The organism is Marinifilum caeruleilacunae, from assembly GCF_013141825.1.
GTDB classification, from domain to species: Bacteria; Bacteroidota; Bacteroidia; order Bacteroidales; family Marinifilaceae; genus Marinifilum; species Marinifilum caeruleilacunae.
This window is the reverse complement of the sequence record NZ_RZNH01000031.1, coordinates 1-57,671: the sequence shown is the minus strand read 5'-3', so window position 1 is coordinate 57,671 and position 57,671 is coordinate 1. Positions and strand designations below refer to the sequence as shown.

Genomic DNA, 57,671 nt, shown 5'->3' with positions numbered 1-57,671 from the left:
ATGATCGCGAATCGGTGAGCATACCTACAAATCGACTTAACAAACCTAGGTTCGACAATGCATTCATTTGTTTTTCCATTCCATCTTTCTGATCCAAAAACCACCAGCCGGATCCCCACTGAATCTTTCCAGCAATTTCACCATCCTGGAAGTTACCTAACATGGTAGCATAGACTTCGTTGTGTGCAGGATTAAGATTGTATAGGATCGTTTTGGTAAGCTTATCTTCAGTTGCTAATCTATTCAGGAACTTTGACATGTCTTCAGCAACCAACTTATCTGCAATTGAATCAAATCCTGAATCGGCGCCCAGTTGGTTAAACATTTTTGTGTTGTTGTTGCGAATAGCTCCAATATGGAATTGTTGGACCCATCCTTTAGAATGATCTAAAACAGCAAACTCATAAAGCATTGCCGATTTGAATTGTAGGATTTCATTTTCATGTAATTCATGGCCATTGCGAATTTTAGTAAATATTGCTATAACAGACTCTCTGGAATAATCTTCAGCAAAAAATTGCTCTAAACCATGATCAGAAGCTTTACAGCCCATTTCCGCAAAGAAATCATGTCTTTTTTGTAATGCAGTTAAAAGATCGTCAAACGAAAGAATTTGCATTTCAGATGCAGCTGCTAACTTATTAATGTATTTATTGTATTCTTCTGCATTGTCAACTGCCATTGCTTTATCTGGTCGCCACGAAGGAACTACCTTGGTCTCAAATCCAGATTCCTGTATGGTTTTGTGGTATTCCAGAGAATCAGCAGGATCGTCAGTTGTGCCAATCACTTCTACATTCGCTTTGCGAATCAAGCTTTTGCACGAAAATTCTGGTGTATTTAATTGTTGGTTACATAATTCCCAAATCTCATCTGAAGTTTCAGGACTTAGAATCTTTTCAATACCAAATGGTTTTTTTAACTCAAGATGTGTCCAATGATACAAAGGGTTTCGCATTGTATATGGAACTGTTTTTGCCCAATTCTCAAATTTATCCTGATCTGATGAAGATGATCCGGTTATGCCTTCTTCTTTGATCCCGTTGGTTCTCATTGCTCTCCATTTATAGTGATCACCATACAACCAAATTTGAGTGATGTTCTCAAATTGCTTGTCTTCTGCAATTTCTTGAGGAGAAATATGACAGTGGTAATCTATAATAGGAAGATCGGCAGCAAATTCATGATATAGCTTTTTTGCTGTTTCCGTCTCAAGTATAAAATCTTTATCTAAAAACTTTTTCATATCTTGTTTTTTTACCGTGGACGAACACGGAAGTTTGGCAAATAAAAATTTAAATCGACGGATATTTTCCAAAAATAATAGCTGATTTAAATTGTATTTCGCAATCGTGTTCGTGCACGAATATAGAATTTTTATTAAATACCAACAAATTTTGATTGATCGCTGGATTTGATTTTTAGGGATTTTAAAAATGATTAATACTGCTTTTTTAGTTGTAAAGACAAGTGTTTGGGAGTATAGGAAAGGATTAAAACCAATTTGATTTAGCGATTATTTATAACGAATAAAAATTAATTTATGGAATACTGATTTATCAAGTAGGTTTCTTTTTTTTCTTATTGTCCTTGACAATCCAATTTAATAGAAAAGTATAAAGAGAGAATTATCTCTCCTTAAACTAATGGAGCTAGACAATAATTATGCACAGATTATAATTAATAATGATAGGTTATGGATTAAAATTATGAATGATGAGTATTAGTCTGAAATTGATATAATCCATAATAGTAATCCATAATACCTATCTAATCAGGTATCCTGTTTTATTACCATTGAGCACCTTTTCTATCTCATTTATAGACACCTGATTATAATCACCACAAATTGTATGTTTTAAAAAGGAAGCAGCCAATGCAAAATCTAATGCTTTCTGATCATCCTCAGGCCAGGTGATTAGTCCATAAATTAAACCACCCATAAAGGAATCTCCTCCTCCGATCCGATCAACAATATGTGTAATGTTATAGTTATTACTCGCTTTAATAAAATCGTCGCCATTATGCAAAACTCCGGTTAATGTATTGTAATTAGCATTAATTGATCCTCGAATTGTTGATATTATCTTTTTGCATCGAGGATATTTACTCATCATACTTTTAAAAACTTGAGAATAATCTTCAGGGACCAATTTTTTCTTATTGGGTAAACTTTTCGATGGAATACCCAGAATTTTTTCAGCATCCATTTCATTTCCAATAATGATATCGCAACCGTCAACTAACTCAGGCATTACATTTATAGGAGCTTTTCCGTACTTCCAAAGATTTGCTCTATAATTGATATCCACGGAAACAGTAATTCTTTTTTTGTTTGCTGATGTAATTGCTTCCAAGCATACTTTAGCTGCACTTTCCGATATTCCAGCTGATATTCCTGTCCAATGAAACCAGCTTACGCCCTCAAATATTTGATCCCAATTGATCATACCGGGTTCAATACTGCTAAATGCGGAATTGTTTCTATCGTAAATCACCTTGCCTCCTCTGGACACAGCGCCCTTTTCGTGATAATATGTACCTAACCGATCTCCTCCCCAAATAACATTTTGTACGTTGACATTATTTTTTTTAAGATTTTTAAGGCATAAATCTCCTAAATCATTTTTTGGTAATCTTGTTATGAATTCAACATCTATACCATAATTTGCTAATGAAATGGCAACATTTGCTTCACCGCCACCAACGGATATTTGAAGTGTTTCGGTTTGAGATAATCGAGAGTAATCTGGACTTGAAAGTCTTAGCATTACTTCACCAAAGGTGATCACTTTGTTCATAATGAGAGTTTTGCGTTGATTAATTATTATAGTGTTACACCCGACTTGAAGATTGCAATTTCCCTAAAGCCTGTTTTTTCATGATTTAACTCTTTTCCGCTTGCCACAGTAATTACAAATTCAAGGAACTCTTCTGCAAGGGAATTTACATTACCAGACTCCAAAATAGTTCCTGCATTAAAGTCAATCCAATGAGATTTTCTTTTGGCTAGGTCACTATTGGTTGATATTTTCATTGTGGGTATAAAACTACCAAATGGCGTTCCTCTACCAGTGGTAAAAAGTACCATTTGACATCCAGCAAAACCTAAAGCAGAAGCTGCCACTAAATCATTTCCAGGTGATGAAAGTAGGTTTAAACCATTTCTTTGTATTGTTTCACCATATTTTAATACATCAACAATCTTCGCAGAACCTCCTTTTTGAGTACAACCTAAAGATTTATCTTCAAGTGTTGTAATGCCACCAGCTTTGTTACCTGGTGATGGATTCTCATAAATTGGTTGATTGTGTTTAATGAAGTACTCCTTAAAATCATTTATCAAGTTGACTGTTTTATTAAAAACCTCTTTGTTTTCAGCTCTCTCCATTAATAAATGTTCAGCTCCAAACATTTCAGGAACTTCAGTTAATACAGTACTACCACCACTTGCAATTAATAAATCAGAAAAAACACCAAGAAGAGGGTTAGCCGTAATACCACTAAAACCGTCAGAACCTCCGCACTTTAAACCAATTTTAAGATCCTTTAAAGGACAATCAGTTCTAGTATCCTTCTGCATATTCGTATAAAGGTTTTCAACTAGCTTAACTCCTTCTTCTATTTCATCTTCAACATCTTGGCAGTTTAGGAATTTAACACGCTCTTTGTCATATTCACCTAATGATTTTTTTAATTCACTAATTTGATTATTTTCACATCCCAATCCTAATACTAAAACACCTCCAGCATTTGGGTGTTTAACCATATTTGCAAGAGCTGTTTTGGTATTTATATGATCATCTCCCAATTGTGAACAACCATAAGTGTGACCAAATACGTGTAGGTTTTCAAGGTTTTTGAAATGATGCTGTTGTTTTAAATAATTGACAATACTTTTTGCTTGACCATTTACACAGCCAACGGTTGGTATTATCCACAATTCATTTCGAATGCCAACATCACCGTTTTTTCGCTTGAATCCCTTGAAAGTTAGTTCTGAAGCAGCAAAATTCAAATCATTGAATTTTGGATGATATTCATATTCCATGCAATCGGATAAATTGGTTTTCACATTATGTACATGAACATGATCACCCGGTTTGATATCTGAAGCTGCATAGCCAATTGGATTTCCGTATTTAATTACATTTTCACCTTTTACAATCGATATTAAAGCAATTTTATGTCCTGCAGGTATGTCTTTATTTATTTTCAGACTAATATCATCAATACTTATGATTTCACCTTTGTAAATGTCACTTGTTGCCACAAGAACATTATCTGATAAATGTATTTTTAAAAACTTTTCCATTTATGAAAGTGTTTTAATTGCATCTTGAATTCCATCGGAAAGAATAGCAAATAGGTGTTTACTGACAGTATCAGTTAAGTTTGGTGTCTGATTTAAATCCACTTCCCATAAATCAGAATAGGCCAATACTTTTTCTGTTAGAGATCTTACATTTTCAGGGTTCAAATCAAAATTACCCCAGACTTTCTTCATAAAATCGATGTGTACCTGATCGTCCTGTATTTCGATCTTTTTGCCATTGTATTCTCCTTTATAATAGGCAATTAAAGCAGCCAAAGAAAATGAAAGGTGAGAAGGAACTTGATTTGTAACCTTTATATAATCAAGTAAAGAACAAAGGTTTCTGGTTTTCCATTTTGACATCGAATTTAATGCAATACTTTTCCATTCGTGCCTAATATATGGGTTATAGAAACGCTCTAATATTTTTTTAGCAAAATTGTTTAAGTCTTCTTTTTCCCCTTTTATCGTTTTTAAAATCTCATTGTAAACCATGTTGTTCATGAATCTTCCAAGAGCATCATGCTCAATACTTTCACGTACGGTTTCAATACCATATAATAATGATACGGCAAAACTTCCAGTGTGTGCTCCATTTAAAACACGAACCTTTTGCTCCCTAAAGTCTGTCATGTCATCTACAAACTTTACTTCTAGTCCAGCTTTATCAGCAGGAAATTCATCTTTTACGTATTGGGGAGCCTCTATTACCCAAAGATGGAAGTACTCCCCAACAGTAACCAATTGATCTTTAAACCCGAGTTCTGCATGTACTTCATCAATATTATCTTTTGGAAAGCCAGGAACAATGCGATCAACTAATGTGTTGCAAAATGCACACGCTTCTTCTATCCATGTAAAAAAATCCTGTTCTAACTTCCAATTTATTGCATGTTTTAATACATATTGCTTAAGGAAGTCTGCATTTCTATCGATTAGTTCACAGCAAATTATAATTAAACCTTTTGAGGTATCACCTTTGAAAGTTTTAAATCGGCGATACAGCAAAGAAGTCATTTTACCTGGAAACGAGCTTTGAGGAGTTTGGTCAAGTTTATCTGATTCATCCCAACTAATTCCAGCTTCTGTTGTATTGGAGATTACAAATCTTAAATCAGGATTGTCAATTACGGCTAAATACTTATCAAACTCAGAATATGGGTTTAAAGCACGAGTTACACAATCGATTAATTCATTTTCTTTAATCGGTTTACTATCTTTTATTCCTTTAAGTTGTACATGATATAAACCATCCTGTGAATTTATTAATTCGGCAAGTCCATTTTCAATTGGTTGCGCTATAACAACACCTGTGTTGAAATCGATCTCTTTATTCATTTTATTAACGATCCATTCTACAAAGGCTCTAAGGAAGTTTCCTTCACCAAATTGTAATATTTTTTCTGGATGGTTAATTGATTCTTTTGCAAGTTGCCTATTCAATTCCATATTATAATAATTAAAACGTGTACGTATTTTATCTGGGGAGAGTATACGAGGCGAATATTTTTATTAAAGAACATCCGTTAACGCACACGAAAATAGTTAATGATATTTAATAATCCTAGTATTCTGTAATGAAATCTATAATCACTATGGTAAAGGATGAAATTTTACAATTCTTTTAACTAAGAATTTGTTTTTCGATATTCAGATGGAGTAGAGCCGTACTCTTCTTTAAAACATTTTCTAAAATGAGAAACACTTTGAAATCCAACTTCCAAACTAACCTTACTGATGCTAATGTTATCTTCTAAAAGCATTGTGTGAGCTTTTTTTAATCTGCATTTTCGTAAATAATCGCCTGGAGAGATACCTGTTAATCCTTTAAATTTTCTATAAAAGCTTGCTCTACTCATATTCATTTTAATACTCATTTCATCAACAGAAAATTCTGGTAAAGAATAGTTTGTGTCAATAATACCAGTTATTCTCGACCAAAATAATTTGTCGGTAGAACTGGGTTTGTTTTTGATTGATTCAATTTGTGATCCATGTTCAATGTATTGTCTCTTAAATCGTTCTCTATTCTCTAAAATTGCATTGATACGCAAGAGTAATAATTTAGCATTAAATGGTTTTTCAATAAAACCATCGATTCCCAATTCAAAACTTTCAAATTTTGTATCAAGACTATTTTTGGCAGTAAGTAAAATGATTGGTATGTGCGATGTGTAAATGTTTTGCTTTAAGTACTTGCAAAAAGTTATTCCATCCATTTCAGGCATCATGATGTCTGAAATAATTAATTCAGGCGTGTTGTTTTTTAATAATTCTATGGCTTCTTTACCATTAGTAGCAGTAATTACATTATAATATTTTGAAAGAATACTTTTTAGAAAATCACTAAGATCTATGTTGTCTTCAACTACCATGAGATCAACTCCTGGGTTAAAAGGTTGCCACTCTTCCTGAATATCTTCGTATTTTTCGGTCTCAAACTGTTGATACGAATCAGTAACTATGTTATCTGGTGAAAAATGACCTTTTCCTTTTTTGAAAATAAGCTTAAACTCTGATCCTTTATGGATCATGCTTTTCACAGAGATTGCTCCTTTTTGAATCTCCACTAAATTTTTAACCAAAGATAAACCGATCCCATGGCCTTCAATATTTTTTCCTTTACCACGGTAAAACCTATCGAATATATACTCAATATCCTCAGATGGAATGCCAATTCCCTTATCAGAAACTGTAAGTTCTATATGTTCGTATTGATCTGCAATTGAAACTACAATCCATTTATTTTTAGGAGTGTATTTAATTGCATTAGAAATAAGATTATAAAGAATTTTATTCATCTTGTCAACATCAAGCCACATGCTAATATTTTTTGATGTGGATAAAAATTGAAGATCAATATTCTTTTTGTTTGCAACCACCTGAAATGATTCTACAATTTCCTTAGTTAAATTAACGATGTCAATTTGGTTTATAGATAATTGCATTTGGTTTTGGTCCACTTTGCGAATATCAATGAGCTGATTAACTAACATAAGTAGCCTTAAAGCATTATTTTTAATCGCTTTAGAATTACTGTGTTTTAGTTTTCCATTTGATTGATCAAGATGTCCTAAAATTAAAGTCAATGGCGTTCTAAATTCATGAGAAATGTTAGTAAAGAAACGAAGTTTCGCTTCATCAGCTTCGTGAAGTTTTTCTGCAATTTCTTCAATTTCATTCTTTTGTCTTCTAAGTTCCGAAGTTTGCTCTTCAACTCTTTTTTTAAGAATTAGGTTATGTTTTTTGATGTTTGCAATTCGTCTGAAATAAAATAATACTGCTAACAATAGCAATAAAGCAATTACTGCAATTTTAAACCAAAACTGCTTCCAGATTGGTGGAATAATTTCAATAGATAGAATTTTAGCTTCACTCCAATATTGGTTATCTGAGCTTACGCATAGGTGTAATTCATAATTCCCTGGAGGTAAACTGGTATAAGTTACCAGACTGTTTGTACCCATACTGTATGACCAATTCTCCTGAAAACCTATAAGTTTATATCTGAATCTGTTGGAATTAGGATAGCTATATGGAAAAGCATTAAAAGATATAGAAAGGGAGTTTTGGCGATAGGTCAGTGATATTTGATTGGTTTGGGATAATGAGTTCTTAAGTATGATATTGTTATCAATTGTATCTAAAGGGTTAACAAGTTTATTAAATAGATACAGTTTTTCATAGAATGGTTTTCCAATGTTTTGTTCAGGAGCAACTTCCTCAGGTTTAAATGATACAATGCCATTATATCCTCCATAAAATAACTCACCATTTTTATGCTGGAAATGTGCATCATCCATAAAATAATTATTCTCAAGATAGTTTGTAAATTTCTGATGTTCCTCATTAAAACAACTAATTCCATTATTGGTACTTATCCATACCTTGTTTTTAGAATCTGAATAGATACTATAGATTATATTATCAACAAGACCATCATCTTCTAAAAATGTTTTTACAGTTTTATTCTGACTAATACTAAAAATGCCTAAACCATTGTTAGTTCCAATCCACAAAGAATCTCCTTTAGAATGAATAGAATATACTTTATTGCCTAAAATTCCATTGCTATTATAATCTATTTTAGAATAATTAAAATCGGGATAACTTATTTTTATAATGCCTTTATTCGAACCCACCCATGTATTGTGATATCGGTCTTGAGTTATATCTCGAATCGTACCTGAAAGACTTACATTGTTTTTACTAAAAGGAAAAGTGTTTAGATTATTTGTTTTTAAATTAATCACACCAATCAAATTTGGTTTTCCTGTTAGGGTGAGCAATCCGTTCTCGAATTCTTTAATTGAGTAGCAAAGATATGGCCATTCCCAACCATACTTAAAATGGATTGATTCGATTCTGTCAGAATATGGATTAAAAATACCCATCCCATTAGAATCGCCAACCCATATATTTCCTGCTGAGTCCTCGAAAATAGATCTAACTCTTCTTAAATCTCTTACCTTATTTTGTTCGTAAAAGTGAAGATATAGTTCTTGTTCCCCATTTGGATGCTGTACACCAACACCAAACCTGTCTAATGCAAACCACAAATCTCCAGATCTGGTTTTACAAATACATCTTACAGGATCAAAATTCATTGCATTTTCAGGAGTTTCTTTTAAATGGTAATGTTTAAATTGATTCTTCTTTTTCTCCAATAGATTTATTCCATGTTTGGTAGTGCCTATCCAGAGATTGTTATTTTTATCGAATGCCAATTTTCTTGCTACATGTCCTTTAAAAGAAGAAGGGTTGTCTTTTTCATTTTTGTATATACTTACTTTTATCTCCTTATTTATATTAATTTTAACCAATGGATAATCTCCTCCAATCCAAATATCATTTTCTTTTACGATTACATCTCTAATTAAATTATTGAAAGATACATTGGGTAAATTTACATCTGAGAAAGAAAAAAGGGTTTGTGGTATATTTTTAATATTCTTCCATTGTAATATTTTGGTTTTTGTGATGCCTATTATGGTGCTATCATTATTTACCGCAAGTTTATATACCGGATTGCTGTACAACTTGTCGAGTTCAATTGAACAGCTATCAGCTGTTACCTGAACTCTGTTTGCTTCATAAATTCCATTTTCACCAGACATTAAAAGTTTTGAATTTGGGAGTTTAATCATACAATCAATGCTAAAAGGAAGTTTCTTGTATGAAAAATTGAGTGTTGATTTATTAAATACACCCAACATATTTTCTTCAGCAATCCATATTTCATCAGGTGATATTTCAACAATAGAATTAACATTTTCAATATTGAAATTCTTAAATAACGAAAAAGGAAATGTTTCGAATCTCTCAAATTTATGATTGAAATAGTTTAGGCCACCATTCTTTGTAATTACCCAAATGTTGCCATTTATACTTTTTCCTAAACTTACAATTTCACTTCCGGATATATTGCCATTTTTTTTGGGGAATGACTTGAATACTTTAAATTTATAGCCATCAAATCTATTAAGTCCTTCTAAGGTACCTACCCAAACATAGCCAATGTCATCAACAATTAAATCGATGATATTATTCTGAGATAATTCATTTGAAATATCAAAATGGTCAAATTTTACATTTTGAGAATAGGTATTACTATTAAAGGTAATAAGTAATAAGAGTAAAAGAAAGGTTCTTAATTGAATCATATCAAAATTAACTTTTGCCTAAAGTTAAAAAAATAGTCTGCCAAAAATCTTAAAAAACGCTAGAAGGTCCTTTTTGACTGAAATACGACCTTATCTGATACAAAAACGCCCATCTCAGTTTGTTCATATATCTACTTTAGCACGTGAATTTTATCGCGAAATGATGATAAGGTTCAAAACTCAAATAAACTAATAATAGATTGATTGAAATGAGAAAACTAACTTACGTGTTATGCTTGGCAATTTTATTACCATGTGTTTTATCTGCCCAAAACAAAACAAATTTATTTAATGGGAAGAATTTCAATGGTTGGAGGATTCTTTATGGCACAGCTGAGTATGCAATCGATGGAGACCAGATTGTAGGAACTTCAAAAATGGGCAGTCCTAATACTTTTTTAGCTACAAAGAGAAATTACACCAATTTTATTTTAGAGTATGAGGTGAAAATGGATGAAGGATTAAATTCTGGTGTACAAATTAGAACATCAACGGATAAAGATTTTAAGGAAGGAAGACCATTTGGTTTGCAAATAGAATGTGAAGATTCTCAAAGAGGATGGGCTGGTGGAGTATTTGATGAAGCAAGAAAGGGGTGGAGATATCCTTTGGAGTATAATCCAAAAGCCAAATCAGCATTTAAAAAAGGAGAATGGAATAAGTTCAAGGTAATAGCATACAATAATCGAATTTTAACCTGGGTTAATGGTGTTGCTTGTTCAAATCTTGTTGAAGAAGAAGTGGAGACCGGCTTTATTGGGCTGCAGGTTCATGGTATTCACAAGAAAGAACATTTGGATGGTAAACAGATTCGATGGAAGAATATCTATCTACAGGAAATTGGAGAAAAAGATTTGGAGCAGCACTTTGTATCGGATGCTCCGGAAGTAAGTTACCTAAAAAACGAACTCACCCCAAAACAAATTAAAGATGGATGGAAATTGCTGTGGGATGGACAAACAACCAAAGGATGGAGAGGCTCTAAATTAGAAAATTTTCCGGAGAATGGATGGGAAATCAAAGATGGGGTATTATCTGTGTTAGCATCAGATGGTGGAGAATCTGCGAATGGAGGTGATATCGTTACAAAAAGAAAATACAAGAATTTTATTATTGAAGTAGATTTCAAACTTACCCAAGGAGCAAATAGTGGAATTAAATATTTTGTAGATACTGATTTAAACCAGGGCGCCGGTTCTTCGATTGGTTGCGAATTCCAAATTTTAGATGATAAAAAACATCCTGACGCTAAAAAAGGAACTAAAGGTAATAGAACAATTGGTTCACTTTACGACTTGATAAAGGCAAATGGTCAGGAATACAACCCATATCTCCCTAGAGAAAAGTATGTGAATGCAATTGGTCAGTGGAATAGAGCAAGAATTGAAGTAAAAGGATCACACGTCAAACATTTTTTAAATGGATGTAAGGTAGTGGAATATGATAGAGGAACTCAAATGTGGAAAGCATTGGTTGCCTATAGTAAATATGGTAAATGGCCAAACTTTGGAGAATTTGAAGATGGGAATATCCTAATTCAAGATCATGGAGATAAAGTATCATTTAAGAATATAAAAATTAAGGAATTATAAGAGTTGTGAATACTGCGCAAAAATCTTAAAGAATTTGAATTATCAAAGTGATGAAAGGTCAAAGTTCAACAGTGAATTTGCTAAAAGACAGAGATTTAAGTGAAGGGTTTAATGTGCTTTTTAATGAATTGTATGTTTCCTTGGTACATTATGCAAATAGGTTTATTGGAGATTTAAATCAAAGTGAAGATATAGTTCAGGAAGTATTTATAAACTATTGGATAAAGTTTGGTAATTCAAATTCGAATAACGAAGCAAAAAAGTATCTGTTTCGTTCTGTTTATAATGGCGCAATAGATAATATAAGATACAAAAAAGTTGAAAAGAAAAGGCTAAGTAGATATCTGTATTTATACAACAACTTTTGCTTAATGAATGATTTGGCATTAGAAACAGAAATTTCGGCAAGAATTGAAAATACAAAAATCAGTCTACCAAAACAGTGTAGAAGGATATTTTCATTAAGTCGCGATGATGGTTTTACATATAGGGAGATTGCTAGTGAGCTAGATCTTTCTGTGAAAACAGTTGAAACACAGATGAGTAAAGCTTTGAGGATATTTAGAAAGCAATTGAGTATTTATATGGAATAAACGACTATTGAATACAATGCTGTTAATGAGCTTGGAATTATTCTATTTAAACGAAGATAGAAAAAAAGCGCATGTTTTCTTAAGGGGGTAGAAGTCTGATTTCGTTTGGAAGAATAGAAATATGTAAGGAAATGACTTAAAAGAATGATAATTTTTTTAAAGATGCTACGCAAACCTTTGAATTATAATTAACTGAATATTTAGCTAAAGAATTGATGAGACTTATTGATAAAATTACTAACATGCCAAATACTAAAAATTGGATGTTGTCTGTAATAAAATAAATCATGTTGACTCAATTATTCTTAAGTGCAAATTATTCGGCCATTTATGGTTAATCGAAAATAATAAAATGGAAATCTTAGATTGAATTAATTATTAGACAAGATTTCTATTAAGAATGTTGATATGTATTTATCCTTATACCAATTGGTTTAAGGTTTATAGATCTACCTAAAATTAATCCTATGAAAAACAAACGATTAAGGAAAAATTATTTCAGTAATTGCAATAGAAAATTGCTGATAATGACCAGAGTTATGTCTCTGTTGTCGTTTATTATTCTTAGTACAGGAATTGTATCTGCTAGTACCAAGACAGATAAAAATGGCCTGAATGGGAATTTTCAGAGTGACAAACAGTTGATTACAGGTGTTGTAAAAGACGCAACAAATGAATTTCCAATTCCTGGTGTAAATGTCTTTATTAAAGGAACAACCGAAGGTACTATTACTGATATTGATGGAAATTATTCGATATCAGTGAATCAGGGCTCTATTTTGGTTTTTTCATTTATCGGAATGAAGAGCGAGGAAATTGAGATTTCCAACCAAAAGGTTATTGATGTCATGTTGGAGGTTGATGCTATTGGACTTAATGAAGTTGTTGCAATTGGTTATGGAACTCAGAAAAAAAGCGATATCACTGGTTCTGTAGCTTCTTTTAATACAGATGTGCTTCGAGAACAATCTCAAACGAATATTGTGCAGGCTCTACAAGGTAATATGGCTGGTATAACTGTTACCACAAATAACTCAAGTGCTGAAGATGATGGTACCATCTTAATTCGAGGACAAAACTCAATTACTGCAAGTAATGAACCTCTAATTGTTTTGGATGGAATACCATTCGACGGATCTCTTTCTGAGCTTAATTCAAACGATATTGAAAGTATGGAGGTGTTAAAAGATGCATCATCCACTGCGATTTACGGATCGAGAGGTTCTAATGGTGTAATTTTAATCACTACCAAAAAGGGTAAAGCTGGAAAAATGACAGTCTCATATAGCGGTAGTTATAGTTGGGATTTTATAGGCGACTTACCTGATATGCAAAATGCCTCTGATTATTGGAGTGATATATGGCAAAGAAATGTTTCTAATGTACTTGCTTCTCCTAGCAATACCTTATCAATTAGTAAGGTGATCGATAATGCATTTCAGGGAGATGCAAGCAGTAATACGGACATTGCGGCTTTTATGGAGGGATATCCTGGACAAACTTGGGATGAAGTGAAGAATAATATATTGGCTAACTATCCTGATGCAACATCAGATTGGACAGTTCTACAACAAATAGCCAATGCCTTTGCGTATCCTGAAGGAGGACGAGATACTGATTGGGTAGACTTGGCCTCAAGAGTTGGACACAAACAAGAGCACAATTTATCCATCTCAGGAGGGAGTGAAAAGAATAAGTATTACATGTCTGCCATTTATGGTAAAAATGAAGGTGTTGCCAAAGGTGATGACTTTGAGCGATTCGTTTACCGCCTAAATCTTAGCTTTGATTTGGGACATGGCATAACTTATGGAACAAACACTCAATTGGGATTTTACGATAGAAGTGGTGAGCCTGCAGACTGGGGTACAAGCCGAGGTGCATTTAGAATGAGCCCTACCTATAATGCTTATAATGCTGATGGAACTATCGATTTAACTCCAACTGATGAAGATTCTTCAGTTATGAATCCTTTAGAACCTTTATTGTATGAGAATGAAGATAAAGAAACGAGAATAATTACAAATCATTTCTTGGATATTGATATCCCAAAAGTTCAAGGATTACATTATAAACTTAATGCTGGATATCAAACTAAATATCGAGAGGATAAGACTTATAAAGGTAACAATACCGTATCGGGATCAATTTATAATGGATATCTTGAAATTAATGACAAAACATCGAAATCATGGACAATTGATAATATTTTAAGTTATAACCGTGATTTTGGAAAACACTCAATATTCTTAACAGCCTTATACAGTATTCAGGAAAGTATAGAAGAAACGGATGGAATGATTGGTAAAGGATTTCAGAGTGATGTAATGGGATATTATCAACCTGAAAATGCTGAAATATTGACGGGTTCAGCAACAAAGTGGGAAAGAAGTTCATTATCCCAAATGTTCAGAGCAAATTATGTATATGATAGTCGATATTTAATTACAGCCACAATGAGAAGAGATGGTGCTTCACAATTTGGAGATAATAAAAAGTTCGGATGGTTTCCATCTGTTGCTCTAGGTTGGAACATTTCCAATGAAAGTTTTATGTCGGATGTGGAAGCTGTGGATGCACTGAAATTTAGATTGTCTTATGGTGAGTCTGGGAATGAGGCAGTGAGTGCATACGAAACGCTGCGTAGAATGAATTCGAATGACTATATTGATGAGAATGATGGTGTGCAAACAGGATATTATGCTGAAACATTGGATAACCCAGATTTAAGTTGGGAAACAACCAAGTCAATTAATGCTGGTTTGGATTTTACACTGTTTGGCGGTAGAGTATTTGGTGCCTTCGATGTATTTTCATCTAGTACAGAAGATCTATTGTTATCTGAAACAATATCAGGAGTTAACGGAACAACCAGTATTTTAAGAAATATTGGTGAAACATCTACCAAAGGTTTTGAAATACAGATATCTACTGTAAATATTTCAACAAAAGATTTTACTTGGAAAACATCCTTAAATGCTTCATCATTTAAATCTGAAATTGAAAATGTTGGATTAAAAAATGCAGATGGACATTATATCGATGATGTTGCTAGTGAGTGGTTTATTGGGCATCCTGTAAATGTCAATTTCGATTACTCTTTAGATAGAATTTTACAGAAGTCGGATTTTATCACTGACGGTCAAGGTAATTATGTGCTCGATGCTAATAATAACTACCAGTTAAAGCCAGAAGTTGCAGATGAAATTGTTTTAATGTCTTCTACTGCTCGTCCTGGTCAGCCTATTGTAAAGGATGTAAATGGTGATGGTAAAATTGATGGTACAGCAGATAAAGAAATCCAAGGAGATCAAAACCCTGATTTTACAGCAGGTCTTAAAAATACATTCATTTATAAAAATTGGACATTTAGCTTCTTCTTAAATGGAGTATGGGGAGTAACAAAAAGAAACACCCTGGTTAACAATGATAATTTTGGCCCAAGACGTAAGTTAAATGCAACTTATTGGACACCTGATAATGCAACTACAGATCTTCCTGGAATTAATATGGGTGGTTTAACCCCTGGGATAGAACTTTATCCTTATGAAGATGCAAGTTATGTACGTTTACAGGATATATCTTTGGCTTATAATTTTAAGTCTCTTGTTGAAAAGCATAAATGGATCAGTGATTTTGAAGTGTATGCTAATCTAAAAAATGTGTACACATGGACAGAATGGGATGGCATTGATCCAGAATACTACACGGGAGAAGATACAGGTTCGAAAAAGAGTATAGAAATTCCTCGTCCTGTTAGTATAATCATTGGTACACGTATTACATTTTAATTATTAAAATTAGAGAATCATGAATAAAATAATTATATCACTGTTAAGTATATTGATTTTATTAAGCAGTTGCGACGAAAATGATTTTCTTGAGGAAGATCCGCAAGACGCAATTTATGCAGAAAATCTGTTTATAGAATATTCTGGTTTCAACTCAGCAATGAATTCGGTATATGCAATGATGAGAGAGATCAAAGGAAATGGAGATAGAATGAGCCGGGATCAATTATGGGTATTAAATACTGATATGGTTTCATCAAGATATGGCTCTGTGAACAATTTCACTGAATACGCTTCAGGTTTTGAAGAATCAAGTGATGTTTACGATTGGCTTTACCAATTAATAAACAACACGAATATGATTATTGAAAGAGCGGAAGGAGATGTAGATTGGCAAGGTTTAAGTGAGGAGGAAGATTTAAATAACAAGAATGCTGTAGTATCGCAAGCTAGAGTAGCACGTGCTTGGGCATATCGTCTATTAATTTATGCCTTTGGACCTGTTCCGTTAAATGTGAATGAGATTACAGGATCAAATTATTCTAATGCCTGGGAGCGTAATTCTGTAGAGGAAATTAAAGCTCAAATGCAGGAAGACCTTGAATTTGCAGTTGCTAATCTGCCATTGAAAGGTGATGACATGACACACATTAATGGTGCAGTAGCGAGACATTATTTAGGTGAATTGTATTTGTCATTGGGTGAATTTCAAAAAGCGAGTGATGTGCTACAGCCTCTTTGCGAATCTTCTGAATATAGTCTGATAACAAATCGTTTTGGCAGCACGGCAAACGAAGAAGATGGCAATTATTTTATGGATATTTTCAATAATCCTTACGCAAGTTCAGGAAATACCGAAACATTCTTTGTTTTTGCAAATGGTACAGATTTACCGGGATCAACTAAATTATCGATCAATGATGCTTATATTAATGAATATAGGAAGTATAAAAAAATTGATCAAACGGCTGAATGGTATGAACGTTTCGGTGGTTTTGGTAAAGGACGTTATTTAATGACTCCTTGGTCAATGTTTGATGAAGAGGCATATGATTTATATGCCAGAAATAAAGAAGATTCCAGAAATATCATTAATAGTTGGATTTGGGAACATACCGATGGTAGAGATAACTTCCTTTATGAAATGAATGATGTCAGAGGCCAGGGTGAAGTAATTCGCAGGTATTTCGTATACGACTGGAATGAAAATGGAGTTCTAACAGATCCAAGCACTTTTCCTTTAGACTCTGCAATTATTGAACCTGAAGATGGACCAAGTTATAATGATAAGAATAATGAAGGAGATACATTATATACTCACTTCAATTATACTGCAGATGCATTAGGTTATCCAGATAATTCTGATAAACATACATTTTCTTATTCAAGAAAGTGGGAAATTAACGCTGATGAGACAACTGATTTTAGCCAACGTGAACAAGTTTATCACGAAACTGGTTATTTGCGTATTTCCGAATCATATTTACTATATGCTGAAGCATTTTTTATGATGAATAATAGTGCTGATGCAGCCATATGGATTAATAAAGTAAGGGAAAGAGCAAATGCATCCTTAATTAATGCAGACCAGGTATCGCTTGATTTTATACTTGATGAAAGAGCTAGAGAATTAGTGGCAGAAGAGGAGCGTAAAATTACATTACTTAGAACAGGAAAGTATCTTGAAAGAACAAGGTTATACAATCCAACCTCAATGTATTATGTAGAAGATCATTATAAATTGTGGGCGTTCCCATCTTCAGCTATTGATGCTAATAAAGACAATTTATTAGACCAGAATATAGGATATGGTGGTAGTACAACTGTTGACTTTACACCAGCAGGATACCCGGATGAAGGTTATAATCCATGATCATATAGGCTAAACAAATGTATTAATACCCAGAATTTATTCTGGGTATTAATTAATATTAATGTCAAAAAAATGCAATATTACTCAGAATGAGACTTGTTGTAGTCATAGTGTTATTGAACATTTTTCAAACTTGCTTTGGACAAAAAATTAAACTTCAGGATGACCCAAACAAACAGCAAGTAAAAGTGTTGGTCAGTGGAGAAATATTCACTGTTTTCAGGTATTCAAGTGATTATGAAAAGCCCATTCTATATCCAGTTAAAACTGCCAATGGCAACACAATAACCAGAGGTTTCCCAATTGATACGAGGAAAAATGAAAGAATTGATCACCCACATCAAGTTGGAGTTTGGTTCAATTATGGAGATGTAAGCGGAATTGATTTTTGGAACAATTCTAAAGCTATTCCTAGTGAGAGAAAAGGCAAATATGGAAGAATCACTTTGAAAAAATTACTAAAAGTTACAAGTGGTGAATCTGGGGAGCTGAAGTATGAAGCCTACTGGACCGATAAAAATAACACAAAGCTGTTGAGGGAAGAAACCAGCATGGTATTTAGTGAAAAAGGCAAAATCCGCTTTATTGATCGCATCACCAAATTAACTGCAGAATCTCAAGATATTTTCTTTAATGATAGCAAAGAAGGATTGTTTGGAATTAGGGTAAGAAGAGAATTGGAGTTACCCTCATTAAAACCTGCAACCTTTACGAATGATTTAGGTTTACCCAATACTTTTAAAAAAATAGATAATGAAATTGTTACTGGCAATTATATCAGCAGTGAAGGTTTACAAGGCAACAATGTATGGTCATGTCGAGCGAAATGGGTAATGCTTCAGGGGGATATACAAGGTAATGGTATTACTATCGCTATAATTGATCACCCTGATAATGTTGGATATCCAACACATTGGATGGCTAGAGGATATGGTTTGTTTGCAGCAAATCCATTGGGACAAAAGGTATTTACCAAAGGAAAAAAAGAGTTAAACTTCAAGTTGATGCAAGGAGAGTCGGTTGTCTTTAAATACAGAATGATTATTCATTCAGGTAAACATTTGTCAACGAAAGAAATAGAAAATAGTTTTCTTGATTTTGCATCTGAGATTTAAGTTTAAAATATTAAAAAGAATCTGATTAAAAGAGATTTTGATGAAAAAACACATCATTATATCATTCTTGGTTTGGTGTATCATTTCTGTTAATGCAGGTAAGGCATTTTCACAGAAGAAAAGTAAGGATGATAGGCCAAATATTATTTTAATTATGGCTGATGATATGGGCTATTCTGATATTGGCTGCTATGGAAGTGAAATATCAACTCCCAATCTGGATCGTTTGGCTAAGAATGGAGTTCGTTTTAGAAATTTTTACAATGAAACAAAATGTTGTCCTTCCCGTGCTTCCCTATTAACGGGTATCTATCATCACGAAGCGGGAGTTGGTGGGATGATTTCCGAATCGGATAAGGAAATCACAGAAGGGCCTTATCAAGGATTTTTAAACGAGAAATCAATTACAATTGCAGAAATATTAAAAAATGTTGGTTATTCAACATATATGGCTGGTAAATGGCACTTAGGAGAAAGAAAAGAACATTGGCCTGTAAAAAGAGGATTTGATAAACATTTTGGATTGATAAGTGGGGCAAGCAGTTATTTTGAGCTTATTTTAAACCAGGAAAGAAAGAGGGTGATGGCTAATAATGATCAAAGCTGGTTTCCACCTGAATCAGACTTTTATATGACAGATGCTTTTACCGATTCAGCGGTTTCTATGATTTCGGAGCATGTAAAGCAACAATCGGAGAAACCTTTTTTCCTCTATTTAGCATACAATGCACCTCATTGGCCTCTACATGCTTTGCCTGAAGATATAGAAAAATATGAAGGAAAATATGATATTGGCTGGGACTCTATCAGACAGCAGAGGTTTGATAAAATGATTCGAGAGGGAATTTGGGATGAAAGTATCAAGTTATCGCCACGTCCTGAATCAGTAGAAGCCTGGAAAAAGCAGGAAAATAAAAAGCAATGGGCTAGATTAATGCAGATATATGCGGCAATGGTAGATCGGATGGATCAGGGGATTGGTCGTGTCTTATACGAATTAGAAAAAAATCAACTTTCTGAGAATACCTTAATTATTTTCTTATCGGATAATGGGGCATGTAGCGTAAGTGTGGAAGAAAGAGGATTGCATATAGATGGATCTGTGGTGGGACAAAAAGGTTCGTACAAAGCCTATAAAGAACCATGGGCAAATGTGTCTAACACACCTTTTAGATTTTACAAGAATTGGATCCATGAGGGAGGAATCTCCACACCTTTCATAATGTATTGGCCAAAATATATCAAAAGAAAACGAATCATAAAAAATGACTATGGTCATATTTTGGATGTTATGCCAACCATACTCGAATTAACCGAAACGAAGTATCCGCAGACTTATAAAGGCAAGAAGCTGGTTTCATTAAAAGGAAGAAGTTTAATGCCTTTGGTTCATAATAAAACAGTTGAAGAAAGGAAGGAACCTTTATTTTGGGAGTTTAACGGAGCTGCAGCGGTAAGGTTAGGTGATTATAAATTGGTTTCATATAGAGATAAAAAGTGGGAGCTATATCATTTAAAATCAGATCCTACTGAATTATTTGATTTGAGTTCTGAACAACCGGAACTGACAAATGAAATGAAGAAATTATATCAGGAGTGGGCATGTAGAGTGGGAGTTAAAAAGAAGTAGAACCCACTAAAAATGTTGATAAAAAAGATAGACATGAATCTAAAAAAAATAAACATACTAATATTTATAGTTGGATTGTGCTTGTGTTCTTGTAAAAAACAGGATAAGGATTCACGTCCAAATATATTGTGGATAACAACCGAGGATATGAGTTCTCAGTTAGGGTGTTTTGGTGATGAGCACGTGCATACACCAGTAATTGACCAGTTAGCCTCCAAGGGGGTGCGTTATACCAATGCATTTGCAACTGCACCTGTTTGCGCACCTGCAAGATCTTCCATAATAACAGGGATGCATCAGTCTTCAATAGGAGCTCATCATATGAGATGCAAAGGGCATTTCCCAAAGGATTTAAAATACCTTCCTCAATATTTAAGAGAGGCTGGTTACTATTGTGTGAACAATGAAAAAGAGGATTATAACTTAGAATATAATGCACTTGATATTTGGAATGAATCTGGAGTTAAGGCACACTGGAAAAATAGAGAAGATAAGGACCAGCCATTTTTTGCAGTGTTTAATTTTCTAGGAACTCATGAAAGCGCTACAAATTCAAAAAAGAAGCATTTATCTTTTACAAAAGATCTTCCTAAAGAGATCTTGTTACAAGCAGGTGAAGTACCTCTTCCACCATATTTTCCAAACACTCCTGTAGTAAATGAATTAATGACAAGGTATTACAATAATATTGCCGCTTTGGATAGATATGTTGATAATATTCTCAATGAATTGAAACAGGATGGGCTGGATGATAATACAATTGTTATATTTTATTCCGATCATGGAGCTGGATTGCCTATTCATAAAAGATGGCTGTATGATTCTGGATTGAAGGTGCCAATGATTGTTAAGGTACCGGAAAAATATAAAAAGTTACTTCCATATAAAGTTGGGGAGTTAACTGATGAGTTGGTAAGTTTTACAGATTTAGCTCCTACAGTTTTGGAGTTAGCTGGATTAACAATTCCTGAGCATATGCAAGGAAGAGCCTTCCTAGGTCAACATTTATCTTCGAAAAGAGAGTTTGTTTATGCCGCACGCGATAGAATGGATGAAAGGTATGACATGCAACGTGCTGTTAGAGATAAGCAATTTAAATATATTCGATATTATGAACCTCAAAAGCCATACATCCAATTCATGAATACACCAGAGAAAGGTGATATTATGAAAGCAATAAGAAAAGGCAATAAAGAGGGAATAATTCCCCCAATGGCCAAGAGACTTATGGAACAAACAAAACCTCTAGAGGAATTATTTGATGTAAAAAATGATCCCTGGGAATTAAAGAATCTTGCCAATGATCCTAATTATAAGGATGTTCTTGTTAAGATGAGAAAGGCGCATACTGAATGGTCTATTGATGTAGCAGATGCAGGTTTAATTCCTGAAGCCATACTTCGTCAATGGGAATCTAAGTTTAATAAGCCCATTTATAATATTTTAAGAGAAGAGAAGGTACCAATCGATTTGATCCAAGAAGTTGCTTTAGGATCAAAAGTTGAACTTTTTGAGAAACATATATTAAACGCAAATGAGGTTGTTCGTTACTGGGCCGCAACAGGAATAGGCAATTATGCCGAGAATTTAAATGAGGAAACCTTTTCAAGTATAATCAAATTATTAGATGATGAGTGTTCCCTTGTAAGAATTGCAGCAGCAAGAGCCCTGTGTATCCTTAATCATGAAACAATTGCTATGAATATTCTAAAAAAAGAACTTGTTAGTATTGATGAGTGGACAAGATTAAGTGCTGCACTAGTATTGGATGAAATTGGTGAGAAAGCCAAACCTGTTAAAGAAACATTAAGGTTAGCATTGGGTGATGATAACAAATATGTGGCTAGAGTTGTTAATCATGCCCTAAATGTGTTAGAAGGAACCAATAATATTGTGAAATAGAATATAGTCTTGCAGAAGCGAAATAAGCATGTAAAATTAAAAAGCTCAATTTATTTCGCTTAAGGGTGAATAAGTTAACTTAGGAGTTCATGCAGCATATGAAAATTATAAACGTATGAAGAAATATAAAATATTGGCAGTTGCATTAGCAGTATTGTTCATGTATTCTTGTGGAACATCAACAAAAAAGACAAGAATAGAAAGTCCAAATATCATCTTTATTCTAACAGATGATCAAGGATGGACTCACACATCTCATCGAGCAGATCCGAATATACCTGAATCAAAAAGTGACTTTTACGAGACTCCCAATATAGATAGATTAGCGAAAACAGGAATTTTATTTTCTCAAGGATATGCACCGAATCCAATTTGTGCGCCATCAAGAAATAGTTTAATGTTTGGACAGAATGCTGCTCGTCATATCTATAATAAAGATTCAGTATGGTATAGAAGTACACAGGATTGGTTAACAATTCCAAAAGCAATAAAGAATGCCAATCCAAATTATCGAACAGCTCATTTTGGGAAGTGGCATATTGCCATGCTTCCAGAAAGGGCTGGCTTTGATATAAGTGATGGTATGACTTCCAACGCTGGAGGAGAGATATATGGAGATGGTTTTTTAAAAGCAAGAGAATATACAAAAGCTACAAAAGAATATCTAGTACAAAATCAGATAGAGAATCCCACTAAAATGCTTGAAGCTGGAAAACCAAGTGCTCACTGGGATGATCAAAATCCGAAAGATATTTTTGGAATCACCCAACGTGCAACTGATTTTATGAAGGAGAGTATTAAAGAAGGAATGCCTTTTTATGTTCAGCTATCTCATTACGCAGCTCACCTGTCTTTGGTTTCCAAAAAAGAGACTTATGATTATTTTAAGAATAAAGAAAACGGTGAACGTCACACCAATCCTGAATTTGCAGCAATGTTGAAGGATATGGATACTGGTATTGGTATGATTCTGGATTTTGTAAAAGAGCAAGGAATTGAGGACAATACTTATATCTTTTTAATGGGTGATAATGGGGGGCGCAGACGCTTAAATCAGATTGCTGTGATTGATGAAAACAAACAACTGAAAGAAGCAAGGTACTCTCTTCAGCATGATAGAAATCTTCCACTTCGCGATGGGAAACATTCCTTCTATGAAGGAGGATTAAGAGTTCCATTTATTGCTAAAGGTCCAAATTTAAAGTCGAACCAGGTGTGCGAAGTTCCTGTGACAGGATTGGATTTTTTGCCAACATTTGCTCAGCTTGCAGGTTCTGATCTGAATTTTCCTGATGAGATCGATGGGGGAAGTTTAATCCCTTTACTTTTAGATAATAATCAAGATAGAGTAGAACGAAATAGCGAATATTTAATTTTTCATCAAGCTTCACATCGCAAACCGCGCAGCGCAATCCGTAAAGGTGATTTTAAACTGGTAAAATACTGGGGCAAAGAAACAAAATATGAAAATACACCCAAAGTTGAATTATTTAACATTAGGGAAGATTTGTCAGAAACCAACAATATTCTAAACAAATATCCTGAAATAGCTACTGAATTGGAAAATGAATTAAAACGATTTTTGGCAAATGTAAATGCCGAAACAGGTGTTCGCGATATAAAGGGACCACAAGATAGGTTAATGAAAGAAGAAGGATTAAAAGAATAATGATCAAATCATAGATCGTACGATGAAGATGCCAAATACAAAACAATTATTATTGGTGATAAGCCTGGTGTTAATGCTTTTTACAAACGCATCGGGTAAAAAAAGACCGGTAGATCTAGTGTATCCACTCCTGGATGCCGCAAATTCAAGATGGTTTTACTTTTCTTCTGCTACTCGTCCATTTGGAATGGTAAATCTTAGTCCTGATATGGGAGTTGATGGAGCCTGGGATTCAGGTTATCGTTATAACAGAGATTCAATAAAATGCTTTAGTCATATTCATGCCTGGCAATTATCGGGAGTACCGGTCATGCCTGTTTCGGGTGATTTTAAAGGTCATTTAGGAGCAAAAGTCTATGGTTCTAAATATTCGCATAAAGATGAAATAGTAAAGCCGGGATATCATTCTGTAAGCTTGAATTCGTATAATATAAAAGCTGAGTTAACGTCAAGTACTCGTGTTGGTTTTCATAGATATACTTATCCAAAAGGTGAGAAAAGGTACATTTTGTTGGATTTGGGAACAACTTTAGGCCCATGCGAAACAAAATTAGGATATGCAAAACAGGTGGGTAAAACCAGTATAGAGGGATATGCCTTAATGAAAGGAACACGCAGAAGACCGAAAGATACTTATGTGTATTTCGTAATTGAATTTGATACCGCCTATAAGCAGTTTAAAGCCTGGCATAATAAAAAGTTGATAGATGTTAATGAGGAATTTAAAGGTTCCAATGGTGGTGTATATGTTGAGTTTGACAACGAACAAGACGAGACAGTTCTGATGAAAGTTGCAATTTCCTATGTAAGCATAGAACAGGCAAAACTGAATTTGAATAAAGAGTTGATTCATTGGGATTTTGATAAACTTGTTAATGATAGCCAGGACGAATGGAATTTATGGCTTAGTAGAATTGAGCTGGAAGGAGGTAGTGAAAAAGAACAAGCACGATTTTATACAGACCTATGGCATGCTTTGCAAGGAAGAAGAATAATAAGTGATATCAATGGTAAGTACTGTGATATGACAGGAGCTGCACCAAGAATTGGTCAAATTCCTCTGAATAAAAAAGGGGTACCTAAGTTTAATCACTATAATTCAGATGCGTTTTGGGGTGCCCAATGGACACTTAATACTTTATGGCATTTAGTTTATCCAGAGGTATCAGAAGGTTTTATAAACTCGATGTTGTTAATGTATGATGATGGAGGATTAATTCCGAGAGGTCCTTCCGGAGGAAATTATACCTATGTGATGACAGGTGCATCAACTACACCTTTTATTGTAAGTGCTTACATGAAAGGGATAAAAGAGTTTGATGTGCATAAGGCCTATAAAGGAATGCGTAAAAATGCCATGGCTGGAGGATTAATGAGCAAGGCAGGTTACGAGCATAATACTAGTGTTGGTGGTGGATTGCAATATTATATCGACAAAGGTTTTGTACCATATCCAAATCCTCATAAGAATAATGGCTACCATAACGAAGGAGCAGGCCAAACTTTGGAATATGCATACCAGGATTGGTGTTTGGCCCAATTATCAAATGCTTTAGAGCATTTTGATGATTATAAGATGTTCTCAAAACGATCACAAAACTATAAAAATGTTTGGGATGCAAGTTCTACCTGGATGAGACCAAGAGATGTTGAGGGGAAGTGGCTGGAAAACTTTAATCCCATAGAGACTCATCATGGATTTGTTGAAAGTACAGCAGCCCAGTCTACATGGTTTGTACCTCACGATTTACATGGATTGTTTGATTTAATGGGGGGGGCAGGAAAAGCAGCAGTGAAATTAAATCAGCAGTTCCTGATCGCCGATTCTCATGATTTTGTATGCAAATCCTTTAAAGCTGATCGATTTGTAAACACCCAAAGGAAAAATACATATTTAAATTATGGAAATCAGCCATCTATGCAGGTGGGATTTATTTTTAATTATACTGGTAGACCCTGGCTAACACAGTATTGGACTCGTGAAGTAACCGAACGTATATTTAGTGATTTGGATCCACAAAATGGTTATAATGGTGATGAAGACCAAGGATTAATGGGGGCTCTTGCCGTTCTGCACAAAATTGGACTGTTTGAAATGAATGGGGGAGCTGGAGTGAATCCTCGCTATGAAATTGGAAGCCCCATCTTCGAAAAAATAACAATAAAGCTTAATAATGATTATTACCCAGGTAATCAGTTTGTAATAGAAACAAAGAATAATTCTTCCAAGAACAGGTATATACAATCTGCACTTTTAAATAGCAAAAATCATAAGCAATTCTGGTTTTATCATAAGGATTTAATAAAAGGAGGGAAACTTGTTTTAAATATGGGAGACTTGCCAAATAAGCAGTGGGGAACTGATTTAGATGATTTGTAAATTATTTAAATAGGATATTATAAAAAAATAAGATAAAAATTGTGTTTGGAATATGGATACTAAAATTAGGTTCGGAATTGTAGGTACGGGTAATATCGCAAAAATACATATTGAGTGTATCAATCAAATTGCCGAAGCTGAGTTAGTAGCTATGGCTGCTTCCTCTGAAGCAAGAGCTAAATATGTATCTGAGCATTATGGTATTTCTGCTTACCCCGATTTTGATCAATTAATGGAGCGATCAGATATAGATGTGGTTATTATATGTAACCAAAGTGGGAATCATTTGAAACCTGCAATTGCAGCAGCTAAAGCAGGAAAGCATGTGCTATGTGAAAAGCCTTTGGAAGTAAACCTGAAAAGGGCAATTCATATGGTAGAGACCTGTGAAGCTTATGGAATCATATTAGGATGTGTATTTCAAAATCGATTCAGTTCAGATTACCTACAACTTAAAAAAGCTGTTGATGATGGAATTTTAGGGAAATTATTAATGGGCACTGCATGTATTAATTGGTACAGATCCCACAATTATTATTCTGATAGTGCATGGAGAGGTACCTTAAAGGGAGATGGCGGTGCTGCATTAATTAATCAAGGCATACACACTGTTGATCTTTTATTGGACATTATGGATGAACCGACAACCGTGTATGGTACTGTTTCCAGTATGGTTCATAATATAGAAGGTGAAGATGTTGCAGGAGCAATTGTGAATTTTAAGAGTGGAGCTATGGCTACCATTACTGCAGGAACTGCACTATACCCTGGGTATCCGGAAAGGCTGGAAATTTATGGGGAGAAAGGGAGTGTTATCCTTGAAGGTGGTAGAGTTAAAGAGTGGAATGTAAAAGGTGAGCCCAGAAATAAGATAAGTAGTAAAAAGGAATTAAAAACTGGTTCGTCAAATGCAACAGGTATCGGTCTTGAATTGCATAAATTACTAATAGAGGATATGATTAGGGCAGTAAAAAAGAGAAGTGAGCCTCTGGTAAATGGAAACGAGGGGTTAAAATCATTGGAATTGATTACGAAAATTTATGAATCTGCTCAAAAAAACACACCCATTGAGCTTAATTCAATTTGCAAATACTAAATGAATACAGGCAAGATTAAGAGATAGTTAATAGTTTTAAGTTCATCAAGCATTGTGAATTTACGATAAACTTGCTTTTTCTTATAAGGGACAATTTATCCGTTTTCGTTAAAAGAGTAAGGATTTAATAGAAAAATTAATGTTGAAGTATGAAGAGAAATAGGAGTTTTAAGTTCTTGCTGATAGCCTTACTGATGATGGCTTACAACCAAGAAAACCTGCAAGCTAAAGAAAATAAACCCAATATCATTTTAATATTAGCCGATGATCTAGGTTTTGAAACAATTGGCTGCTATGGAAATGCGAGTTATCAAACTCCAAGAATCGATAACTTGGCAGAAAAAGGAGTGAAATTCAACCATTGTTATGCCCAGCCCTTGTGTACTCCTTCCAGGGTTAAATTTATGACAGGGAAGTATAATTTCCGAAACTATGAACAATTCGGCTATTTAAATACAAATGAAACGACCTTTGCGCATCTACTAAAAGCTGATGGATATGCTACCTGCATTGCTGGGAAGTGGCAGTTAAAAGGTGATGAATTTGCACCATTCAAAGCTGGTTTCGATGAATACTTGTTGTGGCAAATTACTTTCACAAGTTATAATGAGAGGTATAAAAACCCAAGGGTTCTTGAAAATGGTAAAATGAAAAAATTTAACAATGGAGAGTATGGTCCAAGAATGTTTGCCGATTTTATTATGGACTTTATGGAACGTAAAAAAGATGAACCTTTTCTAGTTTATTACCCAATGGTTTTAGCTCATCGCCCATTTGTTCCATCACCCGATTCAAAAAACTATGATAGCTTTAAAATTGCCAATTCTGGAGGATCAAAGGATGCAATTACCGACACAACCTACTTTAAGGATGAAGTAGCATACATGGATAAATTGATAGGAGAGTTGGTGGATAAAACCAAAGAGCTGGGAATCAGTGATAATACCTTGATTCTTTTTACAGGTGATAACGGAACTGGCAAAGAGGTCGTTTCCAAAATGAAGGATGGTAATAAAATTAAAGGAATGAAAGGGGCTACCTGTAAATATGGAAGACATGTTCCCTTGGTAGCTTATTGGGATGGAAAAATAGAAGAAGGTCAGGTTAATGATAATTTAATTGATTTTTCGGACTTTTTACCAACTCTATGTGATGTTGCAGGAGTAGAACTACCCAATGGATTCATGACCGATGGATACAGTTTTTATCCACAAATGAAGAATGAAGATTATAAAGCCAGAGATTGGGTGTTTTCACATTTTGACTGTGGTAAGGAGAAATATCCTAAACGGAGAATGGTACATAATAAAGAATGGAAACTATACGAAAATGGCGATATATTTCATATTAGCGAAGATCCTTTGGAAGAAAATGTTTTAAGCTTGGATGATTTAAATGGCAATGAGAAGAAACTAATTTCCACATTCAAGGAAGTATTGAGCCAGTTAAAATCTGATCAATAGAAAGGGAGAGATGGTTATTTGTTTAACAATTAATGATGATAATAATGAATAAGAATATTATTGAGAAAAAAAATATACTTCAATGCCTTCTGGCAAGTTTATTTATAATTATTTGTATTAATACTACTATAGCACAAACTTATACGTTGGAATGCAATGGGAAAACCATTCCGGTTATGGAACAAAATGATGTGCCACTTTCATATCAGGTAAGCACTTATAAATATTCAAGAGTAAGCTATGAAGGAGCTCCTTTATCGTTGCGTGTCGATTGTTCAGGATTTGATTTTAACAATTCGGATTGGGATATTTCACCACATAGTTATGGTATAAAGGGGACAAAAAAAGGGAATAGCTTATCATTTGTTGTGAATAAACCTGGCTATGTCGTTGTAAGATTCAAAAAAGATCAGGATTTCACCAAAAGGTTGGTGATTTTAATAGAAGAACCAGAAGTGCTTCCTGAAGGAAACTTTGTTGATATCATTAAAACTTATGGAGTTGACAATTCGGGACAAACAAACGAAACGGAAAAAATCCAGAAGGCATTAAATGATATATCCGGAAGCGGGAAAGTGCTTCTTTTTCCTGAGGGAACCTATAAGACATTTATGCTACAATTAAAGAGTAATTCTAAAATTCACTTGTCTAAAAATGCCAGAATAAAAGCAGATGCATCTGAAATTGAATCCTATCTGGCAAAAGAAAACGAAGGCATTGATCGATTCATTTACCTTGATCAGGTGGAAAATATTCAAGTTACTGGATTAGGAACATTTGATGCAAACGGATCAGAAATCTTAGCTGTGAATCCGCCTAAAATGGCTTCTCAATCAACCCATATTCGATTGATGTTTATGTATAAATCAAAGAATATAAGTTTTGAAGGACCAATTTTTAAAGATCCTACAGGATGGAATACACACATTATGGGTTGTCAAGATGTCACATTTAAAAAGTGTAAAATCATGAACAACCTAATAAATAATGAATTCTTTGGGAGTTTAGATGGTTGGGATCCTGATGGTTCTAAAAAAGTATTGATTGAAAACTGTTTTGGATGGGCCGGCGATGATAATGTTGCAGTTAAATGCACGGGCTACGGTAATCTGGAAGTATACGATGACGTTGAGGACATAATTGTAAGAAATTGTGTGTTTTTAACGAAAAAAACATCTCTCAAAATAGGCACGGAAACCCGCTGTGCAAATTACAAACGAATTGTTTTTCAAAATAACGACATCATTGAGGCCGATAGAGCTCTTGGTGTTAATGTTCGTGATAGAGCAAATGTAAATGGTGTTTTATTTAAGGATATTAGGACTGAATATTACTATCCGGATAGAAAGCAAATGCCAATCAATGTATACATTACCAGGAGAGAAGAAGATCAGCCTTGGACAGGTAAAATTAATAATGTGGTTTTTGAAAATTGTTCCTTTGAGCAGATGTTCCCCAAAAAGATTCAAGTTTCAAGAATAGAGTCTCATACAAAAAATAAAGATTTACAAATCACATTTAAGAATGTAACAATTGAAGGGGAAAAAGTAATTTCTGTAGATGCAGATTACTTTAACTTGAAAAAAACCAACGGAATCGTAAAGTTTAAGTAAAAGAAATCTATTAAATGATATTATAGATGATGAATAAGATATCCTTTACATTGTTAATTGTAGTATGTGCAATTTGGGGTTGTACTGAAAAAAAGACTCAGCAAACCAAAAAGAATCTCCTTTTTATAATTACTGATCAGCAGAATTATTTTACGCTTAAAGATTATGGTAACAAAATAATTAAGACCCCTAATTTAGATGCCTTAGCAAAAGAATCCTTTGTGTTTAAAAATACCTATGTATCTCAACCAGTTTGTTCTCCAGCCCGGGGGACTATATTATCTGGGGTGTATCCGCATACACATGGTGTTTTAAATAATGATAGTATTCTGCCTAAAAATATATTAACCTTACCCGAGTTGGTTAAAGATCCTGATTACAAAAAAGCTTACATTGGAAAATGGCACCTGGGGGATGAAATATTTAAACAGCGAGGGTTTGATACTTGGGTATCTATGGAAGATTTATACTATGATGAGTATAGTGAAGGAAGAGATAGCGATGAAAGAAGCGATTATCACAAATGGCTGTTGGAAAAAGGCTACACACCAAAAAATACTAAAAAAAATCGTTTTGGTAGAAAATATGCAGCAAGTCTTCCAATTGAGCATTGTAAACCAACTTTTTTACAGGAAAATGCCACTAAATTTTTAGACCAAGTTCATGATCAACCTTTTATCATGTATGTGAGCTTTTTGGAACCTCATATGCCTTTTACCGGTCCTTTAGATTCTTTATATAATCCGAATGTAGTTGTTCTTCCGGAAAACTTTAATAATGAATTAGGAGAGGATATTCCTTTATCCTACAGGAAAAAACGTGAAAAAGAAATAAATAAATATGGTCCTGATGAACAGAATTACAGACAATTAATAGCTCGTTATTGGGGCTTGGTATCTCAGGTTGACAGAAGTGTTGGTGTGATTTTGAATAAACTGGACTCTTTGGGATTATCGGACAATACCATTGTTGTTTTTACCTCAGATCATGGTACAATGATGGGGGCACATAAAATTGTGAATAAGGATGTAATGTATGAAGAATCGATTCGTGTACCTTTTCTATTAAAAGATTCTGATTTGACGAGTTCTAAAAGGATTGTGCATGAGCGCTTCAGTCAAATCGATCTTGTACCTACATTACTGGATCTATTAGGAAATGATATTCCAGATCATCTCACCGGAAATAGCATTGTACCCACACTTAAAGGGGAAGAGTCTCTTACTCGCGATATTTTCATTGAGTGGCCTGATACAAGAACTATTGTTACTCAAGATGGATGGAAACTCGCATTTAAAGTAGATGGTCAAAGTTTGCTGTTTGACCTGAATTCAGATCCGCATGAAACCAGAAATCTTTTTTATCAGAAAAAATATCAGCAAAAGGTAAAGGATTTAACTGGTAGAATTAAACAATGGCAAATAGAATCAAAGGATAATTTGGTTTTGCCGGATCTCGATTAGGGAGATGTCACAATAATATAAGTTTTAAAATTAATTGAATTTAAAAAAATACAGATTTATGAGTCAATACAAAATTTTATTATTGATCATTATTGGAATGTTTTCAATTTATGGTTCTAAGGCACAGAATGGAGTGTATGATATAACGAACTTTGGGGCAAAAAATGATGGTAAAACATTATGTACGGAAGCTATTCAAAAAACGATTGATAAGTGTGCCGAAAACGGAGGAGGAAAAGTAGTTGTCCCACCAGGAAAATTTCTTTCAGGTGCTTTATTCTTAAAAAGTAATATTTGCTTTGAAGTGATGGCTGGAGCAACTTTATTATTCGATGACAATATTGAAAATACACCAATTATCGATGGAAGATGGGAAGGAATAGAGAGAAAAGTCTATGCTTCAATATTCACAGGTCATCATCTTTCGAATGTATCTATTATAGGGCGAGGAACCATTGATGGACAAGGTGAAAAGTGGTGGAATGCTCATGTTGAAACAAAGAAAATAAGAAAACAACATGGAATTCATAAAGTAAGGGAGCCTGAAAATCCCGAGGGCTGCCCTTTAAAAGTTCCACGTCCTCGATTGGTTAATCTATATAACTGTACGAATGTTTTGATTAGCGAATTAACATTTATCAATTCTCCATCCTGGACCATTCATCCGGTTTATTGTGAAAATATTACTATTGAAAAAATATCTATTATTCAGCCTTACGAATCACCCAATACCGATGGAATTGATCCGGAATCATGTAAAGACGTTAGAATATTGAATTGCTTTATTGATTGTGGTGATGATTGTATTACCATAAAATCAGGATATAACGAGGATGGAAGAAGAGTTGGAATCCCTTGCGAAAATGTTGTAATTAGCAATTGTACTTTTGCCCATGGGCGCAGTGCAATTGGAATAGGAAGTGAAATGTCTGGAGGTGTGAAGAATGTAAGTATTTCAAACTGCGTTTTTAATGGAACTTTACGAGGACTTCGCATTAAGACAAATCGTGAAAGAGGAGGAACAGTTGAAAACTATAGAGCCAGTAATATTGTAATGTCGAATGTTGAAACTGCAATATCTGTGGACATGTATTATGGTAATAAAAATTCAAAGCCAGTTCCTGTTTCAGAGAAAACTCCAACATTTAAAAATATGCATCTGAGTAATATTACTGCAACAGATGTAAAAAATAGTGTTCAAATAATAGGTTTGCCAGAATCTCCAGTTGACGAATTTTCGATTGTAAATTCAAGTTTTAAAGCAGAAAATGGATTTAAAATTGCTTTTGTGAATAATTTAAGCTTGCGAGATGTTTCTCTAACTTGCTCGAAAGATGAAATTCCATTAAAAATTAATGATGCAACAGAAATTCTTATTGATGATTTTAAAATGGATCATCTTACTGAAGGTATGCCTGTAATTAATTTGAATAACGTGAATGAGGTTTTAATTCGAAATTGTAATGTAAAGCAAGGCACACAGCAGTTTGTGAAAGCAATAGATTCGGATAAAATAGAGCTGATGAATAATTTGCTAAAGGGAGCAAAAATTTCTAAATAAAAATTCAGGATAATTCAATGAAATATAAAATATTAATCATCATAGGATGTATTCTAACAACATTCTCATGTACAAAAAAGGAAGAGCCAACAAAGCCAAATGTAATTTTTATCATGGCCGATGACCTCGGGTATTCAGATCTGGGATGCTATGGGCAAAAACTCATTCAGACTCCTAATATAGATAGATTGGCTGCTGAAGGAATGCGTTTTACACAGTGTTACTCAGGTGCATCAGTATGTGCACCCTCTAGAAGTGTTTTAATGACAGGAATGCATACTGGACATACAAGAGTTCGTGGTAATTTCGGTTTTGGAGGGGTAAAAGGTCTTGCTGGTATTGATGGAAGAGTTCCTTTGAAAGAAGAAGATTTTACCATTCCTGAAATGTTAAAACAGGAAGGGTATACTACTGCTATGGTTGGAAAATGGGGATTGGGAGAACCCAATACATCCGGAGAGCCTAACTTACAGGGCTTTGATGAATTTTATGGTTTTCTAAATCAACGCAGAGCACATAGCTATTATCCTGAGTACATCTGGAAGAATAATGAGAAAGTTGAACTTATTGGCAATCAAAATGGAAATAAAGAACAATATACACATGATTTATTTGCTGATTATGCTATAGATTTTATTAATCGCAATAGAGAAAAGCCATTTCTATTATACATCCCACTTTGTGTGCCTCATTATAAGTATGAATTGCCTGATTTGGGAATTTATAAAGAGAAAGATTGGGAGCAGGATGCTAAAGCTTATGCAGCCATGATAACAAGAATGGATAATACCATTGGGATGTTAATGGAAGCGTTAAAAAAGAATGGATTGGATGAAAATACAATTGTGTTTTTTACATCAGACAATGGAGCTGCCGAAGTTTCTGAAAAATGGAAACTTTTTGACTCTAATTCACCTTTACGTGGAGTGAAAAGAGATCCATATGAAGGCGCAATACGCGTGCCAATGATTGTTCGTTACCCCAAGCAGGTGGAGGCTGGAACCATTAGTCAAACTCCGTGGTATTTTGCGGATGTACTGCCAACCATTGCAGATATAGCAGGTGCTCCTATGCCTGATAATATTGATGGTCGTAGCGTATTACCATCATTAGAGGGTGAAATTCAGCACTTGGATAAGCGATATATGTATTGGGAATTTTATGAAAAAAATGGATGGCGAGCTGTGCGTTTTGGAAACTGGAAAGCAATTCAGCATGATATGCATTTTAAAAATCATCAACCTATTGAACTGTATGATATTAATGATGATATATCAGAAAAGAAAAACCTGGCTAAGCAGTATCCTGAAATTGTAAAGCAAGCAAAAGAGTATTTTAATGAAGCACACTTGCCTTCAGAACATTATGTATGGAGAAATGATAGTATAGCAAATCAAAATACCACTATAACTTATGACCATTAAATTTTTTAGGAGGAGCCATTAGCATATAATCAATTTGCTGTGAATTAAAATAAGGAATTCTTTTGGCATTTAAAAATATATTCCAATTGTATTATTATAATTAAAAACAATCAATGCAGATGAAAAGGAGAGATTTTTTTAATATATCATCAGTAGGTTTGCTAGGAACCTTATTATTGCCTACTTCAGACTTATTAGCTCAAAAAAAGAAGCCTAAGAAGAAAAAAAAGAATAAGTATGATAGTAGTGATTTGCCAAAGTTTAGGTTAAGCACTTTAACTGAAGGTCCTAATCATCATTTCTTTGGTTATTACGGAACTTCACCTTGGAATGGGAATGAATCCACTATGGTTGGATTAGAATCGAGCTTTCATGATCGAATGCCTGAACCGGGTGAGAAAGCAAAGATTGGATTGATTGATCCGAATAGTGGAGAGTTTACACCAATTACCGAAACTCTTGCCTGGAATTTACAGCAAGGAGCCATGTTGCATTGGAATCCAACTCACCCCAATAAAGAAATCATCTTTAACGATAGAATTAACAACGAAATGGCTTCAATAAGACTGGATATCGAAACAGGACAAAAAACGATTCTGCCTCGAACCATTAGTGCCGTATCGAAAAAAGGGAAATTTGCACTAAGTCTTACTTATGGACGATTAAGTAGGATGCGCAAAGTAGTTGGCTATGCCGATGCGGTAGATCCTTATGCAAATGAAGCGCATCCTTATAAAGACGGTGTTTTTCTAATTGATTTGGAAAAGAACAAGGCAAAACTTGTCGTTAGCATTGCTGAGGTGTTTGATAAATCAGTAGGTAAATATCCTTTTTTGGCGAATCGACATATCTGGTTTAACCATACTGATATTAATCCGTCAGGTACGCGATTTTTATTTTTGGCCCGATCAAGAAATGAAAAGGGTAAAATAGATTCAGCAATGTTTACTGCCAATATGGATGGTAGTGATTTAAAAATGGTTATTCCTTTTGGGACAGGAGTTTCACATTTCGGTTGGCGCAATGATACAGAAATTGTTGCCACCTATAAAAATCCGAAAACAAAAGAGTACATGCACTATCTCTTTACCGATGGAGAAAATGATTTCTCGATAATTGGTGAGAATTTTATTATAGATAATGGCCATTGTACTTTTTCTCCTGATGGAAGATATTTGGCCACCGACAGAACAGAAGATGATAGCAATTCTACCTCGCTATGGTTGTTCGATTTGGAGTTAAACAAAGGTTTAATGCTGGCAAACATAGCTGTCCCTCACTATAAATATTTGCATAGCGATACAAGATGTGATTTTCATCCGCGTTGGAATCCTGCAGGAAACAAAATATGTTTTGATGCTGTGGATACCGCAACTCACACCCGACAAATGCATTTAATTGAATTTCTGGATCTATGATAAGGAATACGAAATTTTTCTTTAAGGGGCATTTAATAACACTGATATTAATCTTAATAATTGGATTCTCTTGTTCTAACTATAAAACCAGTATTAGTATTCAATTCCCCAAAGTTTGTGAACCTATTCAAATAACTAAAGAAGGCAAAGATCATTTCTTTGCCAGTTATTATGGTATTAATTCATTTAGTCAAAATCAGAAATATGTGACTGTTTTAGAGACGGATATAAAGTATAGGTTACCAACGGAGTGTGATACGGCAACACTAGGATTAGTTGATTTAAAGAGTTTGGAGTTTATTCCAATTGCTAAAACAACAGCTTGGAATTTTCAGCAAGGATGTATGGCACATTGGTTAGGAAGCAATCCTGATAGTCTTATAATATATAATGACATTAGAGATGGTAAATTTGTTTCTGTTATTTTAAATGTTCATACAATTAAAGAGAAGAAAATTATCCCTTATCCGATTAGTGCGGTGTCTCCAAATGGGAAAGAGGCAGTGAGCATTAATTTTTCAAGATTACGTAAAACAAGAGATTCGTATGGATATGGAGGAAATGGACAAGATGCAAAATTAGATAAAGTTTTTCCTGAAGATGATGGTTTATTCATTCTTGATCTGGAAACAGGGAAAAAAAAACTATTAGTTTCTTTTCAGGATATCAAAGAATTGGTGCCTGAAGTTCCAAATGATGGATTGGAATATTTTAATCATACACTTTTTAGTAGGGAAGGATCTAAAATATTTTGGTTAGCTCGGGCCCGTCCCAATAGAAATACAACCGCATTTACAATTAATCGAGATGGAACCAATCTGAAAAAGTGTTTCCCTGATGGATGGGGAGGATCTCACTTTGATTGGCTAAATGATGAAGAATTAATGGTAACGGCTGAATATAAAAAGCAGCAATACGGTCATGTTTTATTTACGGTTGGAGATAAAGATTATAAACGGTTGGGGAATGGTATATTGGATTATGATGGACATGGAACGTTCTCGCCTGATGGCAAATGGATGGTAACAGATACCTATCCCAAAAATGGATTAAAAGAGCAAAAAATTTTCCTTATGGATATGGAATCGGAAACTGTTCTTCCTATAGGTAGATTTCCACAACCAGAAAAGTATAAAAAAAAATGGCGATGTGATATACACTGTAGATGGAGTCCAAAAGGAAATATGATTGGGTTTAACTCGACGCATTCTGGTAGTAGGCAGGCATATATTATTAGATTGAAAAATTGAAATAAGATAATTAACACATATAAAAACTGTAATGTTTGTGTAATGAAGACTGTGAAGATTTTTGCAATTTTTACCTAATGCTTGATAATTACATTAATGAAGGTTAAAATACAATAGAAAGTGTTGCTGTTTGTCAAATTACAATATATAAACTATCCTTTTCAAATTTAAGAGTGAATCTACTTATGAAATCTAAAACAGTTCTGAATATAAGATTTGTCATTATAATTATGACATTATTTTTTACTTATGATGCGTCTGCACAATTTAAATATCAAACTTCAAAGCCATGGTCATATTGGTGGTGGATGGGTAGTGCTGTAAATAAAACTGACATTAAGCAACAATTAATTGAGTTTAAGAATGCAGGTTTAGGAGGGGTACATATCGTACCAATTTATGGTGTAAAGGGTTATGAAAAACAATTTAAAAGTTTTTTGTCTGAAGAATGGCTGGAAATGGTTCAATACACAATAAATGAAGCTAAAGAATTAGGGCTTGGAGTGGATATGACCCTGGGAACTGCATGGCCTTTTGGAGGAAGATGGATTACGTCAGAATATGCAGCAAAAAAACTGATCAGTAGAGAGTTTAACTTTGAAAATAGTGATAGCCTGTTTTTAGATATCGATGAAGTAAAGTCAAAAGCTGGAATATTGAATGTTGTAGCAATATATGCGTTTAATGGAAAAGAGAGGCTCAATTTGAAAGATCAAATCAAAAATGCTCACCTTAATCAAAAAGTAGCATACGGAGATTGGAAGTTAAACATATTTGGGATGGGACAAACAGAGCAGATGGTAAAACGTGCTGCTCCAGGTGGAGAAGGATTGGTAATGGATTACTTTGATCAAAAATCGGTTAACTATTACTTGAATCAATTTGACACTATTTTTACCATTACTAAATTTCCGATTCAGCCCAGAGCTTTTTATCACGATTCTTACGAAGTTTACAGAGCCAATTGGACAGGTCAGTTTCTAGGTGTGTTTAAAGAAATACAGAATTATGACTTGCTTGATTACCTCTATGTTTTGGAAGATAGAACTGATGAAAATTATGAGTTGATTGTACATGATGTAAGGGAAACATTATCGGAACTATTGTATTCAGAATTTACCAAAACCTGGACAGAATGGACCACTAATCAAGCGAAGATTTCGCGCAACCAGGCGCATGGTTCTCCAAGTAACTTGCTTGATCTTTATGCATTAGCCGATATTCCGGAAACAGAAGCCTTTGGCTGTAGTGATTTTAGTATTCCAAATTTAAGTTGCGATCCCGATTATCGCGCGGGCAAATTTGGAAGACCAAATCCCTTGATGATGAAATTTGCTTCGTCGCCGGCTCATTTGCTAAATAAGCCCTTGGTGAGTTCTGAAACAGCTACTTGGCTAGCTGATCATTTCAAGGTTCCTTTAAAGAGAGTAAAACCTCAGATTGATGAGTTATTTACAGCAGGAATTAATCATGTGTTTTATCATGGTATTACCTACTCTCCTAAAGAGGAAGGATTTCCAGGTTGGTTGTTTTATGCATCTACCAATTTTGGGCAGAGTTCACACTTTTGGGATGAATTCCCATTGCTTAATGCTTACATTAAAAATTGTCAGGAACCATTGCAAGAAGCCAGTTCGGATAACGACATTTTGTTATATTTCCCCATTAATGATATATGGACTAAATACAGGGCTAAAAAACGTGATATCCTGTTTTTATTTGATGTTCATCACTATAAAGAATGGTTTAGTGCTAACTCTTTTGGCAAAACGGCTGAACTACTTTGGGATAAAGGTTATACATTCGATTATGTTTCCGACAAACAGATCGCGCAATTAGGTGTGGATGCGCAGAATAATGTATTTATTTCTGATAAGGCAAAGTATAAAACAATTATAGTTCCTAAGGTTGATTATATTCAAAAATCAACTCTTGAAGAATTGAGAGAATTGGCTGATCAGGGCGTGAAAATCATCTTTGTTGAGGATCTACCCAAGTTCTACTCCGGTTTTCCTTTAACTAAAGTGGATCGTAAGGTATTCGAATGTGAAAACTTTACAATAACCAGTAGTTTGGAAGATGAGATTCATCAACTTGGTATTGAAGAAGAGGAACTTAAATTGCGTGGTTTAGAGTTTATCCGTAAAAGAAACTCAATGGGGAATTTATATTTCATTACGAATTTAAGCAATCAATTTAAAGGAGAAATGCTTACCCTTTCAGGCAAGTACAATTACATTTCTATAACTGATCCATTGACGAATAAAAAGGGATATATCAAAACCAGTGATCAGTTTTATTTAAATATTCCTCCTGGTAAATCATTATTGGTACAAACTTCTATTAGCAAACCTAAGCAGGAAGAATGGAAGAAATATCAATTCAATGAGAAAATTGTGTTGAATGGGAAATGGAAAGTAAGGTTTGAAGACTATGAATCTCACCAGCTAAAACCAGAACACAAAATAAGTCAATTAAAATCGTGGACAGAATGGGGAGATGAGGCATTAAAAACTTATTCTGGCAAAGCACATTATGTAACATTATTTAGTTTGAATTCGAAGCAATTATCACAAAAACAGTACATTCTACATGTTGATGAAGTAAGGGAAACCGCCAATGTAATTATCAATGGAGTTGACTGCGGTACTATTTGGTCTTTCCCAAATCAGTTGGAAATACCTGCTGATATACTTCAAGAGCAGAATAAAATAGAGATTGTCGTTCAGAACCTTTCATCGAATTATATGAAAAAATACGACACGGAAAATCCAGGATGGAAGAAGTTTTACGATATCAACTTTGTAAATATAACTTACGATAAGTTTTCAACAGATAAATGGAAGTACGAGCCTTCTGGAATTATTGGAAATATATATATAAATACGCATAAATAAACATAGAATATGAAAAAGTTATTAATTGTCCTAATACTATTTTCTTTTGTTGCGATAGCTCAGCAAAAAGGAACAAATAGCAGTGTGGTTTTTACCATAAATACGAATGAAATTGTAGGTGAAAATTCTGAATTCTGGAAGGCAGCGGGTTCAGATTATTTATTTAATCATGTAACAAAGCCGAGCGGACAATCTATGTTGAACAGGATGAAATCAACACAGTCGCATACCTATTTGCGCACCCATCATACCTTCGTTCAAGATAAAAAAAAAGGTATTTTAAGAGGGCAGAATGTTTATTCTGAGGATAAAAATGGCAATCCAATTTATGATTTTTCAAATGTTAATAAAGTATTAGGAGAGTATGTGAAAAGAGGATTAAAACCAATTGTTGAATACGATTACCTTCCCAAATTATTGGAACAAAAATCTGAATCTTTATCTAAAGGAAATGATGAGGGCATGAAAATGCGCAATACAGGTCCTAATGATTGGAAAAAATGGTCCGATTTAATGAAGGCTGCAACTAAAAACTTTATTGATGAGTTTGGGCATGAAGAAGTCCGTTCCTGGTATTTTGAAGTGTGGAATGAGCCAGATGGATGGCCTCTTGATCAAATGGATACATTTTACAAAATGTATGATGTATTTGTAGATGCTGTTACATCAGTAGATTCAGAATTGAAAGTAGGAGGTCCGGCATGTTACCATGAATACTTTTTGAGACCTTTTTTGAATCATGTGGTAAACGGCACGAATTATGTAACAGGTGAGAAAGGTACTCGTATCGATTTTATTTCTTATCATATCTACGGATTATCTGGTAAGTGGTTAAATTCCGCACCTCATTTACAGCCGCAAGTTCAGCGTTTTAGTCAATCTGTTTTGTGGTTAAAAAGATTAATGAAAGAGTTTCCAGATTTAAAAGGAACAGAACTACATATAAACGAATGGGGGATGGCATCTAATTTTTGGAGGAAACTTGAAGATCATCCAGATCTAGTTTATAGAAATAATGAGGAATCTGCACTTTTCCTTGTAAAGTTGGTTAATTCACTATATCAGATAGAAGATAATTATAATTTTCCTACTTCTATGTTGCTGTACTGGGGATTTGTTGGCGAGGCTGATGCTGAGAAACTTTTCCTTGGTCAAAGGGAACTTCTAACAGGTGGAAATATACCTAAACCAATTCAAACAGGTTTCGAGATGTTGGCTAAATTAAAAGAGTATCGAATTAAGGTAGGTTGTAATAAAAAAGACAATCGGTTTGGTATTTTGGCAACTCAATCAGCAAGTAAAAATATCTCATTTATTGCATACAATTATGAAGAAGATGAGCATGGTAAAAATGCCATTGATTCGGTTTTAATTCAGATTAAAGACTTGAAGCCGAACACTACATATAAATTTGTGGAAACACTTATGGATGATAGTCACAACAATACATTTTCTGCATGGAAAAAACAGGGAGAACCGCAATACTCTGAAACATTAGATTTGGCACCAATAAAGGAAGCTGGATGTCTTACGCCTACAAGTAATTATGAAATAAAAAGTAATAAAAATGGAGAACTTGACCTAAAATTGGATTTAAAGACTCATTCAATGAAACTAATAGAACTAAATGAGAAAAAGTAAAGTGTAAGTATATAAATTAATGATTTTAATGTATAGCTCTTGTTTAATTACCAAAAAGCTATATTGAATAGGTCGAATGTGATTAAATCCTTGGCAGTGTTATTATACTGCTAGGGATTTTTTTTGATTTACAAGCGGCTAATTGATGTTTTTACAGCTTATTAGTAAGGGTGAAAAGTTTGATTTTCGTGGTTAAACTGTGTATGCTTTTCTTTTTTATAGAGAATTACATGTAAGGATTTATGAAATAAGAAGAATATTCAAAGCTTGTTTATTCTTTTTCTATCCAAAATTTAATCTGTAAAAAAGAATAGTGATAATGTAATCGAACTTTAATATACATAAGTATCTATGAAAAAATATGCAATAGGAACCGATGTTGGAGGAAGTCATATTTCTTGTGCTTTGGTTGATCTTGAAAAAGGGGAACTGGTAGAAGGAACACGCAGTGAAGGTAGTGTTGACAATAAGGCCGATGAATCAACAATTCTAAAAAGTTGGGCTGATGTTTTAGCTAATTCTATGAAGGCAATAAATAAAGATGATTTGGCAGGGATTGGTTTCGGTATGCCAGGGCCATTCGAATATGAATCAGGTATAGGTCGTTTTGAATTGGTGGATAAATACGAGAGCTTGAATGGTGTCGATGTTGCTTCTAAGTTGAAAAAAATATTGAGCTTAGATCCCTCTGTGCCTTTACGATTTATGAATGACGCATCTGCTTTTGCAGTAGGTGAAGCATGGCTGGGAAGTGCTGCCAGTGTTGATAAAAGTATGTCAATTACATTAGGTACAGGTTTCGGTTCTGCATTTGTTGATTCTGGTGTACCTGTTGTAGAAGGTGAGACTGTTCCTAAAATGGGTTGCGTGTGGCATTTACCTTATGCTGATGGAATTGCTGATGATTCATTCTCTACGCGTTGGTTTATTAAGCGTTATAAAGAGGAAACTGGATTAGAAGTATCTGGAACTCGTTCAATTGCTGAAGCTGCATATGAAAACCCTAAGGCTGCAGATATTTTCAAACAGTACGGAAGTAATATGGGCGAATTCCTTGGGCATTGGCTAAAAAAGTTCGATACTAAGACTTTGGTGATTGGTGGAAATGTTACTGGTGCATACAACTTGTTTGGACCAGCATTCGAATCGGCATTAAAATCTCAAGGAGTTGATACCAGTATTGAGCTTTCCAAGTTAAAAGAAGATGCCGCAATTATAGGAAGTGCTCGCATGCTTAATCCTGAGTATTGGGAAACGGTTAAGTCAACAATTCCAAAAATGTAATAACCCAGAAATCATTTAATAAAACATATTTATGAATAATAAAATATCAATATCAAAAATTCTTCCTGTTCTTTTTGGATTTTTCGTAATGGGATTCTGCGATGTAGTAGGAATAACTTCTGCCCATGTAAAGGAAGATTTGTTAGGATCATATAGTCCTGCTTTTCGCGATACCCTATCCAACCTTATTCCAGTAGCTTTATTTTCGATGTTTTTGATTTTTTCGGTGCCAACAGGTTTGTTAATGAATAAAATTGGAAGAAAAAAGACAGTACTTTTAAGTAATGCAATTACAGTTTTAGCAATGTTTATTCCATTGATTGACTACAGTTTTGTGACGTCTTTGTTTGCCTTTGCACTTTTAGGAATTGCGAATACCATTTTACAGGTTTCATTAAATCCATTGCTTACCAATGTGGTAAAGGGAGACAGGCTGGCAAGTAGTTTAACTGCCGGACAATTTGTGAAAGCGATTTCATCCTTTGGTGCACCGTTTATAGCTGCATTTGCTGCCTCGCAATTAGACAATTGGCAATATATTTTCCCAATTTATGCAGTAATTACAATTCTTTCAACAGTTTGGTTAATGACAACTCCAATTTATGAGGAACCAATTGAAGAAAAAGTAAGTTCATTTGGAGATATCTTTGAGATTTTAAAGGATAAGAACATTTTCTTCATGTTTTTAGGAATTTTGTTTGTAGTAGGTGTGGATGTAGGTGTGAATACAGCAGCTTCAAAAATTTTAATGGAACGATGCGGATTATCATCTATTGATGCAGGATATGGACCAAGTGTATACTTTGCATTCCGTACTTTAGGAGCATTTTTAGGAGCATTTTTCCTTGCAAGATACTCATCGTACAAGTTTTTTAAACTGAATATCATTGGAGCAGTATTAGCACTAGTTGCCTTAATTTTTATAGGCGATAAAATGACCGTATTTGCAATTTATGGCATTATTGGTTTTACCATCGCCAATATTTTTCCAATTATTTTCGGACACGCCATACAATCTCGTCCAGACAAGGCAAATGAGATTTCAGGCCTAATGATTACAGGTGTTTTTGGTGGGGCAATTATTCCATTTATTATGGGATTAATGTCAGATACATTAGGATCACAAATAGGGGCAGTTCTTGTGATTCTTGCCAGTGCTATGTATCTACTTTATTTGGCTTTCTCGATGAAAGAAAGTAAAGTTTAGTAATAGATATAATTTGTATTGATCTATATATGGGGTAGTAATTTAGTTGCTACCTCTTTTTTTTGAATAAGCTCCATTTTAATTGTACTAAAAGCCGGGGATTAAATTAGATCTAAAAAAATCAATGGAATTTTTGTTTATGGAGTAAGGGTACAAATAACTTTTTACGTGATTATAAAAGGTTGTTCAAAATACTGATATGAAGAATATTGCTGGCATTATTGTGTTGATACATCTCTTACTGGCTAATAATAGTTTAAATGGTCAGAACCAAAGTTTAGGTTACAAAAGGGATTCCATTCTATATCAGAGTACATTTAAAAATGAAAAAACTGTAAAAGACTGGATCATGGAAGGCAAAGGTAAATTGTACTTCAATGGAGGTTGGATGCACATGTACTCTCCTTCAGAATCAGGACATCATGTGCTATGGTGTCCAATGGAAATTCCTGGAAATTTTATTGCGGAATGGGAAATGCAAAATCTGAAAACTGATGCAGGCTTGTGTATTGTCTTTTTTTCAGCAAAAGCGAAAACCGGCAAAGACATTTTTAATTCCGAAATCCCAAGTAGAAATGGACGGTTTCGGCAGTATACCAAAAGCAAGTATTTCAATAATTATCACATTTCTTACTACGCCAATGCTAAAGATAAGCCGGGAAGAGAAATTTCGCATTTGCGTAAAAATACTGGATTTAAGAAAGTGCAGGTCGGTGAGCCAGGTATTCCAATTGAATCCAAAAATATACATAAAATAAGTTTAGTAAAAAAGCACGATCATATCATAATGTTTGTTGATGATCGAAAAATTATTGATTGGAAAGATGAAAGTGATGATCAGAATGTATGGCAAGAAGGGAGAATTGGTTTGCGCCAAATGAAATGGACTCATTTTAGATATAGAAATTTTAAAGTGTGGGAATTAATTAAAAATTAAATATCAATTATATGAAATTTAGAAAATTACTAACTATTGCATTGCTTTTAATTTCAGGAGCGTTAATAGCGCAAACAAAACCCAATGTTGTAATTATTTATACTGATGATCAAGGATCCAGAGACTTACAAAGTTATGGTGCTACTGATTTGATCACACCCAATATGGACAAAATTGTAAATGGAGGGGTTCGATTTACACAATTTTATGCACAAGCTATCTGTTCTCCTTCCCGAGCATCTCTTCTTACTGGGAAAAATCCGCAACATGCAGGTGTTCCTGGAAACATTCCATCTGTACCGGTTACAAGCAAAGGACTAAAAGGGGAACAATATACCATGGCAGAGATGTTTAAAGATGCAGGCTACCAAACCGTACATATTGGAAAATGGCACTTAGGTGATCAGGAAGGAATGTTGCCTAATGAACAGGGATTTGACTATTCTTTTGGCCACCATGTAGGATGTATCGATAACTTTTCACATTTCTATTATTGGCGAGGTCCCAACAGGCACGATCTATATAGAAATGGAAAGGAAGTATTTTATGATGGACAGTTTTTTCCTGATTTAATGCTTAAAGAGGCAAAAAGTTTCTTAGATAATATGGAGGATAAACCATTTTTCATGTTCTATGCCATGAATTCGCCTCACTACCCATATCAGGGTACACTCGAGTGGTTAAATTATTACAGAGAAAAAGGGGTTGTTTATCCGCGAGATCTGTATGCAGCATTTTTGTCAACTCATGATGAAATTATTGGTGACTTACTAAAAAAGTTGGAAGACTTAAAGCTAATGGAAAATACCATTATTGTGTTTCAGTCAGATAATGGTCATTCAACTGAGGAGAGAGCGCACCATGGAGGAGGAAATGCCGGTCCTTACAGAGGTGCAAAGCAATGCCTTTTTGAAGGAGGAATTCGTGTACCGGCAGCTATTGCATGGAAAAATAAATTGCCGGCAGGTCAGGTTAGAGATCAATTTGCTGTAAACGCAGACTGGATGCCTACTTTGGCGGAATTGTGTGGGATCCAATTGGATACAGAAACTTTAGATGGTAAAAGTTTAATACCAGTCATTAATAACTCCCAATCAGAAACCATGCATAGAGATGGCTATTGTTGGCAATTAAACGATATGTGGGTGGCTCGAAAGGGTAAGTGGAAGCTTATCGGTAATCCTTATGATACGAGCATGCGTGATTACAAATTTACTGTAGACAGGTGGTTGGTTAATCTCGAAAAAGATCCGGGAGAGACAACAAATTTGGCGGAGAAATATCCGAAAGTTTTGGCAGAATTGGAAAAGCAGTTTAGTGATTGGCAAGAGAATAATAAATCCAACTAGTGATGAGTACAATGTATGATTTAATTAAAAATTACTTATTAACTAGCTTGTTTGCACTCACAGTTCTTAGTGGATGTGCACCCAATTCCAATGAAAAGAAAAAACCGAATGTCATTTTCATATTGGCAGATGATTTGGGCTATGAAACAATTGGGGTCAACGGCGGAGAATCATATGAAACTCCAGAAATAGATCAGATGGCCAATGAGGGAATGAGATTTGAACACTGCTATGCACAACCTCTTTGCACACCTAGTAGGGTGAAATTAATGACAGGAATTTATAATGTCAGAAATTATGTAAGTTTTGGTCTATTGCATACAAGTCAAACGAGTTTTGGACACTTATTTAGAAAAAATGGATATAGAACTTGTGTAGCTGGAAAATGGCAGTTGGGGAAAAAACCAGATGGCCCCTATAATGCAGGATTTGATCATCACTGTTTATGGCAGTTTCAAGAAGGAAGAACTGATTCTACAGGTCGTGATACGCGTTACGCAAAACCTGTTCTTGAGATTGATGGCGAGTTAACAAATTTTTCAAATGGAGAGTATGGTCCGGAAATAGTTAGTGATTATGGTATTGACTTTATTGAAAAAAGTCATAAAGAGGGGAAACCATTTCTACTCTACTATCCTATGATGTTAACTCACTGTCCATTTACAGCAACTCCTTCTTCACCAGAATGGGAAACTGATGATACAACAGCTTATACTTATAAAGGGAAAGCATCCTATTTTGATGATATGGTTTCAGAAACAGATAGAATTGTAGGAAAAATTAACAGTAAGCTAAAGGAATTAGGAATAGAGGATAATACACTTGTGATTTTTACAGGTGACAATGGAACCGACCAACCTATTGTTTCTATTATGAATGGAAAGCAGGTAGCTGGTGGAAAATGGCTTTCTACGGATGCAGGAACCAGAGTACCTTTAATTGTTAAATGGCCTAATGTGATTAGCAAGTCCGAATGTAATGATCTAATAGATTTTTGTGATTTTTTTCCCACAATTTGTGAAGCTGCAAGTATTCCAGTTCCAGATTCTTTGGATATCGATGGGAGAAGTTTTTATCCACAATTGAAAGGAGAAAAAGGGCAAGCAAGGAAATGGGTGTATAACTGGTTTTCAAGGAGTGGAGAGAGTCGTAAGGCCAGAGTTTTTGCAAGAAATCATAGGTATAAATTGTATACTACTGGTGAGTTTTATGAAATTCCAAAGGATCGTGAAGAAAAACATGCACTAAATATTGATACTGTAAACAAAGCAATTAGGGGGGAATATGAAATGCTTAAAGAGGTGTTGGATTATTATGAAGGAAGAAGGCTAGATAAGATTCCTGGTTCAAGTGAGAAATAAACCTTTAATCGCAGATGTAAATCAATTGTCATTCTGAATCAACCTTTTCATCCATAGTAGTATGGGTGGAATATTTCTAATCCATAAAATTAATTAAAAATGAAAAAAAGATTTTTACTCTTTTGTTGCATCATTGTAAATGCTCTGCTAATTACAACATCAGTTTATGGACAAACTGATTATTTTGCTGACAATGGTTATGTAAAGCCATTTGATGTTACTTATCCCCATCCAAATTCACATTACCATAATGGAGTAACCTATATTGCTTATCAAGGATCTAATGAAAATGGAGGGAATAACGATCCAAGTGTTTGTAGTTATAATCATATTACTGGTGAATGGCGAGGACCTGTTCGAATTGGAAATAATACTCTACCTAATGATGACTATCATGGAAAACCATCAATAGTAGTTGATGATTTAGGCTATATTCATGTTGTTTTTGGAGGTCATGGTGGAACAATTGATTTGGCTGGGTACAATGAATTTGGAGGCTACAGTGATGGCGAATTTAAGCACTTAAGATCTAATTCTCCTGAGGATATAGGGACTGGTACAAGTGATTGGACACGTCTGAACTCTGCACCAGGAGGTGGTAATACAGGTGAAATTTCAGTTTATGGTACATACCCTCAATTTTTAAAAGTTCCAAACGGTGATATTTACTTTTTTTATAGACATGGTAGCCATCAAAGTGATTGGACTTATCAAAAATCGACTGATAATGGAAATACCTGGAGCGATGAAGTCGTATTCTTGGATGGAGGATTAATTGAAACTTGGTATGCTTGGTTGACGGTTAATGGAAATCGTATTGATTGTGCATATAATTATCATCCAGGTGGTTCAGGTGATGATAGACAAGATATCTATTACATGTATCTGGATACATCCAATGATACATGGTATAATGTACAGGGCAGTGATTTAAGTTCTAAAATTCCTATGAATCTGAGCAGGTCAAAGAAAAAAACTAAGGTTAAAAATACCAATCCAGATAATTATGAGGTGGATGATATAGTAGTAAGAACTGATCCTAATGGAATTCCGCATATTGCTTTTCGTTATTACAACGATCAAGCCTATCATATGATGTGGGATGGTTCAGACTGGACGACCTATGTGAATATCACAACTGATGATGCGATTAAAGAAGATAAATTTGATATCATGCCAATCTCATCCACCGAAGTGAAAGTTTTGATTAGACGTAAGGATGCTTCGGGAACCAAAATAGCCTGGTGGACAATGGATCCAACAAGTTCATATAGAAATGAAGATGAGGTTGTTATTACAGAGGGAAATACGGAGTATTTCTTTGCATCCATCCCAGAATTTTATCATGATGATGCAAAGGTGATGTTTTTTGAAAAAACGGGTAATGATATGGTTAAAATCTTCATGCACGGTGATAGTGGCTTACTGACAAGAGGTGGTGCTATATCGGGCTTAAATAGCACCAACCAATTGACATCATTAGAAATCGATACCAATCAGGAAAATAATATGGATTTGATTGTATACCCAAACCCTGCAAAGGATTATGTTACTGTTGATTTAAAAACTGAAAATATTCAAAGTTTACAATTATTTGACATGAATGGTAGGTTGATTAAAACAGAATCTGCAATAAATAATTCGAGAATTAAAGTTAATATACAGGATGTAAGTTCTGGAATGTACCTGATTAAAGTCCAAGGAGAATCTAAGAGTAAATTGAGCAAAGTTTTGATCAATTAAAATAGTTATTGTTTTTCAAAATAAAGATGACCTAAAACTATTTTTATGGAATAGTGTTTAGGTCACTTTTTTATACATTTTTAATGGTTAGATGTTATTATGAATAGATGGTATTATTATCAAAGTATTATTTTATATAGTATTTTAAGTGTAGGTATGATTGCTTGTGGTGAGAAAAGACTATCGCAAAAAAGAAAGAGACCTAATATTTTGTTTGCCATTGCTGATGATCAATCATTTCCATATTCATCGGCATATGGAACAAGTGGTATAAATACACCAGCATTTGATAAAGTTGCAAATGCTGGTGTATTATTTAATCAGGCTTTTGTTGCTGCACCTCAATGTAGCCCATCGAGAGCTGCTATTTTAACGGGACGAAATATTTGGGAGCTCGAAGAAGCTGGAACACATGGGAGTTACTTCCCTAAGAAGTTTACTGTTTTTACTGACTTGTTGGAAGATGTAGGTTTTGAAATAGGGTATACAGGAAAGCCTTGGGGCCCCGGTGATTATTCAAAGGCTGGATGGACGCGAAATCCTGTTGGACCGGAGTTTAATCGTAAAAAATTGACTGAGGTTCCTGCTGATGGAATCCATAAAACGGATTACTTTGGTAATTTTGTAGAATTTTACAATCAAAAAGGAAATGATGATCCATTCTTTTTCTGGTTTGGTTGTCATGAACCGCATCGAGTTTATGAAGACGGATCCGGATTAAAATCGGGAAAATTATTAACAGAAGTTGATGTGCCGGATTTCTTGCCGGATAACAAATTGATTCAGAGTGATATTGCGGACTATGCCGTAGAGATTGAATGGTTTGATCAGCATTTAGGAAAAATGATTTCTTTTCTGGAAGAACAAGGAGAGTTAGAGAATACAATTATTGTTGTTACTGCTGATAATGGAATGCCTTTTCCAGCTGCTAAAGCAAATCTAATGGAATATGGAACACATGTACCGCTTGCCATTTGCTGGCCTGCTAAGTTTAAAGGCAAAAGAATTACAGATGATTTGGTAAGTTTAATAGACCTAGCACCTACTTTCCTGGAAATTGCAGAAGTTGAAAATGTACCTCAGATGACAGGTGAGAGTTTAAAAGATATTTTGTTTTCAGATAGTCAAAGTAAAATAAATGCTGTCAGGGAATTTGTTCTTACGGGGCGTGAAAGGCATACACATGCACGACCAGACAATCTGGGATATCCATCAAGGGCAATTCGCACCTCGGATTATTTATACGTTAAGAATTTTAAACCAGAACGTTGGCCTGCAGGAGATCCAGTTCCTGAATCAGCTAAACAGATCATTCCAGCGGAAGGTTTCAAAGAACTTTGGCCTGGGTATCAGGATATTGATCCTTCACCATCCAAAATGCATTTGCTACATGAAAAAGATAGTTTAAGCAGATATTTTAAGCTGGCATTTGATAAGCGTCCAATGGAACAATTATATGACATCAAAAAGGATCCAGCATGCATTAATAATATTGCAAATGATTCTACATATGCAACCATTAAGAAGGAATTAAGAGACCTGTTAGAGTCAGAACTTAAAAAGCAAGGGGATCCTAGAGTTTTAGGATTTGGTGAAATTTTTGATAGTTATCCGCGAACTTCAAAAATGAGAGAATTTAAAGGTTTCAACAAAAGAGGAAAATATAATCCAAAGTTTACTCAGAAAGATCAGCAAATCATTGAATAATTTTGTGTTAGTTATTTAGAGGCTTATTTGACTAAAAATTATATATCATGAAGAATATATTTAGACATTTTGTGTTGCTATTTCTTTTTTATTTCACATTCCTTTATGTCAAAGCTGATCGGAAGTTTTCTTGTGATAGCGTGTATAGCAACACACAAAAATCAGAATACTTCTTCATGGTGAAAAGCTATGCTGATTATATGATAGAGTATGGTAGAGATCGTTATGGAAAGGAACATTCCCCACTTTTCGCAACTACCTTAAATAGAGAAACTGGTGATATTTATAAGCGAAATCCACCTAAAGCTCCAAAGGGTATTAGAAATAGGGATAGAAGCTATAGAGGTTCTAATGTAGCTAATCACAATGGACTATATAACATCTTATATCAATTAACAGAGCTAACAGGGAATAAGGCTTATGCTCATGAGGCAGATACCTCGATTATTTGGTTCTTTAAGAACTGTCAGATTAAATCGACTGGTTTAATGCCTTGGGGTGAGCATATGGGCTGGGATTTTTTTAGAGAAGGAATTATTATTAGAAAACTGCAATTTTGGATTCATGAGTTAAAAGGATTTGACCATTGGGATCTGGTTTGGAAACATGCACCCAAAGAGGCAAATCAATTTGCTATGGGGCTTTGGAATCATCAAATCCATTCTCACAAAGGGAAAAGAGCAGGGGACTTTTCAAGGCATGCTAATGCATTATTTCATTGGTCTTCCTGGGGAAAAGGATTTCCCAGTCATGGAGGAAAATACATCGCTATTTGGGCCAAGGCATGGCAGGAAACAGGGAACCCTGAATATTTAAACGCAATCCATACTGTTCTTGGATATTTCGAAAGAAATATTAGCCCTAAAAGTGGTGCCTTGCGTTATGCGACTAAATTTCCTAAGCACTACTCATTAGGACATAATATTGGCCTGGCCGAAAAGCTAGAAAATGTTATGGATATCGTCCCAGATTCGATTGCTCAAAGAATGGTATTACTTACCAAAAATACGGATTCACTATATTTGAGTTTCAAGCATGATCCATCTCCAAAAGGAATTGGTTTCATTAAATCTGCTCATGTTCATACGCTTGAACCAGGTGAATTTAGATCAGAACATAAAGGTGGAAAATTTACCACTTCAATGTGGAGTAGCGGATATGGATACGGGAATTCAACCAGCAGTGCAAGTAAATGTCTTAGTAGATATAAAAAGACAGGCTTAAAAAAATACAAGGACCTCTTTATAACGGCTGTTGAAGCATATTATAATGCAGAAGTTCCCGTAGTAAAAAAAATGTATCCAAACAATTATTCAGGGGTAATAGGATTAATGCTAAAGGCGTATAAATTAACAGGTGAAAAACGTTTTTTAGATAAAGCAATTGTTTATGCGGATCTGTCTATAGATGCTGTAATGGATAAGAGTTCACCACTACCAAAAGCATCAAACAAAAGTGAACATTATGAGGCTATTACAGGAGCTAATTCTTTAATGAGTAATTTGTTAAAGATTTGGATCGAGTTGAATAAAGAAAGCTTAAAATAATAACAAAAAATTCTCTATCATTTCCATTGACCTGGTTATGAAAGAGAATTTTTATTTGCTATTTCTTTAGGGGTAAAATGTTTAAATGTACTCCTGCTTTTTTAAGCAGGAAGTAGATGAAGCGAAATAATCCACTTAAGGCATAAATAACAATACTTAATAGAAAAACGATGGGTAATGAAAGCCAAAGTTCTGGCCATTTGGTATCGTAACTTACAATAGAGTAGATATTCATTCCAGTAGTTATAACAAAGCAAAACAGATATATAATCAATTCTCTTTTTAGGTTTTTGCCTTTTAGTACGATATCTTTCATAATTACATTCTTAAATTATCAGGAATTTCAATTACTTTATTTTCAAGCATTGCCTTATGGCCCATTATTGCACAAATGGAAGAGTTGTAACCATGTTTTAAATTCTCTTCATCTATTTTGTTTTCTCTAATATGGTTTGCAAATGAATGAAATTGTAGCTCAGTTGGTTCAGGTAATCCTTTTTGTGTTTGATGGTATTTGGTTGGCTTTACTTTATTTGCTGTTTCAGGAACCCAACTTGCTCCACCAATAGGTACAGTTTCAAAAATTCCTTTTTCGATATCGTTTACCAATTGCAATATACCAGGAGCTGCCGGTGGATGCTCGAGAAAATAGTTGCCTTTTTCCATTTCCAATGTTCCCTTATCACCCATTACTTGTACCTCCATTCCGTAATGTTTATTACTGATCAAAGAATCATACACCAAATGATTGCCATTAGGATATTTGTACACCAAATTAACGTTATCGAATAGTTCACGACCATCTTTCCAATAATTGATACTGCCAAAACCAGCCACAGAAATTGGTGCCGCACCATAAACCCAATTTGCTACTTGCAAGTGGTGTGAAGCCAATTCAGTCATAAGACCTAGTGAATATTCTTCATACAGGCGCCAATTAATTTTTCTTTCCAATTCAGGACTAGGAACTGGTTTTCTCCAATCTCTATTTCTGTGCCAGAAAGCTCTAATCTGGGTTAAACTTCCCAGTTGTTTATTCTGAATCATCTCAATGGCTTTATGATACATGGGATCAAAAAGTCTTTGATGACCAATTTGTAATATCTTATTATTTCTTAGGGCCGCACTTACCATTGCATTGCAATCTTCGGCAGTTTTTGCCATTGATTTTTCACAAAAAACATGAAGCCCTGAATTTAACGCATCAATTGTAATATGAGCATGTTCATGTAATGGTGTAGCAATAATTACCGCATCAAGATCTTTGTTTTCAAGAAGTTTTCTGTGATCAGTATATGCCTTTGCAGTGTTTCTTGTTAAGCTAATTGCTCGTTTATAATTTGTATCGTAATTGTCACAAACTGCAATTATTTTAATTCCCTGAATTTTTTGAATGTTCAGAAGTAGTACTTTACCTCTACTGCCTACTCCAATTATTCCAACATTTACAATATTGGAAGGAGATGACAGGTCGCTTGCGAAAGAAAATGTGGACATAAATGGAAGTGTGCTGGCTAAACCCAGTGCGCTTATGTTCCCAATAAATTTTCTTCTGCTTATTGGATTACTCATGTTATATATTTTAAATAGTTTGCTTTTTATATCAAAATTGTACTTTGTTGACTGCCTGGTAGTCAGTAAGGACCTCTCTTTCTTTTTGTAAAGAATGAGATATACATTTGATTCCTTTTAACTGTTGTACAATGGATGTTATTTCTTCATCAGATTTTGTGTATAGGGCAGTTGATAAAATCTCAGCCTCCAATGGTGATTCACAATGGACTGCAATCAACTTGTTTTTACTCAGTAGTTTATTACTCAAAGGATCGACTATGTGAGTATTGGAGGCTACACCTAAATTGTCATGGAAATGCCAATCGCCGGAAATGGAAATGGAACTATTGTATAGATTGAACTTATGAACGAATTTTTCTGTGTTTTTTTTACTTCGTAAACCTACTTTCCAGCAATTCCCTCCAGGTTGATTTCCCAATGCAAGAATTGAACTTTCACCAAAACTTACTAAAGCATTATCGACGTTTGCCTGTAGTAAAATCTTTTTGGCTCTTTCCAATGCATAACCTTTACCAATTCCACCAAGATCAATCTTTAAATGGTCTGATTTTAAGCATATGGTTGATGCTTTGGTGTCTAAAACAATAGATTCACAACCATTGTTCGAGCTGTTGGGTAAGCCATGTTTAAGTGCTGCCTTACATATATCAAAAGCACCACCAGTTAGTTGGTGGTGCTCTAAAGATTTAGCTATTAATGAACATGTTTCCTTGTCAATTTTTAATTCATGATGTACAGCATCCCTGTTTATTAAAGAGACATCACTATTGGGATTGAAAAAACTTAATTTATTTTCTATTCTAAGGATTTCAGCTTTTATTTCCTGACTTACATTTTCACAATAAAGCTTATTGATTTGAGGTATCACCAGGCTTAATCGAGTTCCCATGGCATAGAAAGTATCGCAAAAGACATCCATGTCAACTATAATTTTGGTTCCCAACCCTTTTCATATTCACGTCCCCACAATTTCATGGCATCACGATCAAAAATTCGACCAGAATGTGAATCAATGTCAAATCCTTTTCCAATTCGATATGCAATGTTAGCATAGTGGGTCATCGCCTGACTAATTGCACCTTGAGTAATCGGAGAGGTTAATTTATCTTTTCCTCGGGCAGCATCAAAAAAGTTTCTCACATGCAGGGTTGAGGTTTCACCACCTCCTCCAAGCGCCGTTCCAGATTCTTTGGTAGCAGATAATACTTCTTTGACCAATTTTCCTTTTCTGTCAAAGATGCGGTATAACTCTCTATCTACCCAGACAGTTCCTTCTGTACCGTATATAATGGTTCCTCTCCCAGCACCATAAGTGTTAAAAGCATTTCTACTCTTTCCATCCCATGTGATTACTTTCCCATTTTCAAATTTAAAAGTGGCCTCCATGGTATCATACATTTCCCATCCATCATTTTTATAATGGCGTTTATCAGCTTCAACGAATACTTGTTCCGGGTATTTCACATCAAGTGCCCACCTTGCAATATCCAGTTCATGAGTGGCATTGTTTCCCATTTCGGCCGTACCAAAATCCCAGCCATACCAGTGCCAATTATAATTCCAGGTATCATGAGTATATTCTTTACGTGGCGAAGGCCCTTGGAATAGATCCCAATCCAATCCCGTTGGAACGGCTGCCTTTTGAGGGGTTGGAACTTCCCCTCTCTTGTTAGAATAAAATGCCACCGCCTTGTACACATCACCTATAAGGCCATTATGAATTTGAGATATTATTTCTATGCTGTGCACTGCCGACCTTTGCTGATTACCCATTTGAATCGCCTTGTTGTATTTTTGCTGAGCTGCGATCAATAGTTCATTTTCAAACATATTATGGCTGCAAGGTTTCTCAATATAAACATGTTTACCTGCTTCCAATGCCATTAATGCACCTGGTGTGTGCCAGTGATCTGGGGTAGCAATAAAAAGGGCGTCTACATTTTTATCTGCAATTACTTTTCTAACGTCTTTTTCGAGTTTTGATTTATACCCGAACAAATCACTACACTTTTTACTCGCCTTTTCAAGTTGGTGGTCCATAACATCACATAAGTAAAGCAACTCAACATTACTTTCTTTGTGAGCAATTCCACCCAAAAATGCCTTATATCTTCGGCCTAGTCCGGCTATCGCTACTTGCATTCTGTCATTGGAACCTATTATTTTACCATAACTTTTTGCAGACATCCCCATACCTGCCATTGTTATCCCGGCAGTAGCTAATGTGGATGTTTTTATAAAATCTCTTCGTGATGATCTTTTCGTCATATCTAAAATATGTTTCAGAATTATTTTTAATAAATTCAAATAATTTTAAGAGCGTTTACCAAATGATACAATCATTGATAAAGCATGACCAAACATAGCAAACAGAAGAGAGTGGAATGGGTGGTATTGTATCTAAAATAGGTGTTTTTGTATCATCTTGTATAAAACAATAGAAGTGACATTAAACGAGATTATCTGTAAGTCTTCAGCCTAATTTGGACAGATTGGTATAAAAGTTAAGAGATGGATTTCTTAACTTTTTATCACCAATAATTGTCTGGAAGATGAAAAAGAAAAAACAGAGTACTGAGTCCAAAGTAAAAGAAATAAGGCGGCACACACGC

Annotated in this window: 36 protein-coding genes (1 of these 36 running past the window's edge); 27 read left to right on the top strand and 9 right to left on the bottom strand. The window is 34.5% G+C overall.

Features of this window, described 5'->3' with window-relative positions:
- The 5 genes from uxaC to ELS83_RS16105 form a co-directional block, all read right to left on the bottom strand.
- Window positions 1-1,246 carry the 5' portion of a glucuronate isomerase gene (gene uxaC / locus ELS83_RS16125; protein WP_171596574.1) on the bottom strand. The gene continues 158 nt to the left of window position 1, outside the view, so only the first 1,246 of its 1,404 coding nucleotides appear in the window; the start codon lies at window positions 1,244-1,246; its stop codon lies beyond the left edge, outside the window.
- 520 nt (window positions 1,247-1,766) lie between these two features.
- On the bottom strand, window positions 1,767-2,801 hold the full coding sequence (locus ELS83_RS16120; protein ID WP_216616628.1) for a sugar kinase: 1,035 nt from the start codon (window positions 2,799-2,801) through the stop codon (window positions 1,767-1,769).
- Window positions 2,802-2,827: 26 nt separating this feature from the next.
- Entirely contained in the window at window positions 2,828-4,315 is a 1,488-nt protein-coding gene (locus ELS83_RS16115; protein WP_171596573.1) for a UxaA family hydrolase, read from the bottom strand.
- A complete protein-coding gene (locus ELS83_RS16110; protein ID WP_171596572.1) occupies window positions 4,316-5,764 on the bottom strand; it encodes a tagaturonate reductase in 1,449 nt (482 codons plus the stop codon). It abuts the gene before it with no gap.
- Between the two features lie 179 nt (window positions 5,765-5,943).
- On the bottom strand, window positions 5,944-9,978 hold the full coding sequence (locus tag ELS83_RS16105; protein ID WP_171596571.1) for a hybrid sensor histidine kinase/response regulator transcription factor: 4,035 nt from the start codon (window positions 9,976-9,978) through the stop codon (window positions 5,944-5,946).
- A gap of 209 nt (window positions 9,979-10,187) precedes the next feature.
- On the opposite strand from ELS83_RS16105, the gene ELS83_RS16100 reads away from it, so the two are divergent.
- The 27 genes from ELS83_RS16100 to ELS83_RS15970 all read left to right on the top strand — a co-directional run bounded on the left by ELS83_RS16100 (window position 10,188) and on the right by ELS83_RS15970 (window position 53,484).
- Entirely contained in the window at window positions 10,188-11,570 is a 1,383-nt protein-coding gene (locus ELS83_RS16100; RefSeq protein ID WP_171596570.1) for a 3-keto-disaccharide hydrolase, read from the top strand.
- A 50-nt stretch (window positions 11,571-11,620) separates the two neighbouring features.
- Entirely contained in the window at window positions 11,621-12,163 is a 543-nt protein-coding gene (locus ELS83_RS16095) for an RNA polymerase sigma-70 factor (RefSeq protein ID WP_171596569.1), read from the top strand.
- Between the two features lie 527 nt (window positions 12,164-12,690).
- Entirely contained in the window at window positions 12,691-15,954 is a 3,264-nt protein-coding gene (locus ELS83_RS16090; RefSeq protein WP_171596568.1) for a SusC/RagA family TonB-linked outer membrane protein, read from the top strand.
- Window positions 15,955-15,973: 19 nt separating this feature from the next.
- The gene (locus ELS83_RS16085) at window positions 15,974-17,827 is read left to right on the top strand and encodes a RagB/SusD family nutrient uptake outer membrane protein (protein ID WP_171596567.1); all 1,854 of its coding nucleotides are present in this window, start codon (window positions 15,974-15,976) and stop codon (window positions 17,825-17,827) included.
- An 89-nt stretch (window positions 17,828-17,916) separates the two neighbouring features.
- On the top strand, window positions 17,917-18,942 hold the full coding sequence (locus ELS83_RS16080; RefSeq protein ID WP_171596566.1) for a DUF6807 domain-containing protein: 1,026 nt from the start codon (window positions 17,917-17,919) through the stop codon (window positions 18,940-18,942).
- Window positions 18,943-18,982: 40 nt separating this feature from the next.
- Entirely contained in the window at window positions 18,983-20,572 is a 1,590-nt protein-coding gene (locus tag ELS83_RS16075) for an arylsulfatase (protein ID WP_216616626.1), read from the top strand.
- A gap of 33 nt (window positions 20,573-20,605) precedes the next feature.
- Window positions 20,606-22,474, top strand: a complete 1,869-nt coding sequence (locus ELS83_RS16070) for a sulfatase-like hydrolase/transferase (RefSeq protein ID WP_171596565.1) — start codon at window positions 20,606-20,608, stop codon at window positions 22,472-22,474.
- 115 nt (window positions 22,475-22,589) lie between these two features.
- Window positions 22,590-24,143, top strand: a complete 1,554-nt coding sequence (locus ELS83_RS16065) for a sulfatase (RefSeq protein ID WP_171596564.1) — start codon at window positions 22,590-22,592, stop codon at window positions 24,141-24,143.
- 28 nt (window positions 24,144-24,171) lie between these two features.
- Entirely contained in the window at window positions 24,172-26,523 is a 2,352-nt protein-coding gene (locus tag ELS83_RS16060; protein ID WP_216616624.1) for a GH92 family glycosyl hydrolase, read from the top strand.
- A 52-nt stretch (window positions 26,524-26,575) separates the two neighbouring features.
- Window positions 26,576-27,619: a Gfo/Idh/MocA family protein gene (locus ELS83_RS16055; protein ID WP_171596562.1), complete on the top strand. Its 1,044-nt coding sequence runs from the start codon at window positions 26,576-26,578 to the stop codon at window positions 27,617-27,619.
- Window positions 27,620-27,768: 149 nt separating this feature from the next.
- Complete coding sequence (locus ELS83_RS16050) at window positions 27,769-29,082, top strand: sulfatase family protein (protein ID WP_216616623.1); 1,314 nt, start codon at window positions 27,769-27,771, stop codon at window positions 29,080-29,082.
- Window positions 29,083-29,126: 44 nt separating this feature from the next.
- Window positions 29,127-30,695, top strand: coding sequence for a glycoside hydrolase family 28 protein (locus tag ELS83_RS16045; protein ID WP_171596561.1), 1,569 nt, complete (start codon window positions 29,127-29,129; stop codon window positions 30,693-30,695).
- A 26-nt stretch (window positions 30,696-30,721) separates the two neighbouring features.
- Window positions 30,722-32,158, top strand: a complete 1,437-nt coding sequence (locus tag ELS83_RS16040; RefSeq protein WP_171596560.1) for a sulfatase family protein — start codon at window positions 30,722-30,724, stop codon at window positions 32,156-32,158.
- A gap of 58 nt (window positions 32,159-32,216) precedes the next feature.
- Window positions 32,217-33,719 carry a glycoside hydrolase family 28 protein gene (locus ELS83_RS16035; protein WP_171596559.1) on the top strand — a complete coding sequence of 501 codons (1,503 nt, stop codon included), beginning with the start codon at window positions 32,217-32,219 and terminating at the stop codon, window positions 33,717-33,719.
- A 17-nt stretch (window positions 33,720-33,736) separates the two neighbouring features.
- Window positions 33,737-35,143: an arylsulfatase gene (locus tag ELS83_RS16030; RefSeq protein ID WP_171596558.1), complete on the top strand. Its 1,407-nt coding sequence runs from the start codon at window positions 33,737-33,739 to the stop codon at window positions 35,141-35,143.
- A gap of 119 nt (window positions 35,144-35,262) precedes the next feature.
- Window positions 35,263-36,561, top strand: coding sequence for a hypothetical protein (locus ELS83_RS16025; RefSeq protein WP_171596557.1), 1,299 nt, complete (start codon window positions 35,263-35,265; stop codon window positions 36,559-36,561).
- Complete coding sequence (locus ELS83_RS16020; protein WP_171596556.1) at window positions 36,558-37,811, top strand: TolB-like translocation protein; 1,254 nt, start codon at window positions 36,558-36,560, stop codon at window positions 37,809-37,811. The genes ELS83_RS16025 and ELS83_RS16020 overlap by 4 nt, the downstream gene beginning before the upstream one ends.
- Window positions 37,812-38,041: 230 nt before the next feature.
- Window positions 38,042-40,708, top strand: a complete 2,667-nt coding sequence (locus ELS83_RS16015; protein ID WP_171596555.1) for a glycosyl hydrolase — start codon at window positions 38,042-38,044, stop codon at window positions 40,706-40,708.
- A 9-nt stretch (window positions 40,709-40,717) separates the two neighbouring features.
- The gene (locus ELS83_RS16010; RefSeq protein ID WP_171596554.1) at window positions 40,718-42,349 is read left to right on the top strand and encodes a GH39 family glycosyl hydrolase; all 1,632 of its coding nucleotides are present in this window, start codon (window positions 40,718-40,720) and stop codon (window positions 42,347-42,349) included.
- A 351-nt stretch (window positions 42,350-42,700) separates the two neighbouring features.
- Window positions 42,701-43,633 carry an ROK family protein gene (locus ELS83_RS16005; RefSeq protein ID WP_171596553.1) on the top strand — a complete coding sequence of 311 codons (933 nt, stop codon included), beginning with the start codon at window positions 42,701-42,703 and terminating at the stop codon, window positions 43,631-43,633.
- Between the two features lie 31 nt (window positions 43,634-43,664).
- Window positions 43,665-44,840 (top strand): MFS transporter, encoded by a 1,176-nt coding sequence (locus tag ELS83_RS16000; protein ID WP_171596552.1) that lies wholly within the window; start codon window positions 43,665-43,667, stop codon window positions 44,838-44,840.
- A gap of 199 nt (window positions 44,841-45,039) precedes the next feature.
- Complete coding sequence (locus ELS83_RS15995; RefSeq protein ID WP_171596551.1) at window positions 45,040-45,777, top strand: DUF1961 family protein; 738 nt, start codon at window positions 45,040-45,042, stop codon at window positions 45,775-45,777.
- Window positions 45,778-45,788: 11 nt separating this feature from the next.
- The gene (locus tag ELS83_RS15990; protein WP_171596550.1) at window positions 45,789-47,126 is read left to right on the top strand and encodes a sulfatase family protein; all 1,338 of its coding nucleotides are present in this window, start codon (window positions 45,789-45,791) and stop codon (window positions 47,124-47,126) included.
- A gap of 2 nt (window positions 47,127-47,128) precedes the next feature.
- On the top strand, window positions 47,129-48,487 hold the full coding sequence (locus ELS83_RS15985) for a sulfatase family protein (RefSeq protein ID WP_216616621.1): 1,359 nt from the start codon (window positions 47,129-47,131) through the stop codon (window positions 48,485-48,487).
- 99 nt (window positions 48,488-48,586) lie between these two features.
- Window positions 48,587-50,230: a T9SS type A sorting domain-containing protein gene (locus tag ELS83_RS15980; protein ID WP_171596549.1), complete on the top strand. Its 1,644-nt coding sequence runs from the start codon at window positions 48,587-48,589 to the stop codon at window positions 50,228-50,230.
- Window positions 50,231-50,329: 99 nt separating this feature from the next.
- Window positions 50,330-51,937, top strand: a complete 1,608-nt coding sequence (locus ELS83_RS15975) for a sulfatase family protein (protein WP_216616619.1) — start codon at window positions 50,330-50,332, stop codon at window positions 51,935-51,937.
- A gap of 47 nt (window positions 51,938-51,984) precedes the next feature.
- Window positions 51,985-53,484, top strand: a complete 1,500-nt coding sequence (locus tag ELS83_RS15970; protein ID WP_171596548.1) for a hypothetical protein — start codon at window positions 51,985-51,987, stop codon at window positions 53,482-53,484.
- A 58-nt stretch (window positions 53,485-53,542) separates the two neighbouring features.
- Here the strand turns inward: ELS83_RS15970 and ELS83_RS15965 are convergent, their stop codons facing one another.
- From ELS83_RS15965 to ELS83_RS15950, 4 genes are read right to left on the bottom strand one after another with little or no spacing between them, the layout of a single operon-like run.
- Complete coding sequence (locus tag ELS83_RS15965) at window positions 53,543-53,800, bottom strand: hypothetical protein (RefSeq protein WP_171596547.1); 258 nt, start codon at window positions 53,798-53,800, stop codon at window positions 53,543-53,545.
- 2 nt (window positions 53,801-53,802) lie between these two features.
- Window positions 53,803-55,056 (bottom strand): Gfo/Idh/MocA family protein, encoded by a 1,254-nt coding sequence (locus tag ELS83_RS15960; RefSeq protein ID WP_171596546.1) that lies wholly within the window; start codon window positions 55,054-55,056, stop codon window positions 53,803-53,805.
- 31 nt (window positions 55,057-55,087) lie between these two features.
- The gene (locus ELS83_RS15955) at window positions 55,088-55,978 is read right to left on the bottom strand and encodes an FAD:protein FMN transferase (RefSeq protein WP_171596545.1); all 891 of its coding nucleotides are present in this window, start codon (window positions 55,976-55,978) and stop codon (window positions 55,088-55,090) included.
- A gap of 5 nt (window positions 55,979-55,983) precedes the next feature.
- Window positions 55,984-57,327: a Gfo/Idh/MocA family oxidoreductase gene (locus ELS83_RS15950; RefSeq protein ID WP_171596544.1), complete on the bottom strand. Its 1,344-nt coding sequence runs from the start codon at window positions 57,325-57,327 to the stop codon at window positions 55,984-55,986.
- Window positions 57,328-57,671: the final 344 nt, after the last annotated feature.

What these genes read in the sequence shown, in the direction of transcription:
- ELS83_RS16090 (WP_171596568.1), top strand. Translation starts at nt 12,691, where the DNA reads ATGACCAGAGTTATGTCTCTGTTGTCGTTTATTATTCTTAGTACAGGA.
- ELS83_RS15965 (WP_171596547.1), bottom strand. Translation starts at nt 53,800, where the DNA reads ATGAAAGATATCGTACTAAAAGGCAAAAACCTAAAAAGAGAATTGATT.
- ELS83_RS16115 (WP_171596573.1), bottom strand. Translation starts at nt 4,315, where the DNA reads ATGGAAAAGTTTTTAAAAATACATTTATCAGATAATGTTCTTGTGGCA.
- ELS83_RS16000 (WP_171596552.1), top strand. Translation starts at nt 43,665, where the DNA reads ATGAATAATAAAATATCAATATCAAAAATTCTTCCTGTTCTTTTTGGA.
- ELS83_RS16045 (WP_171596561.1), top strand. Translation starts at nt 29,127, where the DNA reads ATGAATAAGAATATTATTGAGAAAAAAAATATACTTCAATGCCTTCTG.
- ELS83_RS16065 (WP_171596564.1), top strand. Translation starts at nt 22,590, where the DNA reads ATGAAGAAATATAAAATATTGGCAGTTGCATTAGCAGTATTGTTCATG.
- ELS83_RS15950 (WP_171596544.1), bottom strand. Translation starts at nt 57,327, where the DNA reads ATGACGAAAAGATCATCACGAAGAGATTTTATAAAAACATCCACATTA.
- ELS83_RS16005 (WP_171596553.1), top strand. Translation starts at nt 42,701, where the DNA reads ATGAAAAAATATGCAATAGGAACCGATGTTGGAGGAAGTCATATTTCT.
- ELS83_RS16110 (WP_171596572.1), bottom strand. Translation starts at nt 5,764, where the DNA reads ATGGAATTGAATAGGCAACTTGCAAAAGAATCAATTAACCATCCAGAA.
- ELS83_RS16025 (WP_171596557.1), top strand. Translation starts at nt 35,263, where the DNA reads ATGAAAAGGAGAGATTTTTTTAATATATCATCAGTAGGTTTGCTAGGA.
- ELS83_RS16020 (WP_171596556.1), top strand. Translation starts at nt 36,558, where the DNA reads ATGATAAGGAATACGAAATTTTTCTTTAAGGGGCATTTAATAACACTG.
- ELS83_RS16085 (WP_171596567.1), top strand. Translation starts at nt 15,974, where the DNA reads ATGAATAAAATAATTATATCACTGTTAAGTATATTGATTTTATTAAGC.
- ELS83_RS16015 (WP_171596555.1), top strand. Translation starts at nt 38,042, where the DNA reads ATGACATTATTTTTTACTTATGATGCGTCTGCACAATTTAAATATCAA.
- ELS83_RS15960 (WP_171596546.1), bottom strand. Translation starts at nt 55,056, where the DNA reads ATGAGTAATCCAATAAGCAGAAGAAAATTTATTGGGAACATAAGCGCA.
- ELS83_RS15990 (WP_171596550.1), top strand. Translation starts at nt 45,789, where the DNA reads ATGAAATTTAGAAAATTACTAACTATTGCATTGCTTTTAATTTCAGGA.
- ELS83_RS16035 (WP_171596559.1), top strand. Translation starts at nt 32,217, where the DNA reads ATGAGTCAATACAAAATTTTATTATTGATCATTATTGGAATGTTTTCA.
- ELS83_RS15975 (WP_216616619.1), top strand. Translation starts at nt 50,330, where the DNA reads ATGAATAGATGGTATTATTATCAAAGTATTATTTTATATAGTATTTTA.
- ELS83_RS16095 (WP_171596569.1), top strand. Translation starts at nt 11,621, where the DNA reads ATGAAAGGTCAAAGTTCAACAGTGAATTTGCTAAAAGACAGAGATTTA.
- ELS83_RS16055 (WP_171596562.1), top strand. Translation starts at nt 26,576, where the DNA reads ATGGATACTAAAATTAGGTTCGGAATTGTAGGTACGGGTAATATCGCA.
- ELS83_RS15970 (WP_171596548.1), top strand. Translation starts at nt 51,985, where the DNA reads ATGAAGAATATATTTAGACATTTTGTGTTGCTATTTCTTTTTTATTTC.
- ELS83_RS16120 (WP_216616628.1), bottom strand. Translation starts at nt 2,801, where the DNA reads ATGAACAAAGTGATCACCTTTGGTGAAGTAATGCTAAGACTTTCAAGT.
- ELS83_RS16080 (WP_171596566.1), top strand. Translation starts at nt 17,917, where the DNA reads ATGAGACTTGTTGTAGTCATAGTGTTATTGAACATTTTTCAAACTTGC.
- ELS83_RS16040 (WP_171596560.1), top strand. Translation starts at nt 30,722, where the DNA reads ATGATGAATAAGATATCCTTTACATTGTTAATTGTAGTATGTGCAATT.
- ELS83_RS15995 (WP_171596551.1), top strand. Translation starts at nt 45,040, where the DNA reads ATGAAGAATATTGCTGGCATTATTGTGTTGATACATCTCTTACTGGCT.
- ELS83_RS16050 (WP_216616623.1), top strand. Translation starts at nt 27,769, where the DNA reads ATGAAGAGAAATAGGAGTTTTAAGTTCTTGCTGATAGCCTTACTGATG.
- ELS83_RS15985 (WP_216616621.1), top strand. Translation starts at nt 47,129, where the DNA reads ATGAGTACAATGTATGATTTAATTAAAAATTACTTATTAACTAGCTTG.
- ELS83_RS16075 (WP_216616626.1), top strand. Translation starts at nt 18,983, where the DNA reads ATGAAAAAACACATCATTATATCATTCTTGGTTTGGTGTATCATTTCT.
- ELS83_RS15980 (WP_171596549.1), top strand. Translation starts at nt 48,587, where the DNA reads ATGAAAAAAAGATTTTTACTCTTTTGTTGCATCATTGTAAATGCTCTG.
- ELS83_RS16070 (WP_171596565.1), top strand. Translation starts at nt 20,606, where the DNA reads ATGAATCTAAAAAAAATAAACATACTAATATTTATAGTTGGATTGTGC.
- ELS83_RS16105 (WP_171596571.1), bottom strand. Translation starts at nt 9,978, where the DNA reads ATGATTCAATTAAGAACCTTTCTTTTACTCTTATTACTTATTACCTTT.
- ELS83_RS16010 (WP_171596554.1), top strand. Translation starts at nt 40,718, where the DNA reads ATGAAAAAGTTATTAATTGTCCTAATACTATTTTCTTTTGTTGCGATA.
- ELS83_RS16030 (WP_171596558.1), top strand. Translation starts at nt 33,737, where the DNA reads ATGAAATATAAAATATTAATCATCATAGGATGTATTCTAACAACATTC.
- ELS83_RS15955 (WP_171596545.1), bottom strand. Translation starts at nt 55,978, where the DNA reads ATGGATGTCTTTTGCGATACTTTCTATGCCATGGGAACTCGATTAAGC.
- ELS83_RS16060 (WP_216616624.1), top strand. Translation starts at nt 24,172, where the DNA reads ATGCCAAATACAAAACAATTATTATTGGTGATAAGCCTGGTGTTAATG.
- ELS83_RS16100 (WP_171596570.1), top strand. Translation starts at nt 10,188, where the DNA reads ATGAGAAAACTAACTTACGTGTTATGCTTGGCAATTTTATTACCATGT.